This is a genomic window from Arthrobacter sp. AD-310 (assembly GCF_054656615.1).
On sequence record NZ_BAAHNO010000020.1, the window covers coordinates 1 to 54,630 of the forward strand.

Below are 54,630 nucleotides of genomic sequence, written 5' to 3' on the forward strand. Positions count from 1 at the left end.
GCGCCGGCGCTGCCGGAGCCGGCGCCTTGGGAGCCGGTGCCTTGGGCGCGGCGGGGCCGGGAGCCGGGGTTGACGGGCGGGCTTCCGGAGCGGGAGCAGGCGCCTTGGGTGCGGCTGCGGGTGCTGCGGTCTTGGCAGCAGCGTCCGGGAAGGCGTTGCGCAGCTTGCGCACGACGGGGGCCTCAATGGTGGAAGAGGCGGAGCGAACGAATTCGCCCAGTTCCTGCAGTTTCGTCACTGCATCTTTGGAAGTGATACCGAGCTCTTTGGCGAGCTCATGTACGCGGACCTTGGCCACATTTCTCCTGTCTCGGTCCGCACCGAGCCAGGCACGAACCGTCTACTTCTTACTGCGGGCCCCGGCCGCGAATGCGGCAGTTGGGCCCATTGCAGAGCGCAACAAAGTTGTCATCGTTACGCACTCATCGCTGGGAACTCATCGGGTTTCCATCAGATTTCTGACCCGCTTTCAGGTTGGACGGTAGGTGTCGCAGCCACCGGGGCGTCCGCGACGTTCGGGCCTGACGTGATCCGGCGTTCAACGGCAGCGGTCCCGGTTGCACCCCGAAGGGCGCGTCCGAAAGCCCGCCGCTTGATTGCCAGGGCCAGGCACGATTTGCTGGGATGCAGCCATGCACCCCGGCCAGCCATCCGGCGTCGTTCATCCACCAGGACCGCGGTTGATCCGCTGCCTTCGGCGACGAGCCGGAGTAATTCAGACCGCAACCCCTTCTTCCGGCATCCGATGCAGGTGCGTTCCGGCTGACTCCCGCTGGTAGGTACTGCTGCCACGGTCATCGTCCTGACGTTCAATCTGCTGGCCAGAGGCGGGCCGCTCCCCTGCACAGGGAGGACTCACCGCAGGCACACGGCTGCCGGCCGTTAGGCGCGGCCCTATCTATTCTAGCCCCTTTTAGCCTTTTCGCCCGAACCGCCGGCCACTCCCGGCGTGGCAGGATCCGTTGGGGAAGCGGGTCAGTTTTCCTTTGCCGCGGCGGCGTCGGAAACGATGTCGATGCGCCAGCCGGTCAACTTCGCGGCGAGGCGGGCGTTCTGGCCCTCCTTGCCGATGGCCAGCGACAGCTGGTAGTCGGGGACCACCACTCGGGCGGAGCGGGTGGCCTCATCGGTAATGGTGACGGAATTCACGCGCGAGGGCGAGAGTGCGCTGGCGATGAAGGTGGCGGGATTCTCGCTGAAGTCCACGATGTCGATCTTTTCGTCGTTGAGTTCAGTCATGACGGCGCGGACACGGGAACCCATTTCGCCGATGCAGGCGCCCTTGGCGTTGATGCCCGGGACGTTCGCCTTGACGGCAATCTTGGTGCGGTGGCCTGCTTCGCGGGCCAATGCCACGATCTCGACGGAGCGGTCGGCAATCTCTGGCACCTCGAGTTCGAAGAGCTTGCGCACGAGGCCGGGGTGGGACCGGGACAGCGTAACGGAGGGGCCCTTCGAGCCGCGGTGGACGTCGATGACCAGGGCACGGAGCCGGTTGCCGTGGACGTACTTCTCCCCCGGGACCTGCTCGGGCGGCGGCAGCAGGGCCTCCACGGTGCCAAGGTTGACCTGGACCATGTGCGGGTTGTGGCCCTGCTGGATGGTGCCGGCCACAAGCTCGCCTTCACGGCCCTTGAACTCGCCAAGCACGTTGTCGTCCTCGACGTCTCGCAGGCGCTGCAGGATGATCTGCCGTGCCGTGCTGGCCGCGATACGCCCGAAGCCCTCCGGAGTGTGTTCGAACTCGCCGATCGGGGCGCCGTCGTCGTCCAGTTCCACAGCCCAGATGGTCACGTGGCCGCTCTTGCGGTCCAGCTCGGCGCGGGCCTTTTCGAAGGCGCCGGGAGACTTGTGGTAGGCCACCAGGAGCGCCTGCTCGATGGTGGGGATCAGGAGGTCCAGCGGGATTTCACGCTCACGCTCCAAAAGTCTCAGTGCGCTCATGTCAATATCCATCAGGCCTCCTCAGAAGGTCCATTGTGTCCAGGTTCCAGACCGTCCTCGTTGAGGTGGCTGAATTCGATCTCGACTTTTCCGCTGCGGATCCTGTCGAAAGGAAGTTTGACGGGATCGCCCTGCCGGGGCTTCATGCCCTTCTTGACGGCGATCTCGGGGATGATTGTGACGCCCCCTTCGTCAACGGCCTGGATGCGGCCGGTGACGTTTTCACCCTGGATGACGTTGACCTTCACCATCCGGCCCCTGGCACGGTGCCAGTGACGCGGCTCGGTCAGCGGCCGGCCCACCCCGGGCGAGGAAACTTCAAGATCGTAAGGGCGGCTGTCCAGCCCCGGATCGTTGTCCAGGACATCGGAGAGGACCTTGGAGATGTCTGCGATGACGTCCAGGCTCACACCGCCGGTTTCCTCCTGCGGCAGGTCCACGACGACGTGGACCACCCGGTGGGAGCCAGCGACGTTGATTTCGACGTCCTCAAGGTACAGGCGGTTTGCCTGGACCGAGGGTTCGAGGAGGGCCCGGAGCCGGGCAGCTTCCGGATTGTGCGCCGCTGCGGACCCATTCCTACCGGTTCCGGTGTGGTCTGGTGAAGCCGTGGCTTCTGCATTGCTCACGATGCCGGCCGCCTCCCTATAGATGATGTGGTGTTTACTAGCGTAGCTACTTTACCGGCTGAGTGAAGGACGGAATTCCCCCTGCGGCGTGACACCATGGTCTGTTGTGAACGACGACAACCAGGAAAACCGCCCGCGAATCGGCCCTTTCCGGTACGTCGTCCTGGGCCTGGCTGCATTGCTGGTCCTCAGCCTCGGATTCGCGCTGATCCCCGCCGATCCGCCGGTGCCGGCTCCCCCGCCCTTCACCGAACAGGCACGTGCCGCGGCCTTTGACGATGCCATGGAGCTCCGCGCGGCCGCCCGTCAGCTTGGCGCGGGCGCCGGCGCCGGCGCAGCTTCCCCCAGCGTCCAACCCGCCGTGGATGAAATTGTGAGTTTGCTGACGTTCCAGGCCCGGGCGTTGCTGGCCCCCAACACCCCGACTAGCGGTGCCCCGACCAATGCGGCCCCGGATAACGGCGCGGCGGCGGATTCTCCGACTGCGCCTTCCACACCGCCCGCCCAATCAGCGACGCCGTCCGCTGCTCCCATAATGGCCGTTCCCGAATTGGCCGCCGCCCTGGCAGCCAGCGGGAGCAAGCGGCTGAAGGATGCTGAAACGGCCGACGGCGGCATGGCCCGCCTGCTCGCAGGCGCAGGTACGGCGCAGGTCCTTGCCGCCCGCGGGCTGGCCGCCGCCGCCGGCGCACCGGATCCCTTCCCCGCCGTCCCTGACATCCCTCTCCCTGAAATCCCCGTACGCGGGACTTCCACCAGCCCAGCGCCGGAAACTTCCCCGGCTTCCGGAACAACCGGCACGGCAGCCGCGCAAGCTGCCTGCACCGCCCCCGCGAGCGACACCGCCGCTGCTCCTTCAGCTACAGCTGCTGCAGCTGCCGCCGGTCCGGCGGGACCGGGCCGCGTCCTGGCCGCGGTGGCCGCCGCTGAACACGAGGCGGTCTACGCCTACCAGGCGGCCGTGGTGCGGCTGCCTCCGGACGCGGCCGGCCCGGCGTCGGACTTCCTGCGGGGCCACCGGGAACTCGCTGAGGATGCGGAAGTGCTCACCCGGCGCGCCTGCGGCCACCTCCCCCCGCAACAGCCGGGCTACGTCCTGACTCCGGCGTTCCTTGCAGATCCCGCCACAGGGCTGGCCCGGCTGGAAGAAGGAACCCTGGCCGTCCTGGGCGATGCCGTGGCCATGACCGGCGGCACCAGCCGCGCCTGGGCCCTGGCAGCCCTTCAGGCCGCCGCCGCACGGGCCGCCCATTGGGGTGGGGACCCCGGTTTCCTGCCTGGATTAGCCCTGGACCCGGCGGAGTTGCCCGGCCTTCCAGCAGCCACGTCACCGGCCACAAAGCAGGCCCCACCACCCGCGGCATCAGCGTCCACAGATGGACCCTGACGCAACCCGGAACTCTCCGGAGCGGTAGTTCCACCCCGACCGGCAGCATGGGTTGAACCGCCAGGGTGGCATTGAGGCAGGGCTGATGGTTTGCTGAAGGCATGGATGCACACGAACCCTCCGAAACGGTGGGAACCGGCGCTTCCGCGGAACTCAGCCGGCACCTCCAGGCGGAACCCCACGGCAATGACCTCGCCCACCGGCTGAACTGGCTGCGTGCGGGAGTCCTCGGAGCGAACGATGGCATCGTTTCTGTTGCCGCGATTGTGGTGGGCGTTGCCGGGGCAACCTCCGATGCCGGCCCCATCCTCGCCGCGGGAGCTGCCGGGCTGGTCGGCGGGGCGGTGTCCATGGCGCTGGGCGAGTACGTTTCGGTGAGCAGCCAGAGCGACAGCCAGCGTGCCCTGATCGAGAAGGAACGCCGGGAACTCGCCGACGAACCGGAAGCAGAACTGGCTGAGCTCACAGCGCTGTATCTCGCCAAGGGCCTTAGCCCGGAGACGGCCGGAAAAGTGGCCGAAGAGCTGACCGCGCACAACGCCCTTGAGGCGCATTTGTCGGCGGAGCTCAACATCCAGGAGACCGACATCGTCAGCCCGTGGCATGCCGCGTTCGCGTCGGCCATCGCCTTCACCGCGGGTGCGGTCCTGCCGATGCTGGCCATCCTGCTTCCACCACCCGGAATCAGGGTCCCAGTGACCTTCGCCGCGGTCCTCGCGGCCCTGGCCCTGACAGGCGCGGTGGGCGCCTGGATCGGCGGTGGTTCGAAGGTGAAGGCGGCTGTCCGGGTGGTCGCCGGCGGTGCGCTGGCACTGGCAGCAACGTTCGCCATCGGCAACCTGCTCGGCGCCTCAGGCGTGGTCTGACCCCTTCCGTGCCGGGCCGGTCCTGACACACCGCGCAGCCCTGGCGGCGGTGGAGGCCACTAGGCTGATCGGATGAGCCAGCCAGCCCTTCCCATTCCTCCCGGCCTTACCGCCCGCTACCGCCGGACAACCGGGGGCCGGGCGTGGCTGGCCTCGCTGCCGGGCCTGATCAGGGACCGGCTCGCGCACTGGCGCCTCGAGCCGGACCTGCCCGCCGGGAGCCTTCCCTGGAACGGCCACGGCGCCGTGGTGGTTCCGGTCCGGCAGCCGGACGGATCCCCCGCCGTCCTCAAGATCGCCTTTCCCCATCATGAGGCCCGGATGGAACGGCACGCCCTCGCCCTGTGGCAGGGGCACGGGGCGGTAACCCTGCTCGCAGCAGACATGGAAACCTGCGCAATGCTCCTCGAACGCCTGGACGCCGACAGCTCGCTCTACACCGTGCCGATGGATGACGCCGCGGTGGTCTGGGGCGGGCTTGTCCGGCACCTGGGCGTGGTTCCGGACCACCGGCCGCAATGGCGGGAATTCGAGCACATTGCGGCGCGTGCCGAGCAGTGGAGTGACGAGCTTCCTGCCGACTGGGAACAGCTGGGGCGCCCGTTTCCGCGCTGGCTGCTGGAAGCGGCACTTGAGGTGTGCCAGACCCGGGGCGCGGTGGGGCGGCGCTCGGGCCGGGATGTCCTGGTCCACACGGACCTGCATTTCCTCAATGTCCTCGCGCGGCCCGGGTCCGGAGATGGGCGGCCGACGGCGGCAGGCTACGCCGCGATTGATCCCCAGCCGATGGTCGGCGAGGCGGAGTTCGCGGTGGCACCGCTGCTGTGGAACCGGCTCGGGGACCTTCCGGCCAGCGATGCGGCGGGTGGGCTGCTGCGCCGCTGCACCGCCTTCAGCGCGGCGGCGGGACTGGACGGGGAGGCTGCGCGGCAGTGGGCCCTTGTGCGTGAAGTTGCCAACGCGTTGGGCTGCGCCGGAGAGTCCGGCCATGAGGGCGACCTGGCACGTTCACTCTGGGTTGCCAGCACACTCGCCGGCCGGACTTTGGAGGGACTGCCGCCGGCGCATGCCCTGCCCGAACCCGGAGCAGGCAGCCAGGGGCAGGCCGGCAGGTAGGAAGGTTCAGCTGCTGCGGACGGCGGCCAGGGCGGAGCTGACGGCAGCCACCGCGGTGCGGACCTCCCCGCCGGCCGTGCGCCAGTTGCTGACCGACACCCTGAGCACGTCCCGGCCGCGCCACCGCGAGCCCGACATCCACACCCGGCCGTCTCCGATGATGCGGGCCGTCACAGCGCGTGTGGTGGCATCATCGCCGAACGCCACGCACACCTGGGTGTACCCGACGTCGTTGAGCACCTCCACACCGTCCAGTCCAGCCAGTCCTGCGGCGATCTCCGACGCGGCCGCGGCCAGGCCCCGGACCTGCGCGGCCACCCCTTCACGGCCGAGGCTCTTAAGGGCTGCCCAGACCGGCACGCCGCGGGCCCGGCGGGACAGTTCCGGGACCTTCTCGAACGGGTCGCCCGGACCCTCGGCGTCGTGCACCAGGTAGCTGGCGTGCAGGCCCATGGCGGAACGGAGTGCCGCGGCGTCCCGGACAATGGCGATACCGCAGTCGTAGGGCACATTCAGGGTCTTGTGGGCGTCAGTACCCCACGAGTCGGCCCCGGCAAAGCCGGCGGTCAGGTGCCGAAGCTCCGGTACGGCCGCTGCCCAGAGTCCAAACGCGCCATCGACGTGGACCCAGGCACCGTGGCGTTTCGCGACGGCGACCGCCTCGGTGAACGGATCGAACGCGCCCGAATGCAGGTTGCCTGCCTGCAGGCACACCAAGGCAGGGCCCTCGCCCTGCTGGAGCGCCGCGTCGAGTGCTGCCGGGAGTAGGCGTCCCTGTCCGTCCGCGTCCACGATGTGCGGACTGCCAAGACCCAGGTACCGCAGGCCCAAATCCACGGTGTCGTGGCGTTCCCTGCCGACGAAGCAGCGGATCCGTGGCGCACCGGACAGGCCGTCGCGGTCCAGGTCCCATCCCGCGTCTGCCAGCAGCCGCCACCGGGCCGCCGCCATGCCGGTGAAATTGGCCATCGTGGCCCCGGTGACGAAGCCGACGTCGGAGCCGGCAGGCAGGCCCAGCAGTTCCAGGAGCCAGCCGCCCGCGCTTTCCTCAATGGCTGCAACGGCCGGCGTGGCGTAGCGAAGACCGGCGTTCTGGTCCCAGGCGCTGACGAGCCAGTCCGAAGCGAGGGCCGCCGGCAGGGTGCCACCGATGACCCAGCCAAAGAAGCGGCCTGACGGCATGGCCATCAGCCCCGGTTCTGCCTCCCGTGCCAGGAACCCGACCACCTCCTCGGGCGGTGTGCCATGGAGTGGAAGGGGGCCGCCAAAGATTCCGGCGAGGTCATGGGCCGCTGCGCGTGGCCCGACCGGCCGGTCCGGAAGGCTGTGCAGCCATGCCGTGGCGTGCTTCGCCGCTGCGGACAGGGCGCGGCCGTAGGCGTCGTCGTGCTCGGACATAACTGCATGGTACGCCCGGCAGCGCCGCGCCATCAGGGGGCTTCCTCCCCTGCCGGAAGCAGCGGGTCAGGCGAAGTTTTCCTGCCAGATGTCGTAGCCGAGTTTGATGATGAGCGCAGCCACCACCACCAGGAACACGAAGCGGACAAAGCTGCTTCCCTGCTTCACTGCCGTCCGGGCGCCCAGGTAGCCGCCAGCCATGTTGGACGCCCCCAGCAGCAGGCCCAGCCCCCACAGGATGGATCCGTGCGGCATAAAGAACAGCAGCGCTCCGGCGTTGGTCGCCATGTTGACGATCTTTGCCTTGGCGCTGGCCTCCAGGAAGGCGTAGCCCATGGCCGACACCAGGGCGATCACCAGGAAGGACCCCGTGCCCGGGCCGATCAGCCCGTCGTAGAAACCGATGGCGGCACCGATCAGGCATGCCACCACGTAGTGCTTGTGCCCGTCGTGCCGCAGGGCGGTGATGTCTCCAACGTTGGGCTTCAGCGCGGTGAAAAGCGCGACGGCGACCAGCGCCGCCACGATGATGGGCTTGAAGACGCTGGCGGGCAGGGACGCCGCAAGCACCGCGCCCCCGAAGCTTCCCGCCAGCGCGATCACCGCCATGGGCAGCGCTGTCCTCAGGTCAGGGCCCACGCGGCGGTAGTACGTGGCGGCGCTGGTAGCCGTGCCGAAGATGGACCCCAGCTTGTTGGTGGCCAGGGCCTGGACCGGGGTGATCCCGGGGACCAGCAGCAGGGCGGGGAGCTGGATCAGCCCGCCCCCGCCCACCACTGCATCCACCCAGCCGGCAGCGAAACCTGCCAGTACCAGGAGGAGGAGTGTTGTCAGCTCAAGGGATTCAAGCCCAAAACCCACGGGGCGGATCAGCTGTTGCGGACGGCGTTGACCACGTAGTCAACGGCCTTGTCTACCGCCACGTTCTCGGCTTCGCCCGTTCGGCGGTCCTTGATTTCCACCACACCGTCCACCAGGCCGCGGCCTACAGCCAGGATGGTGGGCACGCCCAACAGTTCGGCGTCGCCGAACTTCACACCCGGCGATACCTTGAAACGGTCGTCGTAGATCACCTCGAGGCCGGCCGCTTCCAGATCCTCGGAGAGCTGCCCTGCTGCAGCGAAGATCTCGTCGCCCTTGCCCACGGCCACCACGTGGACGTCGGCCGGTGCTACTGCCCGCGGCCAGACCAGGCCCTTGGCGTCGTGGTTCGACTCGGCCAGGGCGGCAACCGCACGGGTGACGCCCACACCATAGGAACCCATGGTCACGGTAACCTGCTTGCCGTTCTGGTCCAGCACCTTCAGGTCCAGGGCTTCGGCGTACTTCCTGCCGAGCTGGAAGATGTGGCCCATTTCGATGCCGCGGGCGGTCTCCAGTGGGCCGGACCCGTCGGGGGCGGGGTCGCCGGCACGGACCTCGGTGCATTCGATGACGCCGTCCCAGGTGAAATCGCGTCCGGCAACCAGGCCGTAGACGTGCTTGCCGGCCTCGTTGGCGCCGGTGATCCAGGTGGTCCCGCTGACAACGCGGGGGTCCACGAGGTACAGCAGCTTCGCCGCCCCTTCCGAGCCGAGCAGTGCCTGGTCCAGGGACATGCCGGGACCGAGGTAGCCCTTCACGATCAGCGGGTGCTTCTTGAGGTCTTCCTCGCCGGCGGCTTCCAGTCCGATCTCGCCTGCCACGGGCAGGAAGGCACCGATGTTCGCTTCAACACGCTTGAGGTCCACGGCCCGGTCACCCGGGACGCCCAGCACAACGAGCTGCCGCTCTCCGGTGGGGAGGGTGACGGCGAGGACCACGTTCTTCAGGGTGTCTGCGGCGGTCCAGGCCGCCCCGTCAGTGCGGGGGCTGATCTGGTTGGAAGCTGCCACCAGGGTCTCGATGGTGGGCGTGTCCGGGGTGTCCAGGACTTCCGCGGGCGGGGCGTCGCTGAAGTCGATGTCGGCGGGCACCACGGTGGTGACGGCTTCCACGTTGGCAGCGTACCCGGCAGCGGAGCGGACGAACGTGTCCTCGCCAATCTCTGTGGGGTACAGGAATTCCTCACTCTTGGACCCGCCCATCGCACCTGCCGTCGCGGCCACCGGGACCACTTCCAGTCCGAGCCGCGCAAAGATCTTGAGGTAGGCGGCGCGGTGGGCGGCATAGCTGGCGTCCAGGCCGGCCTCGTCAACGTCGAAGGAGTAGGAATCCTTCATGATGAACTCGCGTCCGCGGAGCAGGCCTGCCCGGGGGCGGGCCTCGTCGCGGTACTTGTTCTGGATCTGGTAGAGGCTCAGGGGCAAGTCCTTGTACGAGGAGTACAGGTCCTTCACCAGGAGGGTGAACATTTCCTCGTGGGTGGGTGCCAGCAGGTAGTCGGCGCCCTTGCGGTCCTGCAGCCGGAAAAGACCTTCGCCGTATTCGGTCCAGCGGTTGGTGGCCTCGTAGGGCTCCCGGGGCAGCAGCGCCGGGAAGTGAACTTCCTGGGCGCCGATGGCTGCCATTTCCTGCCGGATGATTTCTTCGACCTTACGGAGCACGCTCAGGCCCAGCGGGAGCCAGGTGTAGATGCCGGGGGCCGCGCGGCGGATGTAGCCGGCGCGGACCAGGAGCTTGTGGCTGGGCACCTCGGCGTCGACGGGATCTTCACGCAGGGTGCGCAGGAAAAGCTGGGACATTCTAAGGACCACGGGTGGTATCCGTTTCTGGGGTAGTGCTGGATCAGCAGGGCCGGACGAATTTGTCTGGGTACTAATCTACCGGCACCCGGCCGCGTGGCCGGACCCCGTCCTGCGCCGCCGAACAGTTCCAGCGCCGGACACAGTAGAGCCACGCCCGGAATAACAAAGCCCCTGGCCCCCCAGTTGAGGCTGGTCATCGCATCCGGGCGTGGCTCAACGCCGTTATCGCCCAAGTACTGGTGAGGACTGGTGAGACCGCCCAAACCACTCCAGCGCAGCTAGATCGAACCTATGTGATGGCGGGCACGTTGACAAGTATTTTTCGTATACGGACCCGTTGACCAGCAACGGCGGGGGGCCTAATTTTAATTCATCAGGCGATGAATTAGCGGGGCCAGCCGGCTCCGGGAGCCTGCCATTTCCGCGGAGGCGGCCATGTCCCACGCAGCGGTTGAACCCGATGACAGGCAGTCCGCGGCCGTAGCGGCCAAGGGCGTGACCGTGATCCGCGGCAGAAACCCCATCCTCCGGAACCTGGACTTCACCATCCCCGAACGGCGCATCACCGGCCTGCTGGGTCCGTCCGGGAGCGGCAAAACCACCCTGATGCGTTCCATCGTGGGGGCCCAGCACATCACGTCCGGGGAAATGCGGGTCCTGGGCCTCCCCGCCGGGAGCTCCCCGCTGCGGCACCGGATAGGCTACGTGGCCCAGTCCCCCAGCGTGTACCCCGACCTGAGCGTGGAAGCCAATGTCCGCTATTTCGGATCCATGCACCACACAAGCAAAGCCGACGCGGCTCAGGCGATTGCCGCCGTCGGACTTGACCAACACGCCCGCCGGAAGGCCGGGGACCTGTCGGGCGGCGAGCTCAGCCGCGTGTCGCTGGCCTGCGCACTGGTGGCGCGCCCCGCGCTGCTGGTGCTGGACGAGCCCACCGTGGGCCTGGATCCCGTCCTGCGCGCGGATCTGTGGGATCGCTTCCGGTCAATGGCGAGGGCGGGAACCACATTGCTGGTCTCGAGCCATGTGATGGAGGAAGCCAGCCACTGCCACACACTCCTGCTTTTGCGGGAGGGGATGCTGCTGGCCCGGCTGACGCCCGGGGAACTGGGCAGGCGGGGGCGCAGCAGCGACCTTGAGAAGGCCTTCCTCACCATCATCCGCGAATCCGCGGACGGTGCCGGCGCCGTTGCCGGTGGCGGTGGCGGTGCGCCAGCAGAGCCCACCGGTCCGCGGCGGGCGGCAGGAAGGAGCGCCCGGTAATGGATGCCAGGATGCTCCTAGCCACTGCCCGCCGGGTCCTGGACCAACTGTGGCATGACCACCGCAGCATCGCCATGATCCTGGTGGTCCCCGCGCTGCTGCTGACCGCGGTGTATTTCCTCTACGAGAACGAGGTTCTTCCGCCGGGAGCACCCCGGACCTTCGACCGGGTAGGCCTGATGATGCTGGCGATCTTCCCGTTCGTCGTTATGTTCCTGGTCACCTCCATCACGATGCTCCGGGAACGCACCTCCGGGACGCTGGAACGCCTGCTGACGACCCCCGTTCACAAGGCGGACCTCCTCTTCGGGTACGCCCTCGCCTTTTCCATCATGGCGGCGCTGCAGTCCCTGGTGGCGACGGCGGTCGCGTACTGGATTTTCGACCTGGATATCGAGGGGCCTCCGGGCTTTGTGGTGATGATTGCCGTCATCAACGCCGTCCTGGGCGTGGCGCTGGGCCTGTTGTGCTCGGCCTTCGCCCGCACGGAGTTCCAGGCGGTGCAGTTCATGCCGGTGGTGGTGGTGCCGCAGATCCTGCTGTGCGGGCTGTTCGTGCCCCGCGACCGGATGAACGACGTCCTGGAGTCCATTTCCAATGTGCTTCCGCTGACGTTCTCCGTGGATGCGCTGCAGGAAATCGCGGCCAATACCGAAGCCACGGAGCAGCTGTGGCAGGATGCCGGCACCATGGCAGCCATCGTCGTCGGCGTCCTGGTGCTCGCGTCCCTCACCCTGCGCAGGCGCACCGCGTGACAAGCGCCGGTCACAGTGCCGCCGGGACCAGGCGGGGACGCCGGGGCGGGTCAGCCGCTTCCCGGGAGGACATCCTCGATGCCGCCAGGAAGCTGTTCGCAGAGCACGGGTTCGAGGGGACAAGCCTCCGCCGGATTGCCCGGGCGGCGGGTGTGGACCCGGGCATGATCCACCACTTTTTCGCCGGCAAGGACGAGCTCTTCGCGCTCAGCGTGGAGCTGCCGGCGGATCCGGAGCAGGTGTTGTCGGGGGTGGCCGGCTCCGACCCCGGAGGGCGTGCCGAATTGGTCGTCCGCGCCGTTCTGGGCCTGTGGGAAAGTCCCGCGCAGCCGGCCCTGCTGGCGTTCCTCCGTGGAACGCTGGGGTCCACGGCGAAGACCGCGTTGATCCGGCACATGGTGAACCGCGCCGTCATCAGCCGGATCATGGCAGGCATTCCGGGCACACCCGCCGAGGTGGCGCTGCGGGGCGACCTGGTGGCAACCCAGATGGTGGGGCTGATGATGGTCCGCTACGTGGTCCGGCTCGAGCCGCTTGCCTCCGCCGCCCCCGAGGAAGTTGTCAGGCTTGTGGCACCCAACGTGCAGAGATACCTGACCGGCGACCTACTTGAGCAGGGCGGCGGCTGAGTCGAGGAGGGCGCCTGCCTGGGCCACGGACTCCGCGTCGCTCGTTCCGCCGGAGGCAACGGCAGTCAGCACAACACCCTGCTGGACGGCCTGGGCCGTGATGATGGACTGCACCTGGCCGTTGGGAAGCTGGCTTTCGGTGCGGTAGGCGGTGCTGCCGGCCAGTCCGCTTGCACCCTCAAGGGTTGTGATGGTGACAGGAACCTCCACGCCGGAAACCGACATGGTCATGTTTGCGCACATCTGCAGCTGGGCAGCCGGGTCGGCGACCTTCGCCAGGAGTTCATCGTTCAGTCCGGAGAGCAGGGACAGCGCTGTGACCGCTCCGGTGGCGGTGTCGGCGCTGACGCCCACGGCCATCGCCGCCCCATCCAGGGCCGGAACCGAGCTGGAGGCAGCGAGTTCCTTGCACTCCGCCGGCGCAACGTCGATGGAGGCCATCATGCCCTTGGACTGTTCCAGGGCCGCAGCCAGTTCGGTCTCCGGCATCACGGTCAGCCTGCGGTCCGCGGAGTCGCGCAACTGGCGTACGACAGCGGCGAGTTCGGCGTTGGTGTAGGTCTTGGCTACCGGAGTGGGCGTGGGTGTGGGTGTGGGTGTGGGCGTGGGCGAAACCGTTGCCGTTGCTGCTGGTGAAGGGCCGTTCGCCGGGGCTGCTGAAGGGCCTGCGCAAGCAGGAAGCGTGATGGCAAGCAGGGCAGCGGCCGCAAAGGATCCCAGCAAAGACGTTTTCAATTTTCCCCCAATATTCTGATGCCGGCCCGCGGTGGCGGCTAGAAGAGAACTGTAGCGAATGTCCCCGTCTGGCGGAACCCAACGCGCTCGTAGGTGGACCGCGCCCGGACGTTGAAGCCGTTGACGTAGAGGCTGGTGATGGGCGCCAGCTTTTGTGCCTGCTCCACGACGGCGGACATGTATCCGGCACTCAATCCCTGTCCACGGTAGAGAGGGTTCATCCAGACGCCCTGGACCTGTGTGACGTCGGCGGTGACCGCACCCAGTTCGGCCTTGAACACCACCTCGTGGGCGTCGTTGAGATGGACCAGGGAATAGCCCTGCCGGATGAGGCCTTCCACCCGGCGGCTGTAGAACTCCCGTCCGCCGAGGAAAGGCGAGTAGCCGACTTCCTCCTCGAACATGGCGGCACAGGCAGGGAGGATGCGGTCGAAATCGGCAAGGTTTCCCAGGCCAAGCCCCGGATTCGGGTCCACGCGGGGCGGCCCGTCGATGACCATCAGGGGCTGGTCATCGCGCACCTCGTGTGCCCGGTGGCCCAGCTCCATCAGTTCGGCGTAGAGGGCGAGGACCGCGTCCGCCGGGCCGAACGCCGAAGCGTACCGCCGGCCGGACCTGTTGGCTGCGTCGGCCACGGCGCCTGCCAGCACGGGATCGAGCTGGACCGGGACCAGGTTGGCACCGGCCCAGCACGCACCCACCAGGACGCCGTCGTCGAACACGCCGATGATGCCGGCACCGCCGCTGGTGGGAGCGGCCGTGCCGGCGGCGCGCAGGTGGGCAAGGATGAACACGTTGGCCACCGGATCCTGCTGTGCCAGCAGCTTCAGCGCCTCGGTGTCGTGGCTGTCCAGCGTGCGGACTGACAGTCCCGCCGGATCAGGAACGTCCTTACGAGACGCTAACCACGGGGCTACCCTTGACAGCATCTTCGCCATCGGCCTCCCCCATCTCTTCCGCGATACGCATGGCCTCTTCGATCAGTGTCTCAACAATCTGGCTCTCGGGGACAGTCTTGATGACTTCGCCCTTCACAAAGATCTGGCCCTTGCCGTTTCCGGAAGCCACGCCCAGGTCCGCTTCGCGTGCCTCGCCTGGTCCGTTCACCACGCAGCCCATGACTGCCACGCGCAGCGGGATCTCCATTCCTTCCAGCCCCGCGGTAACCTGCTCCGCCAGCGTGTACACGTCCACCTGGGCGCGGCCGCAGGAGGGGCAGGACACGATTTCGAGCTTGCGCGGGCGCAGGTTGAGGGACTGCAGGATCTGGTTGCCCACCTTGATTTCCTCGACAGGCGGGGCCGAGAGGGAAACGCGGATGGTGTCGCCGATCCCCCGGGACAGCAAAGCGCCGAAGGCGGTGGCGGACTTGATGGTGCCCTGGAACGCGGGGCCGGCCTCGGTGACGCCGAGGTGCAGCGGCCAGTCACCCTTCTCGGCCAGCATCTCGTAAGCCGCGACCATGACCACGGGATCGTTGTGCTTGACGGAGATCTTGAAATCGTGGAAGCCGTGTTCCTCGAACAGGGAGGCTTCCCAGACTGCAGACTCGACCAGGGCCTCGGGGGTGGCCTTGCCGTACTTCTTGAGGATGCCGGGCTCCAGCGAGCCGGCATTCACGCCGATCCGGATGGAGGTGCCGTGGTCGCGGGCGGCAGCAGCGATTTCCTTGACCTGGTCGTCGAACTTGCGGATGTTGCCGGGGTTCACGCGGACGGCCGCGCATCCGGCCTCAATGGCCGCGAACACGTACTTGGGCTGGAAGTGGATGTCCGCGATCACCGGGATCTGCGACTTCCGCGCAATGATGGGCAGCGCCTCGGCGTCGTCCGCGGAGGGGCAGGCGACACGGACGATGTCGCAACCGGAAGCGGTCAGCTCAGCGATCTGCTGCAGGGTGGCGTTGATGTCGGTGGTGGGCGTGGTGGTCATCGACTGCACGCTGATGGGGAAGTCCGAACCAACACCCACCGAGCCGACCTTGATCTGGCGCGTTTTACGCCGCGGGGCGAGGACGGGTGGCGGGGCTGACGGCATTCCCAGGCTGACCGAGGTCACGTGGACTCCTAGAGGTAAAAGGAAACGGCTTAGGCGGCGAGGCCGGCGAGCATGCCGGTCACCGGAGACCATTCGGTGATGCGCGTCCCGGCGATGACGCCGGCAGCCGCGAACGGGTCCTGCTTGAGGATCGAGTGGAGGGCGGCTTCATCCGCCGCCTTGAAGATCAGCAGTGCGCCTGCGCCGTCACCGTAGGGTCCGCTGGCGAGGATGGCGCCGTCCTGCGCCAGGTTGCCGGTCCATTCCCGGTGTGCCGGCCGGGCCTCGTTCCGGGCCTCGGTGGAATCGGCGGCATAAACGTACTCAACGGCAAAAACTGTCATACGGCTACCCTATCGCCCCGGCGGCCCCGGCACCCATCTCCGGACAGCACGGGGCACCTGCCGGCGGGCGTTCCGCGGACGCCTAAGTGAGGAACGCAACCTTGACCGCGGCCGCGATACCGGCGGCCCAGAGCATCGAGGCCAGGGTGCCGATGATGAAGCGCTCGGCGGCCACCGGGGTCTCCTTCAGCTCCGCGAACCGGCCCAGGCCCTTGATGGCAACGATGTAGGCGATGGCTACAGGCTGTCCGGTAAGGATGGCAAGGCATACGCCCAGGCGCTCAAGGATGCCGATGATCGCCCCGCCGCGCAGGATCCGCTGGGTTGGAGCGGGCACGCCCGCCTGGCCAGTGTCCGACGGCGGCCGGTCGGTTTCCGCGGTCAGTTCGCCGTCCACCCGCTGGCCGGCCGGGTCCTGTGCCGCGGCCCTTGGCGGGCTGTCGACGGTGACGTCGGCGGACGGATCTTCCGTTGCGCGGCGGACCTGCTCTGCCGCCTTTGCCGCATCCGCCTTGTCATCGATCGTGCGGGCAAGTTTGAACACGAGCGCCGTAACCGGCCAGCCGCCGAACCCGGCGGCCAGCAGCGCGGCAGCTATCCAGAACGGGATCACCGGCCTCCTTCAGGGCTGACTTGGGCAATGCCGGCACGGGCATACTCCAGGAGCATGGCGGCCGCCGGCCTGGCAGCCCATTCTTCCTGCCAACCCGACCGCAGCACGGTACGGCTCACCGATTGCTCCGTAATTCCCAGTTCCTTGGCTACCTGCTTCTGGCTGCCGTGCTTTCCGGCGCCGCCCTGCAGTGCCCGCAGCCGGTCCACCACGCGCCACTGTGCCGCGGTGCGCTCCTGCACGAGCCGGCCCAGCAGCCGGAGCACCGCCTGGGCGTGGGAAGCGGCTGCCAGGCCTTCCGGGGTCGGGGCCCGGGTGGCATCAGGGACCATTGTGCCGCCGACCACCGACAGCGGAACCTGGCCGGCGGCGCTTTTTGCCAGTTCCACCGCCTTGCGGGCGGCAACGAAGCCGCTTCCGGAACCTTCCCGGGGGCTGCCGCCGGCGGCCAGATGCACAGAGCCGATTCCGATGCCAACGTACCAGTGCCCGTCCCGCAGGGCCGCAAGGGCGACATCAACCACCTGGTCCGGGTCGTCGACGACGCCCTGCAGCTCGTCGCCCACCGAGCGCTCGAAGAGTGCGGGCGTGCAGTCCGCCAGGGCGGCAATCAGCCCGGGTACCCGGTCGACGTCGGACGTACTGCCCCTTTGGTCGATGGTCAGAACGAACATATCATCAACCGTACGCGGCTGATTTCGGATAATCAATCGCAGGCGGCTGATTAGCGGATATCAGCCGCTGAAGGCTGATGTAGGCTCAGCCGAAAAGATTCACTGGTTTGACGATGTCCGCGTAGATAAGCAGCGCACTCATGCCCATGAGAAGGGCGGCAACCACGTAGGTGACGGGAAGCAGTTTGGCGATGTCGAAGGCTCCCGGGTCCGGCCTGCCAAAGAGGCGCGCAACCTGCCGCCGGACGCCTTCGTACAGTGCTCCGGCAACGTGCCCGCCGTCGAGCGGCAGGAGCGGGATGAGGTTGAAGACGGCGAGCGCAAAGTTAAGTCCGGCCAGGAGCCCGATGAGGGTGGCGACCCTGGACTGGAGCGGTATCTCCTCCATGGCTGCAACCTCACCTGCCACCCGGCCGACGCCCACCACGCTGATGGGTCCGTTGGGATCGCGCGGTTCCTCGCTGAAGGCAGCCTTCGCGACGCCCACCACGCGTGCCGGCAGGTTGAAGATGACGCCCGCAACCTGCCGGATGTTCTCCCCCGCCATCGGCAGGACGGACGACGCCGGCTGGGGCACCAGTTCGGTCTGCGCGCCGATGCCCAGGAAGCCTACGTCCTGGTAGAGGAGGGTGCCGGCGTCGTCCGTTGCCTGCCGGCCGTCCGGGCCGATGACGGGCCGGGCGGACAGGACCGGGGTCACGCTGGTGTCAAACGGCTTTCCGTCGCGTTCCACGGTCATGGCCACTTCGCGTCCGGCGGAGGCCCGGATCCATTCCGTGAGCTGGTCCCAGCTGGTGACCTCCCTGCCATCGAAGGCAGTGACTTTGTCATTGGGCTGGAGTCCGGCAGCGGCAGCAGGCGTCAGCCGGCAGTCGGCGGAGTCAGGGTCAACGGTTTCACCGGCGGCCACCTGGCACTTGGAGACATCGGAGATGGTGGTGGTCGCCGTCGCCATGCCGAATCCCATGAGGAGGACAGCGGTGAGCAGCAGGCCCAGGACCATGTTCATGGCCGGGCCGCCGAGCATCACAATGATCTTCTTCCATACGGGAAGCCGGTAGAAGACCCTGTTTTCGTCGCCCGGACCCACTTCCTCGTGCGCCATGGACCGGGCCTCCGTGGCGAGCGTCTGGAACATCCCGGTGCTGGAGGGACGGACGGAACCGTCCTCCTTGTTCGGCGGGTACATGCCGATCATGGATACGTACCCGCCCAGCGGTATGGCCTTCACGCCGTATTCAGTCTCGCCTTTCCGGCGGGACCAGAGGGTGGGGCCAAAGCCGATCATGTATTTGGTGACCCGCACCCTGAAAAGCTTGGCGGGGACCAGGTGGCCCACCTCGTGCAGCGCGATGGACGCAGCGATGCCAACCGCCACGAAGACGACGCCGAGGATGAAGAGGAGAACGGGAGTCAATTGCTGCTGCTTCCTAGAGACTGCTGACTGCTAAACGCTCATGCGCCCGGGCACGTGCCCAGCTCTCAGCATCGAGCACGGATTCCACCGTGAGCCGGGAAGAACCTGAATGTTCGCTGAGGACGCTGTCCACGGTGTCCACAATGTCGGTGAAGCGGATCCGGCCGGCGTGGAAAGCGGTGACGGCTTCCTCGTTGGCCGCGTTGAACACCGCCGGGAACGTGCTGCCCTGCCGGGCGGCCTCCTTGGCGAGGCTGACCGCCGGGAACGCCCCTGCATCCAGCGGCTCGAAAGTCCAGGTGGCAGCCTTTGTCCAGTCGCACGCGGCAGCGGCGTTGGGCACCCTGTCGGGCCAGCCGAGCCCCAGGGCGATGGGTAGGCGCATGTCCGGCGGTGAGGCCTGGGCGATGATGGAGCCGTCCACGAACTGGACCATGGAATGCACCACCGACTGGGGGTGGACCACTACGTCGATGCGGTCCAGGGGCACGTCGAAAAGCAGGTGCGCCTCGATCACTTCCAGGCCCTTGTTCACCAGGGTTGCCGAGTTGGTGGTCACCATGACGCCCATGTCCCAGGTGGGATGGGCCAGTGCCTCCTGCGGGGTGACGCCGTGCAGTTCTTCCCGGCTCCTGCCGCGGAACGGGCCCCCGGAGGCGGTGAGGATGAGTTTCTCCACTTCGCCGGCCGATCCGGCGCGCAGGCACTGGGCGATGGCCGAGTGCTCCGAATCCACGGGGACGATCTGGCCGTCGCTGGCGGCCGCTTTGACCAGTTCCCCGCCGACGATGAGGGATTCCTTGTTGGCCAGCGCCAGCGTGGCGCCGGACTGAAGGGCCGCCAGCGTGGGAGCCAGCCCGATTGAACCAGTGATCCCGTTGAGCACCACGTCGGCTTCGATCGCGGCGATCCGGGTGGAAGCATCGGGGCCGGAGATGATCTCGGGCCGGTAGCCGCCGCGGCCGGCGGCCGTCGCCGCGTCGGCGATGAGTGCCACAAGCCGGGCCGGGTCCCCGTCGGCGATGCCGACGGCGGCGGCCCCGGTGTGGACAGCCTGCTTTGCCAGCAGTTCCAGGTTCCCGCCGCCGGCGCTCAGGGCCACGACCTCGAAAAGGTGCGGGGCGCCGTCGACGACGTCAATCGCCTGGGTGCCGATGGAACCGGTGGATCCGAGGAGGACGATTCTGCGTGGCTGCATTGGTTAAGTATCCCGCACCGGCCGGGTCCGCTGTTCCTCCGCCCTCTTCTCCCCGGCCTGTGCCCTTGCGCCTTGTCCTGCCCGGCGTAACGTGGTTTTCGTGGACTGGCTGTCATGGTTCGATGCGCCGGAATACGAGTTTGCCCGGCAGGTGCTGCAGCGGGGTGTTGCCGCGCTGTACTTCGTGGCGTTCCTTTCCTCCCTCAATCAGTTCCCCGCGTTGCTCGGCGAGCGCGGCCTCCTCCCGGTCCCGGACTACCTGGCAGGTTTCAGCAGGCTGCGCCGGCCCACACTGTTCCGCTGGCGGTATTCCGACAGGCTGCTCCGGGCGGTCTGCGCGGCGGGCCTGGTGATCTCCCTTTTGCTGGTGGCCGGGATTCCACAAACGGGCCCGCCCTGGGTTCCGCTGATTGCCTTCCTTGCCTTGTGGCTGCTGTACATGTCCATCGTCAACGTGGGGCAGACGTTCTACGGCTTCGGCTGGGAAATGCTGCTCCTGGAAGCGGGCTTCACGGTGGCCTTCCTGGGTTCGGACCAGACGGACCCGCCCCGCACCATCCTCCTCCTGATCGTGTGGCTGGTGTTCCGGCTTGAGTTCGGGGCAGGAATGATCAAGATCCGTGGCGGGCGGGAATGGCGCGACCTGACAGCCCTCTACTACCACCACGAAACGCAACCCATGCCCGGGCCGCTGAGCAGGCAGGCGCATCTGCTGCCCAGGCCCCTGCACAAGGTGGAAGTGCTGGGCAACCATTTCGCCCAGCTGGTGGTGCCGTTCCTCCTGTTCGCACCCCAGCCTGTGGGCAGCGCGGCGGCGGCGGTCGTCATCGTGACGCAACTGTGGCTGGTGGCCTCGGGGAATTTCGCCTGGCTCAACTGGATTGCGATCGTACTGGCGTTCGCCGCGGTCAGCGATCCCGTGGCACACGCCGTGTTCCCGGCCATCCCGGTGGACTGGCACGGTGCGGCGGACCGGGAGACGCCGCTGTGGTGGCTGGCCATCACGCTGGCCGCGACCCTGCTGCTGCTGGTGCTGAGCTACTGGCCGCTGCGGAACCTCTTCTCGAGCAGGCAGCTGATGAATGCCAGCTTCAACCGCTGGCAGCTGGTGAACACCTATGGTGCGTTCGGCACGGTCACCAAACAGCGGATTGAGGTGGTGGTGGAGGGCACCCTCGGCGTGGAACCGGACGCCTCCTCCGACTGGCGCGAGTATGGTTTCAAAGGCAAGCCAGGGGACGTGCGCCGCATCCCGCGGCAGTGGGCGCCTTACCACCTGCGACTGGATTGGCTGATGTGGTTCCTGCCGCTGCGCACGGTGCATGAGGAGTGGTTCTACGAGTTCCTGGCCAAGCTGCTGGAAGCGGACAGGAAAACGCTGCGGCTCCTGCGCCATGACCCGTTCGACGGCGAGCCGCCCCGCTGGGTGCGCGTCCTCACCTACCACTACCGTTTCGCCACCCGGCAGGAGTTCCGCGAGACAGGGAACCGCTGGGTGCGGACGCTGCTGTCCCAGCCCATCCGCCCCATCTCCCTGCGCCGGTCCCCCGGGCAGCGGAGGTGAACCGCCAGCGGAGGTGAACTGGCGGCGCGGCACCGCCCGCCTGTCCTAGACGCCCTGCCCGGCCCTGCGGAGGACGGCCTCTGCGTGCTTGAGGATGGGCCCGTCGATCATCTTCCCGTTGTGCTGGAAGACGCCGGCCCCGGCAGCCCGGGCTGCCTCCAGCAGCGCCGCGGCGGCGGTGACGTCGGCTTCGGACGGCGCGTAGGCCCCCCGCACCACAGCGGCCTGGCTGGGGTGGATGCAGGCTTTGGCGCTGAACCCTGAGGCCACGGCATCAGCGGTTTCGGCGGCGAGCCCGTCGAGGTCCGGGATGTTCACGTAGACCGCGTCCACGGCTTCCTTTCCGAACGCCCGGGCCGCCAGCAGCACCGACGACCGCGCGTGCAGCGCAACGGCCCGGTAGCCGCCGTCGTCCGTCCGGCTGGACGTTCCGCCCAGCGTCGCCAGCAAGTCCTCGGCTCCCCACATCAGCGCCACCACGTTGGGGGCTGCAGCGATGGCGGCGGCGTTGACCACCCCCAGGGCGGTCTCGACCAGCGCTATGACCTGGTACCCGTCCAGGGCCGCCAGCTGCTCGGCGGTTTCCGCCTTGGCCAGCATGACCGTCCGGTACGGGGTGTGCGCCAGGCAGTGCAGGTCCTTCTCGAATTCCTCGGTGCCTGCAGGGTTCACCCGCACGATGGTCCTGCTGGGCTCAAGCTCCGGTTCGTCACCGGTTGCTCCCACCTGGGCGAGGATGGCGCCCCGGGCCCGCTGCTTGTCCCCGGGCGCCACCGCATCCTCGAGGTCCAGGATGACGGCGTCGGCGCGGGCAGCGGCCTTCTGGTAGCGTTCCGGCCGGTCAGCGGGGCAAAAGAGCAGGGCGGGTCCCATCACAAAGGTCATAAACCTATTCTCCGGTGTTTTGGCCGCTCTGCGCTTCCCGGTGCGCCGCCCTGGTCCACATCAGGCAGCTTCGGGTGGCCAGGGCCACCACCGTGCCCTCCTGGTTGCGCCCGGTGTGCTGCATGGTGACGATGCCCTGCCCGGGCCGCGAGGCCGAGGGCCGACGGGCGGTGATTACGGTTTCGGTATAGAGGGTGTCCCCGTGGAACAAGGGGTGCGGAAAGGACACGTCGGTGAGGCCCAGTTGGGCGATGATGGTCCCCTGGGTCAGCTGGCCGACCGACTGGCCCACCACGGTGGCGAGCGTGAACATCGAGTTGACCAGCCGCTGGCCGAACGGCTGGCCGGCACTCCAGGCAGCGTCCAGGTGCAGCGCCTGCGTGTTCATGGTGAGGGTGGTGAAGAGTACGTTGTCCGCCTCCGTCACGGTCCGGCCGGGGCGGTGCGCGTACACCACCCCTTCTTCGAGCTCGTCGAAATACAGCCCCCGCTGCTCAACCACCCTCGGGCCGTTGTCCGTCATACGGTCAGTTCCCGGTCTTCTTCGAACAGGTCCGCGCCGGTGGCGGCGGCGACGTCCTCGACCGACACGTTCGGCGCCAGTTCCCGCAGGACAAGCCGGGGACCCGACTGGTCCGGGACGACGTCGATGACCGCGAGGTCGGTGATGATCCGGTCGACGCATCCCTTACCGGTGACGGGCAGCGAGCATTGCTGCACAATCTTGGGGTTCCCGTTCCGGTCCACGTGTTCCATCATCACGATGACCTTTTTGGCCCCGAAGACCAGGTCCATGGCCCCGCCCATGCCCTTGACCATCTTGCCCGGAATCATCCAGTTGGCGAGATCGCCGTTGGCGGCCACCTCCATGGCACCCAGCACGGCAACGTCCACGTGGCCGCCGCGGATCATGCCGAAGGACAGGGCGGAGTCGAAGAACGCGGCGCCCTTGTTGACCGTGACGGTTTCCTTGCCCGCGTTGATCAGGTCCGGGTCCACGGCATCCTCTGCCGGGTAGGGTCCGACGCCGAGGATTCCGTTTTCGGAGTGGAGCACCACTTCCACGCCGGCCGGGATGTAGTTGGGGATCAGGGTGGGCATGCCGATTCCGAGGTTCACGTACTGTCCGTTGTGGAGTTCCTTCGCCACCCTTGCGGCCAGCTCGTTGCGCGTCCAGCCCTTGGTGTCCGAGGTGTCGCGGCCGTCGCCGGGGGCGTCATGCTGGGAGGCGGCCCGGCGGTACTCGGGCCGGACAGCTTCCGGACGGGGGGCTTCGGGGCTGTTGGGGTCCATGGCTATGCTCCTGCCTGCCGGTTGAGGGCGACCGTCCGCTTTTCGATCCGTTTTTCCGCGCCGGCTGCCAGCACCACGCGCTGCACGAAGATGCCGGGGGTGTGGATGTGTTCGGGGTCCAGTTCGCCGGGTTCGACGAGTTCCTCCACCTCGGCGATGGTGATCCGTCCGGCCATGGCGCAGAGCGGGTTGAAGTTCATGGCGGTGGCGTGGAACACGAGGTTGCCGTGCCGGTCGCCCTTCCACGCGTGGACCAGGCCGAAGTCGGGCGTCAGGGATTCCTCCAGGACGTAGTCCACGCCGCCGAAGGTCCGCACTTCCTTCGGCCGGGAGGCGACCGCGATCCCGCCGTTGGCGTCGTACTTTTGCGGCAGGCCGCCGTCGGACACCTGCGTACCAACCCCCGCCTTGGTGTAAAACGCCGGGATTCCGGCACCGCCGGCGCGGAGTTTCTCGGCGAGGGTGCCCTGCGGGGTGAGCACTACCTCCAGTTCCCCGGCCAGGTACTGGCGGGCGAACTCCTTGTTCTCGCCGACGTAGGAGCTGATGGTGCGGCGGATGCGCCCGTCGCGGAGCAGGATGCCCAGCCCCCAGTCATCCACGCCGCAGTTGTTGCTGACGGTTTCGAGGTCCGACGTGCCGGCACGGTGCAGCGCATCGATGAGCGTGACCGGGATGCCGCAGAGGCCGAACCCGCCCACGGCCAGCGACGCGCCGTCCGGAATGTCCGCAACGGCCTGGTCGGCGCTGGCAACAACCTTGTCAATCATCATCGATCCTTTCAGGCCGGCTGCAGTCCTGCGTGCATCGAACCGGCCGCTACAGGCCCAGTTCGCGGGCGATCAGCATCAGCTGGACCTCCGTGGTGCCCTCCCCCACTTCAAGGATCTTGGAGTCGCGGTAGTGGCGTGCCACGGTGAACTCGTTGATGAAGCCATAGCCGCCGAATACCTGGGTGGCATCCCGCGCGTTGTCCATGGCCGCCTCGCCTGCGACCATCTTAGCGATGGCCGCCTGCGTCTTGAACGGTTTCCCGGCGAGCATCCTGGCGGCCGCGTCGTAGTAGGCCAGGCGTGCGGTGTGGGCCCTGGCTTCCATCCGGGCGATCTTGAAGGACACTGCCTGGTACTTGCCGATCTCGTGGCCGAACGCCTTGCGCTCCCTGGCGTATTTGACGGAGAGGTCCACGCATCCCTGGGCCGCGCCGGCGGCGAGGGCGGCGATGGCGATGCGCCCTTCGTCCAGGATCGAGAGGAAGTTGGCGTAGCCGCGGCCTTCGGTTCCCAGGAGGTTTTCCTCCGGCACCCGCACGTCCTTGAGGGTCAGCGGGTGCGTGTCGGAGGCGTTCCAGCCCACCTTGTTGTAGGGCTTCTCCGCCCTGAAACCGGGCGTGTCGGTAGGCACGAGGATGGTGGAGATCTCCTTTTGGACGCTGCCGTCGGAGCGTTCCTTCTGCCCTGTGACCGCCGTGACCGTCACCAGGCGGGTGATGTCCGTGCCGGAGTTGGTGATGAATTCCTTGTTGCCGTTGATCACCCAGTCTCCCCCATCCCGCCGCGCGGTGGTTTTGGTGCCGCCGGCATCCGATCCGGCTTCGGGTTCTGTGAGCCCGAAGCCGGCGAGCGCCTGCCCGGAGGCAAGCATGGGCAGCCATTCCTGCTTCTGGGCCTCGGCGCCAAAGCGGTATACCGGCATCGCACCGAGGGACACGCCGGCTTCCAGGGTGATTGCCACGGACTGGTCCACTCGGCCCAACTGCTCCAGGGCCAGGGCCAGGGCGAAGTAGTCACCGCCCATTCCGCCGTACTCCTCCGGGAACGGCAGGCCGAACAGGCCCATCTCAGCCATCTGCTTCACCACTTCGTAGGGGAAGCTGTGCTCTTCGTCGTGCTTGGCCGAGACCGGCGCCACCACGTTGTCCGCGAAGTCGCGGACAGTGTCGCTGAGGTCGCGGTACTCCTCGGTAAGTTCAAAACCGGGCATGTCAGGAGGCTCCTTCGCCTTGGGGGGACGTGTGTTGCTGCTGCCCGGAGGCAACTTCGGGGTGGATGGTGGCGAGCATCTGGTCCGCCTTCACCAGGTCGCCCTCCCGGGTGTTGAGGTGGACGGTCCCGGCGAGCGGTGCCACGAGCTGGTGCTCCATCTTCATGGCCTCCACGGAGACAAGGACCTGTCCTGCCGCAACGGCGTCACCGTCCCGCACCGGCACGGACACCACGGTGCCGGGCATCGGCGAGCGCACCGCCGGATCTGCTGCGCCTTCCTCGCGCTGGATGGCGGCCAGGACCCGCTCCAGCCGTGCCTCCCGCGTCAGCACGTCCAGCCGGCAGGACCAGCCGCCGTTGCCGAGGAACACACCCGCTGGCGTGCCCGGCCCGTCCGGGACCGGCAACACCGCGTATTCATGCATGGCGCCACCGAGCGTCAGGTCCGCGCGGCCTGGCCCTGAAAGGCGCAGCGACGCTGCCTGCCGCGCGCCGCCGTCGACCGCCACCGCAACCTTCCCGGACGCCACGTCTCCGTTGACCGCGACAGTGGCCACGCCGCCGTCGGGCGTTCCCAAACTGACCCGCCGCGGCGCCGGGGCACCGAGGCGCCAGCCGTTGCGGGCCTGCCAGGGCCCGCCGGCGGGGGCGGCGCGATCTGTGGCAGGCGCGTTCCCTACCGTAGCGTCCCCGGCCGCGAGTGCCGTAAGCGCCGCCGCGACCAGCTCGGCTTCACTGATGCGCCGGAATTCCAGTGCGGGCAGTTTGCGTTCGATCAGGCCGGTGTCGAGGCGGCCTGCCCGGACGTCGGGATCATTGACCAGCAGCCGCAGGTACTCGACGTTGGTATCCAGGCCCAGGGCTGTGTAACCGGCGAGCGCGGCATCCAGGGTGTCCAGCGCGGCTGAACGGTCGCCGCCCCAGGCGATGACCTTGGACATCATGGGGTCGTAGTTGGCGGAGAGCTCCAGCCCCTCCATCAGGGACGAGTCCACCCGCACCCTGCCCCCGGTTCCGGCCGGCAGTTCATCCAGCAGGTACACCCTGCCGGTGGAGGGCAGGAAGTTCTTCTCCGGGACTTCGGCATAGACGCGCGCCTCCACGGCGTGGCCGGAAAGGTCGACGTCGGGCTGCCGGACAGTCAGTTCCTCACCCGCGGCGATGCGCACCTGCCATTCGACGAGGTCGATGCCCGTAACCATTTCGGTGACCGGGTGTTCCACCTGCAGCCTGGTGTTCATCTCCATGAAGTAGAACTCGTCCGGGGCATCGTCGGAGACCAGGAACTCGACCGTACCGGCACCGGTGTAGTTCACGCTGCGCGCGGCGTTGCAGGCGGCCTCGCCGATGCGTGCCCTGACAGCTGCGCCGTTGGGCAGGTTTTCCAGCAGCGGTGACGGCGCTTCCTCAATGACTTTCTGGTGGCGCCGCTGCAGCGAGCACTCGCGTTCGCCGAGATGGATAACGTTGCCGTGGCTGTCCGCGAGCACCTGGACCTCGATGTGGCGCGGGGTGATGACCAGCCGCTCCAGGAACAGGGTGTCGTCACCGAAAGCGCCTGCCGCCACGCGGCGGGCGGTGGCCAGGACACCCGGCAGGTCCTCCGCTTTTGCGACTGCATGCATCCCCTTGCCGCCGCCCCCGGCGGACGGCTTGATGAGCAGCGGAAACCCGACGGCGGACGCGGCCGCCACGAGTTCGGCGTCCGTCATCCCGGGGCGGGCAACGCCCGGGACGACCGGGACTCCATAGCCGGCAACGTGGTTCTTGGCGCGGATCTTGTCCCCCATGACGTTGAGGGCCTCGACGCCGGGGCCGATGAACGTGATGCCGGCCCGTTCCAGGGCCCGGGCAAAGTCCGCGTTCTCACTGAGGAAGCCGTAGCCCGGGTGCACCGCCTCGGCACCGCTCTGGCGGCAGGCTTCGATGACGGCACCGATGTTGAGGTAGCTTTCGGCGGCCGCGGCGGGGCCGATCCGCACCGCCTCGTCGGCTTCTCGCACGTGCCGGGCGCCGGCGTCGGCATCGCTGTATACGGCGACCGAGCGGATCCCGAGGGCGCGGAGGGTCCGGATGACGCGGCAGGCGATCTCGCCGCGGTTGGCCACCAGGACGGTGCCGAACAGCGGCTCCCGCGCCGGCGGGGTGCCGGCCGGCGAAACGTTCGTGGCTGGTGCTGTCATGGCTGGCTCACATCCGGAACAGGCCGAAGGAGGTTTCCGGCAAGGGGGTGCGGGAGACGACGTCCAGGGCCAGGCCCAGGACGGTGCGGGTGTCCGCGGGGTCGATCACGCCGTCGTCCCACAGGCGGGCGGTGGAGTAGTAGGGGCTTCCCTGGTCCTCGTACTGCCGGCGGATGGGAGCCTTGAACTCTTCCTCATCCTGGCCGGACCATTCGTTGCCTGCGGCCTCCAGCTGGTCACGCTTGACGGTGGCCAGGACGCTGGCCGCCTGGTTGCCGCCCATCACCGAGATCCGGGCTGCGGGCCACATCCAAAGGAACCTGGGCGAGTAGGCCCGGCCGCACATGGAGTAGTTGCCGGCCCCGAAAGACCCGCCGATCACGACGGTGAGCTTGGGGACACGGGCGGTGGCAACGGCGGTGACCATCTTGGCGCCGTTCTTGGCGATGCCGCCCTGCTCCGCGTCCCGGCCCACCATGAAGCCGGAAATGTTTTGCAGGAACAGCAGCGGGATGCCGCGCTGGTCGCAGAGTTCGATGAAGTGGGCGCCTTTGAGGGAGGACTCGCTGAACAGCACCCCGTTGTTGGCAACGATGCCCACCGGGTGCCCGTGGATCCGTGCGAAGCCGGTGACGAGGGTGGTTCCGTAGTCCTTCTTGAATTCGTGGAAGGTGCTGCCGTCCACCAGCCGTGCGATGACCTCGCGGACGTCGTAGGGGGCATTGACGTCCGTGGGTACGGCGCCGTACAGCTGGGCGGGGTCCGCGGCGGGCTCGACGGCGGGTTCCACCTGCCAGGCGGGCGGCGCCGGCGGCGGCAGCGTGGCTACGATGTCCCGGATGATCTGCAGCGCGTGGTCATCGTTTTCCGCCAGGTGGTCCGTCACCCCGGAGATCCGCGAGTGGACCTCGCCGCCGCCCAGTTCCTCGGCGCTGACGATCTCGCCGATGGCGGCCTTCACCAGCGGCGGGCCGCCCAGGAAGATGGTGCCCTGGTTGCGGACGATGACAGTTTCGTCGCTCATGGCAGGCACGTACGCACCGCCGGCCGTGCAGGAGCCCATAACCGCGGCGATCTGCGGGATCTTGGCGGCGGAAAGGCGGGCCTGGTTGTAGAAGATCCGGCCAAAGTGGTCCCGGTCCGGGAAGACCTCGTCCTGTTTCGGCAGGAACGCCCCGCCCGAATCCACCAGGTAGATGCAGGGCAACCGGTTTTCGAGGGCAATCTCCTGCGCCCTCAGATGCTTCTTGACGGTCATCGGATAGTAGGTGCCGCCTTTGACCGTGGCGTCATTCGAGATCACGAGGACCTGCCGTCCGTGCACCAGGCCGATGCCCGCGATCACCCCGGCTCCGGGGGCGTCGTCGTTGTACATCCCGTTGGCGGCGAGAGGGGCGATTTCCAGGAAAGGACTGCCGTCGTCGAGCAGTTGGTCGATACGCTCCCGGGGCAGGAGCTTCCCCCGGGCTATATGCCTCTCGCGGGCTTTTTCCGGGCCGCCAAGCGCAGTATCGGCGAGCCTCTTCCGCAGGTCCTCAGCGAGACCGGCCTGCGCATGGTGGTTGGCGGTGAAAGCCTCGCTGGTGGGGTCGAGCCTGCTGGCAAGGGTCTCCATCGGCAGGATCCGTTCCTCTCTGAACCGGCCCGGCATTGGCAGCTCGGTTAGTGGCCAATAACTGAAATTCAGGTTAGTCCCAATTAACTGTGATGTCCAACACTGCCCGGCCTTGCTAGAATCTGCGGGTCCCGAGGAGGAAATGTGCCCAGCACCGACGCCATGGCCGCGCCCGGCAGCCCAGCCCCGCAGGGCAGCGCAACCCAGCCGGCCGATGCAACCCCGACAGCGAACGCAGCCAATCCAACCCAGCGCAGCAAGGCGAAGGAGAACCGCCGCCAGGCCCTGCTGACAGCGGCCGCCTCGCTGTTTGCCATGAACGGCTTCAACCGTGTGTCATTGGAGGACCTCGGAGCTGCCGCAGGAGTCAGCGGCCCGGCGGTCTACCGGCATTTCCCGGGCAAGCAGGCGGTCCTGGCGGATCTGCTGGTGACGGTCAGCCGGGAACTGCTGGAGGGCGGCCGCCGCGTGGTGGACACAAGCCCCGATCCCCAAACAGCCCTGAGCCGGCTGGTCGCTTTCCAGGTGGACTTTGCCCTGGGCAAACCGGACGTGATCCGGGTGCAGGACCGGGACCTGAGCAACCTCTCCGAGCAGGACCAGGCCACGGTCCGCGCCCTGCAACGCAGCTACGTGGAACTTTGGGTGGACGTCCTGGCGCAACTCCAGCCGGGTACAGACAGCTCCGAGCTCCGGATGCGCGCCCACGCCACGTTCGGCCTCATCAATTCCACCCCGCACTCGGTACGCAGCCACGGCCGCCGGATTGCGGCCGCCACCGCACGGCCCCTGCTGGAGGGGATGGCGCTGGCGGCGCTGACGGTGGCCGCCGGTCCCGCCGCCGGCCAGGAACTGATGCCCTAGAACTTCCGGCCGGGCGGCAGGATGGGGCGGTTAGACCATTGTGAGCACCATGCCGGGGTCGGCCAGGATGGCGCCGACGTCGGCCAGGAAGCGGGAGCCCTGCTCACCGTCCACCAGGCGGTGGTCGAAGGACAGGCTCAGCGTCATGACCTGCCGCAGGGCAACCTCGCCGCGGTACTCCCACGGCATGGTCCGCACGGCGCCCATCGCCAGGATGGCTGCTTCTCCGGGGTTGATGATCGGCGTGCCTGCATCGATGCCGAACACGCCGATGTTCGTGATGGAGAAGGTGCCGCCGGACAGGTCCGCGGGAGTGGTCCTGCCGGCGCGGGCCGTTTCTGCCAGGCCTGCGAGCGCTTCCGCCAGTTGATGCAGCGGCAGCGCATCGGCGTCCTTGATGTTGGGGACGGTGAGGCCGCGGGGCGTTGCCGCTGCGATGCCCAGGTTTACATAGTTGAACGTGACGATTTCCTGGGCGGCTTCCTCCCAGCGGGAATTCACTGACGGGTTGCGGCGCAGGGCTATCAGCGCCGCCTTGGCCGCAAGGGTCAGCGGTGTCAGCTTCACGCCGGAGAAGGAGCTGGAGGCCTTGAGCCTGGCCAGCAGGTCCATGGCGGGTGTGACATCCACGGTGAGGAACTCGGTGACGTGGGGTGCCGTGAAGGCGCTCTGCACCATGGCGGCTGCCGTGAGCTTCCGGACCCCCTTGATCGGGGCCCGGGTTTCGCGTTCTCCCGGCCGCGCTTCCTTGCCGGGTTCTCCTGCAGAGCCCGGCGCAGCGCCCGTCGCGGCCACCGCCATCTCCTGGAAGGCATGGACGTCTTCCCTGGTAATAAGGCCGTGAGGGCCGGTGCCGGCGACCCGGTCCAGGTCGATGCCCAGGTCCTTAGCCAGCTTCCGCACCGGCGGCGTGGAGCGGGGCCGCTCGGCGGGCTCAACCACCGCTTCGTCGGGCTCAACCACTGCTTCGGCGGGCTCCCCTGCCGGGGCGGCCGGGAAGTTCCGCGGGCGCCGCACCGGCCGGCCGGGGCTTTCGACGACGGCGCCGTAACCCACGAGATTGGGTTGCCGTTTTGGAGCGGCCTCCCCCGCCTCGTCCTTTCCGGCGGAAGCGTCCCCCGCCACCGGGTTGTCTCCCGTGGCTGCCGGGCCGGCGGGGGCGGAAGGTGCCGCCCCGGCGTCGTCCGGGACCTCGAAGGAGACGATCGGCTTGCCGACCTCGACGACGCTGCCCGGCTGTTCGTGGAGTTCCTTGATGACCCCGGCAAACGGCGACGGGAGCTCCACCACAGCCTTGGCTGTTTCCACCTCGGCAATAACCTGGTTGAGACTTACGGAATCGCCCACGGCGACCTTCCAGCTGAGGATTTCTGACTCGGTGAGTCCCTCGCCGAGGTCCGGGAGCCGGAATTCCTTGATCATGGTGCCGCTCATCCTTCCAGCCCGCTGAGGGAGTTGGGCCGGCCCAGTACACGGTCCACGCCGTCGAGGATGCGGTCCAGGCCGGGCAGGTGGTGCATCTCAAGCTTTGAGTAGGGGTAGGGAATATCGAAGCCGGTGACGCGTACGGGCGCCGCCTCCAGGTGATAGAAACAGCGCTCCGTGATGCTGGCAGCGACCTCCGCGCCGAGGCCGCCGGACTGGCCGGCCTCGTGCGTGACAACCAGCCGGCCGGTGCGCCGGACCGAGGCCTCGACGGTGCCGTAGTCGACCGGCGCCAGCGATCGCAGGTCGATGACCTGGATGGAGATCCCTTCATCGGCTGCGGCAGAGGCCGAGTCCAGGGCGGTCTTCACCAGAGGACCGTAGGCCACCAGAGTGACGTCGCTGCCTTCGGTGAGGACCCGCGCCTTGTCCATCGGCACGGCCGTCCGCGGGTCCACTGACTCATCAACCTCTGCCTTGTCGTGGTACCGGCGCTTGGGTTCGAAGAAGATCACCGGGTCATCGCAGGAGACAGCCTGCTGGATGACCGTGTAGGCATCCTGCGGGCTGGCCACGGTGACGACCCGCAGGCCTGCCGTGTGCGTGAAGTAGGCTTCCGGGGATTCGGAGTGGTGTTCGGGCGAGCCGATGCCGCCGCCGAACGGAATCCTGATGGTGATGGGCATCTTGACCGCGCCCCGGGTGCGGTAGTGGAGCTTCGCCACCTGGCTGACGATCTGGTCGAACGCCGGGTACACGAAACCGTCGAACTGGATCTCCACCACGGGCCGGTAGCCGCGGTAGGCAAGGCCGACGGCGGTGCCCACAATGGCGGATTCGGCCAGCGGGGTGTCCACGACCCGGTGCTTGCCAAAGTCCTTCTGCAGTCCGTCGGTCACCCGGAACACGCCGCCGAGGGTTCCGATGTCCTCGCCGAGGAGGACGACCTTGGGGTCGTTTTCGAGGGACTTGCGCAGGCCTGCATTGATGGCACGGCCAAAGGTCATCTGGGTCATCAGCGTGCACCTTCTTCGAGCGTGGCCCCGGCGGGATCACCGAAGGAGGCCAGATAACGGGCGTAGTGGTCCTGCTGCCGGTCCAGCCAGGAATTGGGTGTGCTGTACACGTGCTTGAACACGTCCAGTGGCTGCGGGTCCGGCATGTTGGTGCAGCCGTCCCGCAGCCCGCGTGCGACGGCGTCGGCTTTGTCCTTGACCTGTTGCTGCAGCTGCTCCGTCAGCAGGCCTTTCCGGTCCAGGAGCGCGGCCACCCGGCTGATCGGGTCTTTGGCGGCCCAGTCCTCAAGCTCATTGGGGTCGCGGTAACGGGTGGGGTCGTCAGCGGTGGTGTGCGGGCCCATCCGGTAACTGACGGCTTCGATGAAGGTCGGGCCGCCGCCCCGCCGTGCCCGGTCGAGGGCGACACGGGTGGCTGCCATAACGGCCAGGACATCGTTGCCGTCCACCCGCAGGCTGGGGATCCCGAACCCGGCAGCCCGGTCGGCCAGCTGGATGTGCGACTGCAGCCGGACGGGTTCGGAGATGGCCCAGTGGTTGTTGGTGCAAAAGAACACGACGGGGACCTGGAAGCTGGCGGCGAAGACCATGGCCTCGTTGACGTCGCCTTCGCTGGTTGCGCCGTCGCCGAAATAGGTGATGGCTGCTGAGTCCGCGCCGTCGTTCTGGATGCCCATGGCATAGCCGGTGGCGTGCAGGGTCTGGGCCCCGATGATGATCTGCGGGGTGGCCATGTTGATTGAGTACGGGTCCCAGCCGGAGGGCGCGTTGCCGCGCCATACCCGGAGAATGTCCGTCAGGTCCACGCCGCGGCAGTAGGCAACGCCGTTTTCCCGGTAGCTGGAAAAGACAAAGTCGACGTCGCGGAGGGAGCGGCCGGACCCGATCTGTGCGGCTTCCTGCCCGAGGAGCGGCGGCCACAGGGCCAGCTCGCCCTGGCGCTGGAGCGCAGTGGCCTCGACGTCGATGCGCCTAATAACGGTCATGTCCTCGAACAGGGCGCACAGCTGTTCGTCGGTGATGTCCCTGACCCAGAAGTCGTATTCGGGGTGGCTGACCCGCTCTCCCGCGGGTGTGATGAGCTGGATCAGCCGGTGCGCCGTTCCATGGGTTTCGTGGGCGCTGTCCGGGGCGCTTCCGCCGACCTGGCCCGTTTCGTCTGTAGACACGATAGACCGCAACCTTCTCACGTCGTTGACCGGCGGCTTTGGAGGCTTGTGGCCCCGGCCCGCCGGCCGCCCGGGCGCCGTTGCCCCGGATATTTGTGACCCTACTCACAATATTCAGGAGGTACAACCGCCGCGCCGATTCCTGAGCATTCTGCTCTGTTGGCGGCCCGCGCACCGTGCTAGCTTTGCGCATTATGCAAGCTTTGGATGGCACTGACACCCGCCTGCTTTCGGCCCTGGCGGAAGACCCCCGGAAGACCGTGGTGGCGCTGGCCCAGGAGCTCGGCCTGTCCCGGAACACAGTGCAGGCGCGGATGGCGCAGCTTGAGAAGAAGCACGTCTTCCTGTCCTTTGAGCGCCGCATCAATCCTGCGTCGCTGGGTTATCCGCTGATGGCGTTCATCTCCGTGCACGTGCAGCAACAGAAACTCACGCAGCTTGCAAAGGAGCTTTCCGGGATCCCGGAAATCCTCGAAGGATACGGCCTCACTGGTTCAGCCGACCTGCTGCTCCGGGTGGTGGCGGTGGACGCCGAGGATCTCTTCCGCATCAACGGCAAGATCCTTGCGTGCGACGGCGTGGAGCGGGCGGACACCGCCCTGGCGATGGGTGAGCTCATTCCCTTCCGGGTCCAGCCATTGCTCGAACGCGGTTCCGGCCGGAGCTGACTGCTGCAGGTATCGAGTACGGCGCCGGCGGCCGGGGATAATAGGCTTGGTCGCAGATATCCGCCGGGCCGGCACCAGGCTCCGGAACCGGGCGGCGCTGATACACCACTTTTGAAAGGCTCCACACCTTGAGCAGTCCCCAGGAACCGTACCAGCCGGGCCACCCCGGCTCCGGGCAGCAGCAGCTTCCCCCGCAGCCGGGCCAGTACGCCTCGGCGGGGCCGTTCGGCCTGCCCGGGGAGGAGCCGCCCGCGAGGAAAGGGCCCAGGCTGTGGATCGTCCTCACCGCCATCGGCGCCGTCCTGCTGCTGGTGGTCCTCGGCATCGTTATCCTCGTTAACGTGGCGGGCAGCGCCACCAACCAGGCCAAGGGGCTTGCGGACGGCTTTACCAGGCTCGTGATTGCCGGGGACAGCTCCAAAGCCTACGACGACTACCTGGACCCGGCGCTGCAGGAGCAACTGTCCAAGGAATCCTTCATCGCCGGCGTAGCAAGCCTGGAGATGGACGGGGACTGCAAGCCTGCCTACAACGATGTCCAGGTGTCCACGGAGGACGGCGTGAAGTCCGCCGACATCGCGGGCATCATCACCTGCGAGGGCAAGAATGTGGACCTCGCCTACCGTTTTGAGGGCACGGACGAGCTCAAGATGACCAATATCAAGTTGAGGCCCGCAGCCTAGCGGAACCTGGCCGCGGGGAGGATTAGGAAGTTTGCTGATCTTTTACCCATCCGCGCTTCCACATGGTCCGAATCGCTTCCGAGGGTCCCGGACGGGGACCCGCAGTCCGGCGGGGAACACCTACCCCGCCCTACCGGAAGGATTCGGGCCATGCGCACTTCACCCAACCGTCTTGTCGCCACTGTTTTTGGAGCCGTCTACCTGCTGGTGGGCCTCCTCGGCTTCGCCGTCACCTCGGGTATTGGCTTCGCCGCCACCGAGGGTGCCAACCTCATCATTTTTGAGGTGAACCCGCTGCACAACATCATCCACCTCGCCATCGGCGCCGCCCTGCTGGCCGCCGGCCTGAAGGGGACGGCGGGCGCACGTGCAGTGAACTCCACAGTGGGCGCCGTCTACCTGCTGGTGGGTGTGCTGGGCCTTTTCCTCCTGGGCTCCCCGCTGAACATCATCGCCCTCAACGGCGCCGACAACGTCCTCCACCTCGCAAGCGCCGTCCTGCTCCTGGGCGTCGGCCTGTCCCTGGACAAGTCGCCCGCTACCGTCCGGGCCTAGGGACGGCATGGACCTGGCCGTTTCGGGAGTGCCGGCGCACCCCGCGCCGGCGGCGCCGGACCAGCCCGCAGGGGGCGCGCCGGCGTTCCCGGCTGTCCGCCTGGTTACGGGGTTCGCCGCATTCGGCGCGGGTTCGGTGGACCTGGCGATCTCTTCCAGCTTCTTTGCCGGCGGCACGGGCACGCCGGGAACCACCGGATACGTTGCTGGCGCCATTGCCGGGGTTTGGGGCGCCGTACTGCTCGCGGCGGGCGTAACGTACCTCGCGCGCGGACGCGTCCCGGGCAGGCGGGCCGGGCCAGTGTTGGGGACCGCAGCCGGCCTCCACGTGGCGGCCATTGCCGCCAGCCCGCCGGAAGCGTCCCGGCTCAACCTGAGCCACCTGGCTGCGCTTCTGCTGACCCTGATGATCGTCGCGGCCGTCGCCTGGCTGCGCAGGAACTCCGCGCCGCACAGGCTCCGGGCGACCGCGGCCACCGAAGGTACAGCCTCGCCAGGGCGGCTGCTGCTGGCGGCCTTTGCCGGCGCGGTGCTGGTGGCAGGAATTGCGACGCCGGGACTCGCCGCGTCCACGCCCGGACAGTATGCCGTGCCGCACGGTGAACACGGTCAGGGTGAACACGGTCAGGGTGAACACGGTACCGCCACCGTGCCGGGCGGACACCACCAGAGGTAAGAAGAGCCGCCGCACCGGGTACGTGGTACCCGGTCCGGCGGCTCTTGCTTTGTAAGCGGCGTCGGATCAGTGGCTGGTGGCTTTTTCCGCCCCCACGCCGGTGAGGGAACGTACTTCCATCTCTGCCTGCTTGGAGCTGTCCTCGCGGTTCTTGTCCAGGACTGTGCCCAGCCAGCCCAGGAAGAAGGCCAGCGGGATGGACACAATACCCGGGTTGCTCAGCGGGAAGAACGCGAAGTTCGCGTCCTTGATCATCGAGGTCGCACCGCCGGATACCACCGGGGAGAAGATGATGAGCACGATGGCCGCCCCCAGTCCCCCATACATGCTCCACACCGCGCCCTGGGTGGTGAACCGGCGCCAGAACAGCGAGTAGATGATGGTGGGCAGGTTGGCCGAGGCTGCCACGGCGAAGGCCAGCGCCACCAGGAAGGCCACGTTCTGTCCGTTGGCGAGAATCCCGCCCAGGATGGCAAGGACGCCGATCACCACCACAGTGCGCCGGGCGACCTTGACCTCGGTGTCGGCGTCGGCCTTGCCCTTGGAGATGACGCTCGCGTAGATGTCGTGGGCGAACGACGCAGCGGCGGTGATGGTCAGGCCGGCCACCACCGCCAGGATGGTGGCGAAGGCGACGGCCGAGATGAAGCCCAGCAGCAGCGGCCCGCCCAGGAAGAAGGCCAGCAGCGGCGCGGCGGAGTTCACGCCGCCCGGGGCGGCCTTGATGGTGTCGGCGCCCACCAGCGCGGCAGCGCCGTAGCCCAGGACAAGGGTGAACAGGTAGAACAGGCCGATCAGCCAGATGGACCATACCACCGACTTGCGGGCTTCCTTGGCGGTGGGGACCGTGTAGAAGCGCATGAGCACGTGCGGCAGGGCCGCGGTGCCCAGGACCAGGGCAAGGCCCAGGGACATGAAGTCCAGCTTGGAGGTTTCGGTCTTGCCGTACTGCAGTCCGGGGTTGAGGACGGCCGGGTTATTGGCGGTATCCACCGCCGCGCCCAGCAGGGTGGAGAGGTTGAAGCCGTAGATGGCCAGGACCCACAGCGTCATGACGGCTGCGCCGGCGATCAGCAGGACAGCCTTAATGATCTGAACCCACGTGGTGCCCTTCATGCCGCCGATCAGGACGTACAGGATCATCAGGCCGCCGACGACGATGATCACCAGGGCTTGTCCGCCCCAGTCGCTGATGCCGAGCAGCAACGAGATCAGGCTGCCCGCACCGGCCATCTGGGCCAGGAGGTAGAAGAAGCACACTGCCAGCGTGGAGATGGCCGCGGCGATGCGGACGGGCCGCTGCTTGAGGCGGAAGGACAGGACGTCGGCCATGGTGAACTTGCCGGTGTTGCGCAGGAGTTCAGCCACCAGCAGCAGCGCCACCAGCCATGCCACCAGGAAGCCGATGGAGTACATGAAGCCGTCGTACCCGTTGATGGCGATGGCGCCCGTGATGCCCAGGAAGGACGCCGCGGAAAGATAGTCCCCAGCGATGGCGGTCCCGTTCTGCGAACCGGAAAAAGACCGTCCGGCGGCGTAGTAGTCGGCGGCGGTCTTGTTGTTCCGGCTGGCGCGGAACACGATGACCATGGTCACGGCGACGAACAGGCCGAAGATGCCCATGTTGAGCAGGGTGGTGTCCTTGAGTGCGGCGACGTCCACCGCGGCTGCAATAGTGATCATCAGTTGACTCCGCCTACCCGGTTGCCGTGCCTGTCGAATTCATGCCCCTCGATTTCGTGCCGGATCTCCGACGCGATGGGGTCCAGCCGCTTGTTGCAGTAGCGCACGTACAGGCCGGTGATGACGAACGTGGAGACGAACTGCAGCAGGCCCAGGATGAGGCCGACGTTGATGTTGCCCCAGACCTTGGTGGACATGAATCCCACCGCGTAGTCCGCGAGCAGCACGTAGGCGAAGTACCACAGCAGGAAGGCCACTGCCATGGGGAAAACGAAGCTGCGGTGGCGCTTGCGCAGTTCCTGGAACTGTTCGGTCGACTGGACTTCCTCGAAGTCCACGGACGCCGCAGCGTCCGGAGCATGGGCGTCGTTACCCATCATTCCTCCTCATTGAGAGTTGCCGGTGCACACCGTCCTGCCGGCCCGGGCAGGGACACCAGCGATGTGACTCCAATCACTGTGCTGCTTTCCTGCCGCCTCATTCCAGTCGAACGGCACCCGTGGTCGCTCAACGGTCGGGATGCTGCGGCGAGCGGCTACGCTTGGCAGCATGCCGGACTCCCCCCTCCTGACCGCTGCGGCCGTGGCCGTGATCGCCATGGCCATCGCCGTCGTCGCCGGCGTTGGCCTGAAGGTGCTGCGCTCCTTCCGGGACCTGGGCACGGACGCCGAACGCGCCACCTACCACACGCTCCACGCGGCGTCCCAGGCCGGCCAGCACCTGCGCCGCGGGCTCAACCCTGCGGGGGCGGCCAAAGCCAGCCGGCAGCTGCGCACCCTGCTGGGCTGTGATGCGCTGGCCATCACGGACACCTCCGGCGTGCTCGCGTGGGATGGTTCCGGGGAGGAGCTGAAGCCCCGCCTCATGGAGCTCGCCGAAAGTGTCCTGGCAGGCCGTACGGCCGTGCTGCCCGCCGGTCCGGACGGCACCGGGGGCGGCCTCGCGGCGGTGATCGCGCCCGTACGGGCAGGCACCAGGGTGGCGGGGGTCGTTGCCGCGTTCGCCCCGTCCGTGGGGGCGGGCCTGGTGCGGGCCACCGGGGAGGTGGCGGACTGGGTCGCCGCACAGGTGGAGCTTGCAGAGCTGGACGCATCGCGGACGCTGCTGATGGAAGCGGAAGTCCGCGCGCTGCGGGCCCAGATCAGCCCGCATTTCATCTACAACTCGCTCAACGCCATCGCCTCCTTCATCAACACGGACCCGCAGCGGGCGCGTGAGCTGGTGGTGGAGTTCGCGGACTTCACCCGGTACTCCTTCCGCCGGCACGGGGACTTCACCACGCTGGCCGAGGAACTGCGCTGCATCGACCGTTACCTGCTGCTGGAGCGGGCCCGGTTTGGCGACCGCGTCCAGGTCAGCCTGCGGGTCGCGCCGGAGGTCCTCGGCACCGTGATCCCATTCCTGAGCCTGCAGCCGCTGGTGGAGAACGCGGTGCGGCACGGGCTGGAAGCCAAGGAAGGCCCGGGCCACATCAGCATCACCGCGGAGGACGCCGGGGCTTTCGCGGAGGTCACCATCGAGGACGACGGCGTGGGCATGGACCCCGCACTGCTCCAGTCGATGCTCGCCGGCCACACGGACGGCCTGCACGTGGGGCTGCGGAACGTCGATGCCCGGCTCCGCCAGGTCTACGGCAACGACCACGGCCTGGTCATCGAAACGGCCCCCGGCGAGGGGACGCTGATCACCATGCGGGTTCCCAAGTCCCAGCCCGGCCATGATGCGTAACCAACCGGCCCGGCAGCTTCGGGTTCCGGCAAAAGCGGGCCGGTGGAAAGCTACCCTTGGAGGATGATTAACGTCCTCGTCGTTGACGATGAGCTGCCGGCCGTGGAGGAACTCGCGTTCCTGCTGGGCCGGGACGGCCGCATCGGCAAGGTCCTGCGCGCGACCTCCGGCACCGAAGCCCTGCGCGCGCTGTCCACCGGAACCGTGGATGCGGTGTTCCTCGACATCCACATGCCCGCCGTGTCGGGGCTGGACATCGCCCGTGCCATTTCCACCAGCAGCCATCCTCCTGCGGTGGTCTTTGTCACCGCTGACGAGGAGCACGCCCTGGCGGCCTTTGAACTGGCGGCCGTCGACTACCTCCTGAAGCCCGTCAGGGCCGAGCGGCTGGCCAGATCGGTGGGCCGCATCAGTGAACTGCGCGACGGCGGCACCGCACTGGAGATGATCACCGTGGACCAGGGCGGCACCACCAGGATGATCCGGCGCGACGACGTCACTTACGTCCAGGCGCAGGGAGACTACGCCCGGCTGCACACAGCCGACGCCAGCTACCTGATCCGGGTGCCGCTGGCTGACCTCGAGCAGCAGTGGGCCGACGCCGGATTCATCCGCACCCACCGGTCCTACCTGGTGGCGCTCAAGCACGTCACGTCCATGAAACTGGCAGCGGATGGCCCGTGCGTCACCGTGGCAGGCGCCAGCCTCCCCATCAGCAGGCGCCACCTGCCCACCGTGCGGGAGAAGCTGGAATCCACCCGCATCAGGCCAACCTCATGACCCGGGTGCGGGTGACCGCCCCGGCCACGGCGGCCCGTCCGGCGCTCGAAGGCCGGGAGACGCCGCCGGACTCGGATGTGGGCCAGGTGTTTGTCCGTTCCCTCATCAGGTCGCAGCTGCGGCTGGCCCTGGTGGTGGCAGGCGGTTTCCTGGTCATCCTTGCGGCGTTTCCCCTGCTCCTGGCGGTCGTCCCGGGCCTGGCCGAAACGCGCCTCGCGGGCGTCCCGTTCGGCTGGGTCCTGCTGGGCGCCGGCATATACCCGGTGATCGGCCTGTCCGCCTGGCTGTATAACCGGACAGCGGCCCGCAACGAGGCCCGCTACCGCGACCTCGCCGGCGACCAGTGAGGCGCGCCGCGGCTGGGTCTTCCAGCAGCCGGGGACGGGAAGGCAGGCCGTGAACCCCGGCGTCGCCATCGCCGCCCTGGCCGTCGTCTCGGTGGCCACAGCCGTCATTGGGTTCTACGGCCTGCGGATCTCCCGTACCACCGGTGATTTCTACGTGGCGTCGCGGACAGTGCGGCCGTGGTGGAACGCGTCGGCGATCGGCGGTGAGTATCTGTCGGCCGCCAGCTTCCTGGGCGTGGCCGGCCTGATCCTCCTGTCCGGCACTGATGCCCTCTGGTTTCCGGTCGGGTATACGGCCGGGTACCTCATGCTGCTGTTGTTCGTCGCGGCACCGCTTCGGCGTTCGGGGGCGTACACGATTCCGGACTTCACGGAGGCCCGGCTGGATTCGCTGCCCGTCCGGAAAGTGACCAGCCTTGTGGTGGTGATCGTCGGCTGGCTCTACATCGTGCCGCAGCTCCAGGGTGCGGCACTGACCATCCGGATCACCACCGGCCTGCCGTCCTGGGTGGGGTCGGTAGCGGTGGTGGTTGTGGTCTGCCTGACGGTGGTGGCGGGCGGGATGCGCTCCATTACTTTCGTCCAGGCTTTCCAGTACTGGCTGAAGCTGACCGCGCTGGCGGTGCCCATCCTGTTCATCATGTTCCTGCTGGCAGGCAACGGAACGCCTGCCCTGGCCCCGCCGGCCGCTAATCCCACCGGCGTGCCGCCGGCCGGGCTGTACCAGAACGTGTCGCTGCTGGTGGCGCTGCTGTTCGGAACGCTGGGACTCCCGCACGTGCTGGTGCGCTTCTACACCAACCCGGACGGTCAGTCCGCCCGCCGAACCACCCTGATCGTCCTTGGCCTGCTGTCCGTCTTCTACCTCTTCCCCACCGCGTACGGCCTGGTGGGGCGCACGTTCGCCCCGGACCTGGCCCGCTCCGGCCAGGCCGACGCGATGGTGCTGCTCCTGCCGGGAAAACTTGTGGGCGGCACAGCCGGTGAGCTGCTCTCCGCACTGGTGGTGGCGGGGGCGTTCGCCGCATTCCTTTCCACCACGTCCGGGCTGGTGGTCTCCCTGGCCGGCGTTGTCAGCCAGGACGTGCTCGGCGCCGGCGTTGGCGGGTTCCGCCTCGCCGCGGTGATTTCCGCCGTCGTGCCTCTTGGCTTTGCCTTCATGACCGACTCGTTCGCCCTCGCCGGCAGCGTTGGCCTGGTGTTCGCCTTCACCGCATCCACGGTCTGCCCGGTCCTGCTGCTTGGCATCTGGTGGCGGGGCCTGACCGACGCCGGCGCCATCGCCGGGATGGTGACGGGAGGCCTGCTGTGCGGCGGGGCCATGATCACCGCGGCCCTGGCCGGGGCGGCGAGCACACCGGCCTGGCTGGCGCAGCCTGCCGCGTGGAGCGTGCCGACGGCCTTCGCGGTGATGGTGGTGGTGTCCCGTGCCACGGCGGGGCGCGTCCCGGCCACCATGGCACGCGTCATGACCAGGCTGCATACCCCGGAACGGCCGTTGGCCACGGAGCGCTGACGGGTGCACATTAGCCGGGCAGCGTGAGCGGGACGGCTTTCAGACGCAGATCTCAGTCGATGGCCGCCATCAGTTCGACAACCCGGTCCAGGAACGCGTCCACCTGCGCCTCCTCGTAGCCGTCCCGGCCCACCGCCGGACGGAACACGGCCCGGCGGACACTGTCCACGCTCAGGGGCTTGTCCTGTTCCAGGTACGCCACCAGTTCCCGGCACAGCCTGTCGACGTCGGCTGTGTTGTAGCTGCGTGCCTTCTTCTTGGCGGGCCGCCGGAAGCGTCCGCCGTCGGGGCGGTGCAGCCGGCCGCGGAGGATGCCGGAGAGCTTGCCGATTTCGCGCAGCCAGGCGTCCTCGCCCTGCGCGGCGATCAGGTCGTCCCGTTCCCTGCGTGCGAACGCGTCCTCCAGCCGGTCCAGCGCCGCGTCCACCACGGCCGCCGAGTATCCGCCCTTGACGGGATCGAAGGACACGGCGCGGACGTCTGCACTGGTGACGGGATGCTGCGCGGCCTCAGGGGTTTCCAGCGAGACGCGGGCCCGCTGCAGGAACTGGTCCACCTGCCGGGCGTTGTAGCCGTACTCGCTGCGGTGCACGCGCTCAAAGGACGGAGGGATCTGCCGATGAATGTCCAATGCCACTGTGATTCCTTTAGATGCTCTTCAGCCGTAGCGCTGTCTCGGGTTTATTTGGCGCCGCACCAGTTTATTCGGCGCCGCCCAGGTTTGTTCGGGATTGCACCGGGGGTGGATGTCAGGCTCCGGCGACCAGTCCGTACAGGACGAAAACCACCGGGGAGGCGAAGACGATGGAGTCGAGCCTGTCCATGACTCCGCCGTGGCCGGGCAGGATGCTGCTCATGTCCTTCACGCCCAGTTCGCGCTTGACCATGGATTCGGCGAGATCACCGGCCGTGGAGGCCGCCACGGTGCCCACGGCCAGGACAACGCCCACCCACCAGGGTTTGTCCAAAATGAACAGGCAGGCGAGGATCCCGATCAGGACCGCCCCGCCCACGGAGCCGGCGAAACCTTCCCAGGACTTCTTGGGGCTGATTTTCGGGGCCATGGGGTGCTTGCCCAGGGAAGCGCCCACGAGGTAGCCGAAAGTGTCGTTGGAGACCACCAGCAGCAGCATCACCGCCACCTGCCAGGCGCCTTCCGGGATAGTCCCGTCCGGCCAGAGCCCCAGCGGGGACGCCCCCTCGGTGGCGTGCAGCGGAAGGGCTGCGAAGCTGATGAAGAACGGCACCCAGCCCAGCGTGAAGACACCGGCGAAGATGCTGTTGGCCGAGCCTGCCGCGCTTTCGATGGAGCGCCACAGGAGCACCGCCACGGAGCTGGCCAGCATGGCAAACAGCAGGCTTTCGATGCCGCCCAGGTAGGCCACGAAGGGCATGGCCACCGTTCCGGTCATGACCGGAACGATGGGCATCCTGGTTCCGTTGGCTTCCAGCGCCCGGAAGATTTCCCAGACGCCGAAGACGGCAAAGGCGGTGGTAACGGCCACGAAGCCGAGCGGGAGGAACAGGAGGCCGCCCAGCACCGCGAACAGCATCGCCAGGCCCACAACGACGGCGGCAGGCAGGTTTCGTCCTGCCTTCGGCGTCGGATTGCTTTTGGGCTGCTTCCCCCGTGTGCGCGCCCGTGGTGCGGGGGCCTGATCTGCCTGGCCCATCAGACTTCGAGCAGCTCTGCTTCCTTGCGCTTCAGCAGCTCATCGATGCCGTCCACGTGGGCCTTGGTGAGGTTGTCCAGTTCCTTCTCGGCGCGGGTGCCTTCATCCTCGCCGGCCTCGCCGTCCTTGACCAGCCGGTCGAGGGTTTCCTTGGCCTTGCGGCGGATGTTGCGGATGGACACCTTGGCGTCCTCGCCTTTGGTCTTGACGATCTTGACGTATTCCTTGCGGCGTTCCTTGGTCAGTTCCGGGATGGTGATCCGGATGACGTTGCCGTCGTTGGACGGGTTCGCCCCGACTTCCGAGTCGCTCAGGGCACGCTCGATGTCGCGCAGCGCCGTCTTGTCGAACGGGGTGATGAGGATGGTGCGGGCGTCCGGGATCGCGAACGAGGCCAGCTGCTGCAGGGGCGTCGGTGACCCGTAGTAGTCCACCAGGACCTTGTTGTAGAGGCCGGGGTTGGCGCGGCCGGTGCGGACGGAAGCGAAGTCTTCCTTGGCTACCTCGACGGCCTTGTCCATCTTCTCTTCGGCTTCGAGCAAGGTTTCTTCGATCACGGTCTCTCCTCGGGTTCTGCTGCGGGCCGGGCGCCGGGCCCGGGCACCTGCATGGTTCAGTGTTGCTGCTTCCGTCCCCGCTCAGGGGCGGGGACGGAACTGTCCTGAAAACATCCTAGCCGGAGCTAGGCGGTGACCAGCGTGCCGAGCTTCTCGCCAAGGATGGCGCGGGTGACGTTGCCTTCACCCTCCATGCCGAAGACGACCATGGAAAGGTTGTTGTCCTTGCACATGGTCATGGCCGTCTGGTCCATGACGCGGATGTCGCGGCGGAGGGCGTCGTCGTAGCTGAGGGTTTCAAGGCGCTCAGCGGCAGGGTCCTTCTTGGGATCTGCCGTGTAGACGGCGTCCACGCCGCTCTTGGCCATCAGGACGACGTCGGCGTGCACCTCGAGGGCGCGCTGGGCAGCCACGGTGTCCGTGGAGAAGTACGGCAGGCCGGCGCCGGCGCCAAAGATGACCACACGGCCTTTTTCCATGTGCCGGATGGCGCGGCGCGGGATGTAGGCTTCGGCGACCTGGCCCATGGTGATGGCGCTCTGGACCCTGGTTTCCACTCCGGCCTGCTCCAGGAAGTCCTGCAGGGCCAGGCAGTTCATGACGGTTCCCAGCATGCCCATGTAGTCGGCACGGGAACGGTCCATGCCGCTCTGGGAAAGCTCGGCGCCGCGGAAGAAGTTACCGCCGCCCACTACGATGGCCACCTCCACCTCAGGCACGGCTGCGGCGATTTGCTTGGCGACGTCGCGCACGGTTTCGGGGTCGACACCCAGCTTCCCTCCGCCGAAGACCTCACCGGAAAGCTTCAGGAGGACCCGGCGCCTGCTTTTCTCTGGCTGGATTGTGTTGACGGCTTCCATGATGCCTTCCCGTTGATGACGTTCGAAAAAAGGTTATCCTGCCGGACCGGTGGTCGGAACCGGCGGCGGCGCGCAACCAGGCTGCGCGCATGCAAAAGGGGCGGCCACCGAAGTGGCCACCCCTTGCAGTTTCGACTAGGAGCCGACGCGGAAACGCGTGAACGCGGTTCCCTTGACACCGGCCTCTTCGAGGACCTGTGCCACGGACTTCTTGGCGTCCTTGGCAAATGCCTGGTCGACCAGGACCTCACCCTTGTAGAAGCCGGTTACGCGGCCTTCCACGATCTTGGTGAGCGCGGCTTCGGGCTTGCCCTCGGCCTTGGCGGTCTCTTCGGCGATGCGGCGCTCGGACTCGACGAGCTCGGCCGGAACGTCCTCGCGGGACAGGTAGTTCGGTGCCATGGCGGCGATGTGCACGGCAACGTCGTGCGCGGCGGTGGCAGCGGCTTCGCCTTCACCGTCAACGGCGAACAGGACGCCGACCTGGGCCGGGAGGTCCTTGGAGGTCTTGTGCAGGTAGGCGTCAACCGTTGCACCCTCAACGCGGGAGATGCGGCGGACAACAACCTTCTCGCCCAGCACGGCGCCTTCTTCGACGACGACCTCGGAGAGGGGCTTGCCGTCGACTTCGGTGGCGAGCAGGGTCTCGAGGTCGGCAGCGCCGGACTCGACGGCGACGGCCAGGACCTTGTCGGCCAGCTGGATGAACTTGTCGGCCTTGGCGACGAAGTCGGTCTCGCAGTTGACTTCGATCATGACGCCGACGCCGTTGCTGACCTTGGCGGCAACGAGGCCTTCGGCGGTGGAGCGGCCTTCACGCTTGGTGGCGCCCTTGAGGCCCTTGATGCGGATGATTTCGATGGCCTTCTCGGCGTCGCCGTTGGCCTCGTCAAGAGCCTTCTTGACGTCCATCATGCCGGCACCGGTGCGCTCGCGCAGGGCCTTGATGTCCGCGGCAGTGTAGTTCGCCATGTGAACCCCTCTGTCTAGAAATTTGTTGTGGTGTACGGACCGACAGGACGGCTGCCCACGCGTGCGGGCGGCCATCCTGTCAGCAGCTCCGGCTGCGGACAGCGCGGAGAATCCGGATTTAGTTGTCTTACTTGGCGTCGTCGGCGGAAGCCTCGGCAGCAGCCGGAGCCTCTTCAGCCTGGGCCGGAGCGGCAGCGGCTTCCTCGGCCTTGCTGCCCTCGAGGAGCTCGCGCTCCCACTCGGCCAGGGGCTCTTCCGGAGCCTCGGTGGCGCCCGTGCCGCGGTTGTTGCGGGCGATGAGGCCCTCGGCAACGGCGTCGGCAACAACGCGGGTCAGGAGGTTCACGGAGCGGATGGCGTCGTCGTTGCCCGGGATCGGGAAGTCGACTTCGTCCGGATCGCAGTTGGTGTCCAGGATGGCAACAACCGGGATGTTCAGCTTCTTGGCCTCGTCAACGGCGAGGTGTTCCTTCTTGGTGTCGACAACCCAGAGCAGGGACGGAGCCTTGGTCAGGTTGCGGATACCGCCGAGGTTGGCCTCGAGCTTGGTGAGTTCGCGCTTGAGGAGCAGCAGCTCCTTCTTGGTGTAGGCGGAGCCGGCGACGTCGTCGAAGTCGATCTCTTCGAGTTCCTTCATGCGCTGGATGCGCTTGGCGACGGTCTGGAAGTTGGTCAGCATACCGCCGAGCCACCGCTGGTTGACGTACGGCTGGCCAACGCGGGTTGCCTGCTCGGCAATTGCTTCCTGGGCCTGCTTCTTGGTACCGACGAAGAGCACGGTGCCGCCGTGGGCAACAGTGGCCTTGACGAACTCGTAGGCGCGGTCGATGTAGGACAGCGACTGCTGCAGGTCGATGATGTAGATGCCGTTGCGCTCGGTGAAGATGAAGCGCTTCATCTTCGGGTTCCAACGGCGGGTCTGGTGTCCAAAGTGGACGCCGCTGTCAAGCAGCTGGCGCATGGTTACGACGGGCATGCCGACGCTCCTTCCGGCAGGTCATTCATGAGAAAACCCGAAGGCTTCTTACCCTGCCAATAGTTGACGGTTGATTAGCGCGGCCCGGGCCGGGCCTTGCTCCTGGCATCCATCGCGTTTCCCATCCGTGCTGTTGCACGGACCGCAGGAGGCGCGATCCTCCATCGGCGTGGCCGGGGCTTTACCGTTGAAGGGCTGGATGCGCGTAGTCAGCCCGCCGCTCCCCCACACTCCTGAATGAGTTGTGCCGACGCAATCCGGACAGGCAGGAACACCGAAAAGGTGGACTTCCGGGACGGGATGCGTTGAGGGCGCAGCAAACTGCTCCACCAAGTGTACTACAGGCGGCACTCCGTGCGGCCACCGCGTGGAGGCAGCGTGCGCAAACCCCGCCCGGCGCGGGCGGGACTTTTCCACATACCGCCACCCGCTCCTGACGGCGGCGTTTTGCAGGGAGCAGGCTGGGCAGATGAAACCCCCGGTCCTCCTTGCCGCCTTCCTGCTGCTTCCGGCCTCGGTGGCGTCCGTTCCGCAACCTTTGGCGTACCGTCCCGCGCCCAGTGCTGTGCCCAGTGCTGCGCCCGGTGCGTCCAGTCCTGCGTCCAGTGCCGCAGCCGCCGGGATGGTTATGTCGGCGGCCCCCGCCGCCATCAATGGCGTCGCCGCACCCGACTGGGAGTGGCCGCTTGTTCCCCGCCCACGCGTGCTGCGCCCCTTCGATCCCCCGCCAAAGCCGTGGCTGAGCGGGCACCGGGGCGTCGACCTGGCGGCGCCGTCCGACGGGTCCGCGGTGATGTCCCCTGCGGCAGGAACCGTGAGCTTCGCCGGCGTGGTGGTGGACCGGCCGGTAATCACGATCGACCACGGCGGCGGGCTGCGGAGCAGTTTCGAACCGGTGGACAGCACCCTGGCGGTAGGCGAAGTTGTGGCGGCCGGGCAGGTGATCGGCACGGCCCTCCCGGGTCATTGCCCGGTCCCCTGCCTCCATTGGGGCGTCCGCCGCGGCGAGGACTACATCAATCCCCTGCAGTTCGTCATGGACCTGCGGCCCTCCGTCCTGCTGCCGCTGGGCGGGCCACCCCAAAAAGCATTCGATCAGACGATGGCGGAGATCCCGGTGATGGCACGGCCCGCCACCAGGGTATTGATCTCGGCCGTGCCTTCGTAGGAATAGATGGCTTCGGCGTCGGCGAAGATCTTGGCCATCTCGAAGTCGGTGACGATCCCGTTGCCGCCCAGGATGTTGCGGCCCAGCGCCACGCTGTCCCGCATCCGGCCGGTCGTGAAGGCCTTCGCCAGGGCCGACTGCTCATCCCGGGCGGCGCCGGCATCCTCAAGCTGGGCGAGCCGCACCATCATGCCCATTGAACTGACCGCGTTTCCCAGGATCCGGACCAACTGGTCCTGGACCAGCTGGAAGGAAGCGAGCGGGCGGCCGAACTGGTGCCGTTCCACGGCATAGCGGCGGGCCACATCGAAGGCTGCCAGCTGCTGGCCGACGGCCTGCCAGGCGACGGCGAGGCGGGTGACCTTGAGGACCTTGTTCACGTCCCGGAAGCTGTTGGCGTGCTCCAGTTTGAAGAAGGCGGGCACCACCACGTTGTCCAGTGTGATGTCGGCGTTCTGCACAGTGCGCAGGGAGATTTTGTTCTCTATTTTCGTTGTGCTGAATCCCGGGAGCGTGGTATCGACCAGGAATCCCTTGACCTGGTTGTCCTCTTCGTCGCGGGCATAGATGACCACCCAGTCCGAGAAAGTCGCGTTGCCGATCCAGCGCTTGGCCCCGTTGAGGATCCACTGGCCGTCGTCCCTGCGTGCCGTGGTGCGGGTACCGCCGGCCACGTCGCTGCCACCCAGCGGCTCGGTGAGTCCGAACGCGCCGATCTTCTTCAGGGCGTAGATGTCGGGGAGCCATGCGTCCTTTTGCTCCTGCGACGCCAGGGCTTCGATCGATCCGGTGAACAGCCCGTCATGGACGCCCATGAACGTTGCGATCGAGGCGTCGGCCCTGGTCACCTCGGCGTGGACAATGCCTGCGAAGAGGTTGGAGTGCCCCTGCCGCCGGACCGGGCTGACCAGGTCGACGTCGGCCAGCTTGGGAATCAGGTCCATCGGAAACTCGCCGCGGTTCCAGCAGTCCACGGCGATGGGCCGGACTTCACGCGCCAGGAACTCCCGGATTTCAGCCAGCCGGTCCTGTTCCTTGGCGGACAGCAGCTGTTCGAAGGCGTAGAAGTCGCCGTCGGCGTAGGGAAGGCCGGGGTCGGCAGTGGTGGACATGGTTACCTCCTGGTGTTCAGCGGCCGGCCCATCCCCCAAGCGGGGAGGGCGGTTAAGTTACTGGTCAGTAACATACCGCAGCCGGGACGCTTAACAAAGGAAAGCCGCGGCCGACGTGATGTCGGCCGCGGCTTTTGTGAAGTAGGGCTACTCGGACTTGAACCGAGGACCTTAGGATTATGAGTCCCGCGCTCTAACCAGCTGAGCTATAGCCCCCCATTGCCCGGGGCCTTCCACGCAGGGCGCAGCGGCAGGGCAAAATCACTCTAGCAAACCCGCGACGGGGCTCTAGACCACTTTGTCCTCGAAGCGGGCGCCGCGGTACAGGTCCTCGAAGGTCTGCAGGGTGCCCTGGATGCTGTGGGGCTCCACCATCGACCGGCTTGCCTGCCCCATCGCCTTCCGCTGGCCTGCCGGCAGTTCAAGGATCTGGGTGATCTTCTTGGCGAGATCGTCGCTGTCGTTCGGCGTGAAGAGGTAGCCGTTTTCGCCATCGCGGACCAGGTGCGGCAGCGCCATGGCGTCGGCAAGCACAACCGGAGTGGACGCGGACATGGCCTCCAGGGTCACCAGGGACTGGAGCTCGGCGGTGCCGGGCATGCAGAAGAGGTCCGCGCGGATGTAGGCCTTCCGCAGGTCCTCATCGCTGGCGAGGCCGAGGAACTTGACCCTGCCGGCCAGGCCGAGCCGTTCAACAAGCTCCTCGAGCGAGCCGCGCACCTCGCCGCCACCCACGATCTCGAGATGGACGTTCAGTTCGGTCGGGGTCTTGCCGATGGCCCGGATGAGGACATCAACGTGCTTTTCCTCGGCCAGCCTTCCAGCGAACAGGACGGTGGGGTGGGCGTGCGGCTCGATCTGCTCGCCGGGCTGCAGTTCGTAGGCGGCGGAGTCGATGCCGTTGGAGAGCGGCAGGACCTTGCGCAGGAACGCGTGCTCGTGCATGGCCTTGGCGGCCAGGGGCGTCGGGGTGGTGACAACATCGGCCTGCCCCATCACCTTGCCCATGTCCTTCCAGGAGATCCGGCCGATGATGTTCTTGAACCACTGCGGGAACGGCAGGAAGGGGTTGAGGTTTTCCGGCATGAAGTGGTTGGTAGCCACGATCCGCACTCCGCGTTTCACGGCCTCATACAGGACGTGCTCGCCGATCATGTAGTGGCTTTGGATGTGCACCACGTCCGGTTTGACCCGGTCGAACAGCAGGCTGATTTCCTTCTTGATTTCCCAGGGGAAGCAGATGCGGAAGTACTCGTGGGTGGGCACGCTGTGCGAGCGGAGCCGGTGGACGGTGGCTTCCTCGCGGAACTCCGTGTAGCTCTTGCCCTTGGTGTTGTTGCAGGCCAGCACATGGACGTTGTGCCCCCGGCCCGTCATGCCTTTGGCGAGGCGGTAGCCGAACTGGGCTGCGCCGTTGACGTGCGGCGGATACGTGTCGGCGGCGATCAGGATGGTCAGTGGCGGCTGGTCGGCGGGCGTGGTCACGTGGAGGACTCCTGATGGTCACGGTGCGGACAGCGTTGACTGACAGCACGGTCGGCCCGGCACGGTGCGCCCGGCTTCGTGTAATTGCTGGTTCTCTGGTCGGAAGGGGCTAGTACGACGGCCTGCCCGCAGCCTTCCGAGCGTCCTTCTTGCGTTTGGTGACCTCGGGATGGTGGCGGGAAAGGGCGATAACCCCAACGATAGCAAGGGAAGCGGCCGTTCCCATGGCAATCGCCATCACGGCGTGCACATCCGGCCGGAGTTCGCCGAGGATGACGATTCCGATCGCGATACCAACGATGGGGTCGATGACCGTCAGGCCCGCGATGACGAGGTCGGGCGGTCCTGTGGAGTACGCACTCTGGACAAACCACGATCCCAGGCCGCCGGCGGCGATGATGGCCACCACGGAATACCACTGCACGTTGAGCAGGAACAGCCCGTTGGGGTCCAGCAGGTGCTTGCCGATGATGCGGGTCAGGACGGCGACGAATCCGAACAGGACCCCGGCGCCGAGGATGTAGACGAAGGCGTTCATCCGGTGCCGGAACATGACTGCCAGCGAGCCGAACAGGCCGACGGCAAGTGCCAGCAGCAGCACGATGGTCAGTTCGTCCCCGAGGCTGACGTGGTGGTTTTCCTGCGTTACCGTAACGGCGAGGAGGACGAAGAGTGCGGAGCCGGTTACGCAGGCGCCAATGGCCACCCAGGTGGCGCGGTTAATGGTCAGGTCCTGGTCGCGGGCGTTGACGATCGTGGTGATCACCAGTGCGATGGCGCCGATGGGCTGGATCACCGTCAGCGGCGCGGAAACCAGCGCCACGGCGTTCATTGCCATGCCGGCACCAAGCAGGACGAGACCAAAAACCCAGCGCGGGTTCCGGAGCAGCCGGAGGAATCCGTTCGAGCTCAGCGCGAGCCCGCCCGTGTCGGCCTTCACCGCGCTCCCCTGGCGCTGCGCACCCAGGGCGAGGCAGAAGGCGCCGAGGACTGCCAGCGCGACGGCCACCCACACCATCAGGCGGTCCCGCCGTCGTGTCCGCTGCGCATCCTGCCCTTGCGCAGGATGGCCCAGAAGTAGTTGTAGGCGGCAATCCAGTGGCCCGCCAGCCCCAGCCCGAGGACGACCCAGGCGGCAACAAACAGGAGATCGGAGAACCCGGTGTCCAGCCGGGAGAGGACCAGCATGGGTGTGCCCAGGAGCAACAGGCCGGTCCGGACTTTGCCCACCACGCTGACGGGCAGGTCCGGGTGGCCCCGGAAGAGGGACAGCGTGAGGACCAGCAGGACGGCGTCGGGGATGACGAGTGCCGCCAGGTAGAGCCAGTGCACGACGCCGGCGATGACCAGGGTGACGGCCACGGCAAGGAGCGCCAGGCGGTCGGCGATGGGATCAAGGACCCTGCCCAGCTTGGAAGCCTGGTCGAAGCGCCGGGCCACATAACCGTCGATCCAGTCGGTGCCGGCCATGACGGCGAGGACAACCACCCCGGCGCCGTATTCCTTCTGTGCCAAGACCAGCCAGATGAAGAGCGGGACCCCCATGAACCGCACCACGGTGAGGAGGTTGGGGATGGTGAACACCAGGTCATGGTCCACCTGGGGGCGGCCGGGGCGGGCGCCGGCACCAATGAACTTCACCCGTCCCCCTTTCCTTCCTGCCGCCGGGTTGGCGCTGCTGTAAATGTCGGGCGTGTGGCCCGGCCTGCTCCCGCCTGTGCGGGGGCGCCGGGCTAGAAGGTGCGGACCAGCCGGCGGAGCAGGACTAACAGGACTGCGCCAGCAGCTGCCAGCGCCGTGAGGGGCTTCCAGCGATTCTGCAGCCCTTGCGTGGATCCGGAGAGGCCCGCCAGGCGGGCTCCGGCAATGTCCTTGCCGCGGAGGGCGAGCGCCTGGCCTTCACGCATTTTCGCCTGCGCGACGGTCAGCAGGTAACGGCCCTGGGTCTTGACGTCCAGTTCGGTGCCGAGCTCGTCCCGGACCTCCGTGAGGTGGTTGCGGCGCTGGTGCAGGCGCCTGACGAGTTCGGGCTCGGAGGCGTGCGGGAATTCCTTCTCGTGTTCTGCGGCCTTGGCAGCCTTGTCCGCCTTCGCCTTGGCAGCCGCCTCGTCCCTGGCCGCTTTGGCAGCCTTCGCCTCGGGGCTGTCCGGGTCCAGGACGGCGGGGTTGAACGCGGACCCTTCCCTGGCCACGCCGACGTCGTGCCGGATTCCCCGGATGGTTTCCTCCGGGATCAGCGGCATGGCCTTCTTGAACTTGCGGAGGCCGATCAGTCCGCCGATGAGGGCGATGAGCAGGAAAGCTGCCGACACCAGCAGGGCGGCGAGCCACGCGGGCATGATGGTTGCCAGCCCCATGATCGCGGCGACGATCAGTCCGATCACCAAAAAGACGAGGAAGACCAGTGCTACGGCGAAGAACGCTGCGGCAACTCCAACCTGGATGCCCTTGCGCTTGAGCTCGATCTTGGCGAAGGCGATTTCGTCGTTCAGCTGGCGCGGGGCCAGCCGGAAAAGGAGTTTCAGCGTCCTCGGCAGCGCGGTGATGCGCAATCCCGGGCTGGTGCGCCCGCTGTGACGTCCGCTCATCGGTTCCGCCTTACTGGTTTTGGTCGATCCGGCTTCCGTTTGCTGCGGGAAATGCGCATCGGCACAATCCCCGGCTCAAAACTACCATTCAGGCTGGTGGCCGCCTTCGGGGCTTGCCGGACGGCGCGGCCTACAACGCTGCAAAAATCCGTGCGCCCGGGCCTAGGATTGACATCCGTGACCACTGCCTCCAATCCGGGCGACTTGCTGAGCCGGCGCCGGAAGATTCTGTACATCCTCCTCCTTGGTGCCCTGACCGCGCTGGGGCCTTTTACGATCGATCTCTACCTGCCCGCGTTTCCGGCGCTGGAGTCGAGCCTGGGCGTCACCGAGGCCCAGGTCCAGCTGACCCTGGCGGGCACCACTGTGGGCTTCGCGTTCGGCCAGCTGGTGGTGGGCCCGTTCAGCGACAAGTTCGGCCGCCGGTATCCGCTGATCCTGGCCACGGCCCTGCACATCGCTGCGTCGCTGGGCGCCGCCCTGTCCACGGACATCAGCACCCTCGGGCTTTTCCGGGTCCTGATGGGGGTGGGCGCGGCCGGCGGCGGCGTGGTGGCGATGGCCATGGTGCGCGACCTCTTCTCCGGATACGCGATGGTAAAGATGTTCTCCCGCATGAGCCTGGTCAACGGCCTGGCGCCCATCCTCGCGCCGGTGATCGGCTCGCAGCTGCTGCTGGTCATGGAGTGGCCGGGCATCTTCGTCTTCCTGGCCTCCTACGGCACCCTGGTCATCATTGCCGCCCTGTTCCTGGTCCGTGAAACCCTTCCGCCGGAGAAACGGGGCCAAAGCGGCATGACCGCCCGGCAGCGGTACCGGGTGCTGTTCAGCGACCGGATCTTTGTGGGCCTGCTGATGGTGGCGGGACTGAACTTCGGCGGGTTGTTCACCTACCTTTCCGCTTCGCCCTTCCTGTTCCAGGATGTGTTC

The 54,630-nt window shown here is 67.4% G+C and carries 56 protein-coding genes and 1 tRNA gene (1 of these 57 only partly in view); 18 read left to right on the top strand and 39 right to left on the bottom strand.

The window, feature by feature from the left end:
• The 4 genes from ACYQ1Z_RS13185 to ACYQ1Z_RS13200 all read right to left on the bottom strand — a co-directional run.
• Window positions 1–298: translation initiation factor IF-2 N-terminal domain-containing protein (locus ACYQ1Z_RS13185; protein WP_459792985.1), on the bottom strand; the 298-nt coding region annotated here is incomplete at its 3' end.
• 152 nt (window positions 299–450) lie between these two features.
• Complete coding sequence (locus ACYQ1Z_RS13190) at window positions 451–798, bottom strand: YlxR family protein (RefSeq protein WP_459792986.1); 348 nt, start codon at window positions 796–798, stop codon at window positions 451–453.
• A 177-nt stretch (window positions 799–975) separates the two neighbouring features.
• A complete protein-coding gene (gene nusA / locus ACYQ1Z_RS13195) occupies window positions 976–1,956 on the bottom strand; it encodes a transcription termination factor NusA (RefSeq protein ID WP_459792987.1) in 981 nt (326 codons plus the stop codon).
• Complete coding sequence (locus tag ACYQ1Z_RS13200; protein WP_459792988.1) at window positions 1,956–2,573, bottom strand: ribosome maturation factor RimP; 618 nt, start codon at window positions 2,571–2,573, stop codon at window positions 1,956–1,958. The genes nusA and ACYQ1Z_RS13200 overlap by 1 nt, the downstream gene beginning before the upstream one ends.
• A gap of 106 nt (window positions 2,574–2,679) precedes the next feature.
• On the opposite strand from ACYQ1Z_RS13200, the gene ACYQ1Z_RS13205 reads away from it, so the two are divergent.
• The 3 genes from ACYQ1Z_RS13205 (at window position 2,680) to ACYQ1Z_RS13215 (ending at window position 5,942) form a co-directional block, all read left to right on the top strand.
• Window positions 2,680–3,960 carry a DUF4439 domain-containing protein gene (locus ACYQ1Z_RS13205; RefSeq protein ID WP_459792989.1) on the top strand — a complete coding sequence of 427 codons (1,281 nt, stop codon included), beginning with the start codon at window positions 2,680–2,682 and terminating at the stop codon, window positions 3,958–3,960.
• A 101-nt stretch (window positions 3,961–4,061) separates the two neighbouring features.
• Window positions 4,062–4,826, top strand: a complete 765-nt coding sequence (locus ACYQ1Z_RS13210) for a VIT1/CCC1 transporter family protein (RefSeq protein ID WP_459792990.1) — start codon at window positions 4,062–4,064, stop codon at window positions 4,824–4,826.
• A gap of 72 nt (window positions 4,827–4,898) precedes the next feature.
• Window positions 4,899–5,942, top strand: coding sequence for an aminoglycoside phosphotransferase family protein (locus ACYQ1Z_RS13215; protein WP_459792991.1), 1,044 nt, complete (start codon window positions 4,899–4,901; stop codon window positions 5,940–5,942).
• A 6-nt stretch (window positions 5,943–5,948) separates the two neighbouring features.
• On the opposite strand, the gene ACYQ1Z_RS13220 is transcribed toward ACYQ1Z_RS13215, so the two are convergent.
• From ACYQ1Z_RS13220 to ACYQ1Z_RS13230, 3 genes are all read right to left on the bottom strand, one after another.
• Window positions 5,949–7,340, bottom strand: coding sequence for a pyridoxal phosphate-dependent decarboxylase family protein (locus ACYQ1Z_RS13220; RefSeq protein WP_459792992.1), 1,392 nt, complete (start codon window positions 7,338–7,340; stop codon window positions 5,949–5,951).
• A 66-nt stretch (window positions 7,341–7,406) separates the two neighbouring features.
• Entirely contained in the window at window positions 7,407–8,201 is a 795-nt protein-coding gene (locus ACYQ1Z_RS13225) for a sulfite exporter TauE/SafE family protein (RefSeq protein ID WP_459792993.1), read from the bottom strand.
• 8 nt (window positions 8,202–8,209) lie between these two features.
• Complete coding sequence (locus tag ACYQ1Z_RS13230) at window positions 8,210–10,015, bottom strand: proline--tRNA ligase (RefSeq protein WP_459792994.1); 1,806 nt, start codon at window positions 10,013–10,015, stop codon at window positions 8,210–8,212.
• Between the two features lie 426 nt (window positions 10,016–10,441).
• Between ACYQ1Z_RS13230 and ACYQ1Z_RS13235 the strand changes: the two genes are divergently transcribed.
• From ACYQ1Z_RS13235 to ACYQ1Z_RS13245, 3 genes are read left to right on the top strand one after another with little or no spacing between them, the layout of a single operon-like run.
• Complete coding sequence (locus ACYQ1Z_RS13235) at window positions 10,442–11,272, top strand: ABC transporter ATP-binding protein (RefSeq protein ID WP_459792995.1); 831 nt, start codon at window positions 10,442–10,444, stop codon at window positions 11,270–11,272.
• Between the two features lie 11 nt (window positions 11,273–11,283).
• Window positions 11,284–12,027, top strand: a complete 744-nt coding sequence (locus ACYQ1Z_RS13240; protein ID WP_459792996.1) for an ABC transporter permease — start codon at window positions 11,284–11,286, stop codon at window positions 12,025–12,027.
• Window positions 12,024–12,656 carry a TetR/AcrR family transcriptional regulator gene (locus ACYQ1Z_RS13245; protein ID WP_459792997.1) on the top strand — a complete coding sequence of 211 codons (633 nt, stop codon included), beginning with the start codon at window positions 12,024–12,026 and terminating at the stop codon, window positions 12,654–12,656. Before ACYQ1Z_RS13240 ends, ACYQ1Z_RS13245 begins: the two co-directional genes overlap by 4 nt.
• Here ACYQ1Z_RS13245 and ACYQ1Z_RS13250 read toward each other — a convergent pair.
• The 8 genes from ACYQ1Z_RS13250 to dxr form a co-directional block, all read right to left on the bottom strand.
• Window positions 12,633–13,391, bottom strand: a complete 759-nt coding sequence (locus ACYQ1Z_RS13250) for a hypothetical protein (protein ID WP_459792998.1) — start codon at window positions 13,389–13,391, stop codon at window positions 12,633–12,635. The two genes, ACYQ1Z_RS13245 and ACYQ1Z_RS13250, sit on opposite strands and share 24 nt — an antisense overlap.
• A gap of 38 nt (window positions 13,392–13,429) precedes the next feature.
• Complete coding sequence (locus ACYQ1Z_RS13255) at window positions 13,430–14,320, bottom strand: GNAT family N-acetyltransferase (protein ID WP_459793040.1); 891 nt, start codon at window positions 14,318–14,320, stop codon at window positions 13,430–13,432.
• Entirely contained in the window at window positions 14,283–15,449 is a 1,167-nt protein-coding gene (gene ispG, locus ACYQ1Z_RS13260; protein WP_138133288.1) for a flavodoxin-dependent (E)-4-hydroxy-3-methylbut-2-enyl-diphosphate synthase, read from the bottom strand. The genes ACYQ1Z_RS13255 and ispG overlap by 38 nt, the downstream gene beginning before the upstream one ends.
• Window positions 15,450–15,478: 29 nt before the next feature.
• Complete coding sequence (locus ACYQ1Z_RS13265; protein WP_459792999.1) at window positions 15,479–15,772, bottom strand: YciI family protein; 294 nt, start codon at window positions 15,770–15,772, stop codon at window positions 15,479–15,481.
• A gap of 82 nt (window positions 15,773–15,854) precedes the next feature.
• Window positions 15,855–16,385, bottom strand: a complete 531-nt coding sequence (locus tag ACYQ1Z_RS13270; protein WP_459793000.1) for a hypothetical protein — start codon at window positions 16,383–16,385, stop codon at window positions 15,855–15,857.
• Complete coding sequence (locus tag ACYQ1Z_RS13275; protein WP_459793001.1) at window positions 16,382–17,059, bottom strand: MarR family transcriptional regulator; 678 nt, start codon at window positions 17,057–17,059, stop codon at window positions 16,382–16,384. Before ACYQ1Z_RS13275 ends, ACYQ1Z_RS13270 begins: the two co-directional genes overlap by 4 nt.
• A gap of 85 nt (window positions 17,060–17,144) precedes the next feature.
• A complete protein-coding gene (locus tag ACYQ1Z_RS13280) occupies window positions 17,145–18,476 on the bottom strand; it encodes a M50 family metallopeptidase (protein WP_459793002.1) in 1,332 nt (443 codons plus the stop codon).
• A 13-nt stretch (window positions 18,477–18,489) separates the two neighbouring features.
• Complete coding sequence (dxr, locus tag ACYQ1Z_RS13285) at window positions 18,490–19,674, bottom strand: 1-deoxy-D-xylulose-5-phosphate reductoisomerase (protein ID WP_459793003.1); 1,185 nt, start codon at window positions 19,672–19,674, stop codon at window positions 18,490–18,492.
• 100 nt (window positions 19,675–19,774) lie between these two features.
• On the opposite strand from dxr, the gene ACYQ1Z_RS13290 reads away from it, so the two are divergent.
• Complete coding sequence (locus ACYQ1Z_RS13290; protein WP_459793004.1) at window positions 19,775–21,238, top strand: lipase maturation factor family protein; 1,464 nt, start codon at window positions 19,775–19,777, stop codon at window positions 21,236–21,238.
• A gap of 45 nt (window positions 21,239–21,283) precedes the next feature.
• On the opposite strand, the gene ACYQ1Z_RS13295 is transcribed toward ACYQ1Z_RS13290, so the two are convergent.
• Genes ACYQ1Z_RS13295 through ACYQ1Z_RS13325 form a run of 7 tightly spaced genes read right to left on the bottom strand, consistent with a single transcriptional unit; the run spans window position 21,284 to window position 29,199 of the window.
• Entirely contained in the window at window positions 21,284–22,123 is an 840-nt protein-coding gene (locus tag ACYQ1Z_RS13295) for an HpcH/HpaI aldolase/citrate lyase family protein (RefSeq protein WP_459793005.1), read from the bottom strand.
• Window positions 22,124–22,127: 4 nt separating this feature from the next.
• Complete coding sequence (locus ACYQ1Z_RS13300) at window positions 22,128–22,646, bottom strand: MaoC family dehydratase (RefSeq protein WP_459793006.1); 519 nt, start codon at window positions 22,644–22,646, stop codon at window positions 22,128–22,130.
• Window positions 22,643–23,416, bottom strand: a complete 774-nt coding sequence (locus tag ACYQ1Z_RS13305; RefSeq protein ID WP_459793007.1) for a CoA transferase subunit B — start codon at window positions 23,414–23,416, stop codon at window positions 22,643–22,645. The genes ACYQ1Z_RS13300 and ACYQ1Z_RS13305 overlap by 4 nt, the downstream gene beginning before the upstream one ends.
• 2 nt (window positions 23,417–23,418) lie before the next feature.
• Window positions 23,419–24,186, bottom strand: coding sequence for a CoA transferase subunit A (locus ACYQ1Z_RS13310; RefSeq protein WP_459793008.1), 768 nt, complete (start codon window positions 24,184–24,186; stop codon window positions 23,419–23,421).
• Between the two features lie 49 nt (window positions 24,187–24,235).
• Window positions 24,236–25,399 carry an acyl-CoA dehydrogenase family protein gene (locus ACYQ1Z_RS13315; RefSeq protein WP_459793009.1) on the bottom strand — a complete coding sequence of 388 codons (1,164 nt, stop codon included), beginning with the start codon at window positions 25,397–25,399 and terminating at the stop codon, window positions 24,236–24,238.
• Window position 25,400: 1 nt separating this feature from the next.
• Window positions 25,401–27,584, bottom strand: coding sequence for an acetyl/propionyl/methylcrotonyl-CoA carboxylase subunit alpha (locus ACYQ1Z_RS13320; RefSeq protein ID WP_459793010.1), 2,184 nt, complete (start codon window positions 27,582–27,584; stop codon window positions 25,401–25,403).
• A gap of 7 nt (window positions 27,585–27,591) precedes the next feature.
• Window positions 27,592–29,199: a carboxyl transferase domain-containing protein gene (locus ACYQ1Z_RS13325; protein ID WP_459793011.1), complete on the bottom strand. Its 1,608-nt coding sequence runs from the start codon at window positions 29,197–29,199 to the stop codon at window positions 27,592–27,594.
• Between the two features lie 162 nt (window positions 29,200–29,361).
• Between ACYQ1Z_RS13325 and ACYQ1Z_RS13330 the strand changes: the two genes are divergently transcribed.
• Window positions 29,362–30,063: an SACE_7040 family transcriptional regulator gene (locus tag ACYQ1Z_RS13330; RefSeq protein WP_459793041.1), complete on the top strand. Its 702-nt coding sequence runs from the start codon at window positions 29,362–29,364 to the stop codon at window positions 30,061–30,063.
• A gap of 30 nt (window positions 30,064–30,093) precedes the next feature.
• On the opposite strand, the gene ACYQ1Z_RS13335 is transcribed toward ACYQ1Z_RS13330, so the two are convergent.
• Genes ACYQ1Z_RS13335 through pdhA form a run of 3 tightly spaced genes read right to left on the bottom strand, consistent with a single transcriptional unit; the run spans window position 30,094 to window position 33,673 of the window.
• Window positions 30,094–31,497, bottom strand: a complete 1,404-nt coding sequence (locus tag ACYQ1Z_RS13335) for a dihydrolipoamide acetyltransferase family protein (RefSeq protein WP_459793012.1) — start codon at window positions 31,495–31,497, stop codon at window positions 30,094–30,096.
• Complete coding sequence (locus tag ACYQ1Z_RS13340) at window positions 31,494–32,504, bottom strand: alpha-ketoacid dehydrogenase subunit beta (RefSeq protein ID WP_459793013.1); 1,011 nt, start codon at window positions 32,502–32,504, stop codon at window positions 31,494–31,496. Before ACYQ1Z_RS13340 ends, ACYQ1Z_RS13335 begins: the two co-directional genes overlap by 4 nt.
• The gene (pdhA, locus tag ACYQ1Z_RS13345) at window positions 32,504–33,673 is read right to left on the bottom strand and encodes a pyruvate dehydrogenase (acetyl-transferring) E1 component subunit alpha (RefSeq protein ID WP_459793014.1); all 1,170 of its coding nucleotides are present in this window, start codon (window positions 33,671–33,673) and stop codon (window positions 32,504–32,506) included. The genes ACYQ1Z_RS13340 and pdhA overlap by 1 nt, the downstream gene beginning before the upstream one ends.
• A 194-nt stretch (window positions 33,674–33,867) precedes the next feature.
• Here pdhA and ACYQ1Z_RS13350 point away from each other — a divergent pair, with 194 nt between their 5' ends.
• From ACYQ1Z_RS13350 to ACYQ1Z_RS13365, 4 genes are all read left to right on the top strand, one after another.
• Window positions 33,868–34,341: an Lrp/AsnC family transcriptional regulator gene (locus ACYQ1Z_RS13350; protein WP_459793015.1), complete on the top strand. Its 474-nt coding sequence runs from the start codon at window positions 33,868–33,870 to the stop codon at window positions 34,339–34,341.
• Window positions 34,342–34,469: 128 nt separating this feature from the next.
• Window positions 34,470–35,024, top strand: coding sequence for a hypothetical protein (locus ACYQ1Z_RS13355; protein ID WP_459793016.1), 555 nt, complete (start codon window positions 34,470–34,472; stop codon window positions 35,022–35,024).
• A 150-nt stretch (window positions 35,025–35,174) separates the two neighbouring features.
• A complete protein-coding gene (locus tag ACYQ1Z_RS13360) occupies window positions 35,175–35,579 on the top strand; it encodes a DUF4383 domain-containing protein (protein ID WP_459793017.1) in 405 nt (134 codons plus the stop codon).
• Between the two features lie 7 nt (window positions 35,580–35,586).
• Window positions 35,587–36,255 (top strand): hypothetical protein, encoded by a 669-nt coding sequence (locus ACYQ1Z_RS13365; RefSeq protein ID WP_459793018.1) that lies wholly within the window; start codon window positions 35,587–35,589, stop codon window positions 36,253–36,255.
• Window positions 36,256–36,321: 66 nt separating this feature from the next.
• Here ACYQ1Z_RS13365 and ACYQ1Z_RS13370 read toward each other — a convergent pair whose 3' ends face one another.
• A complete protein-coding gene (locus ACYQ1Z_RS13370; protein WP_459793019.1) occupies window positions 36,322–37,938 on the bottom strand; it encodes a solute symporter family protein in 1,617 nt (538 codons plus the stop codon).
• Entirely contained in the window at window positions 37,938–38,315 is a 378-nt protein-coding gene (locus ACYQ1Z_RS13375; RefSeq protein ID WP_459793020.1) for a DUF485 domain-containing protein, read from the bottom strand. The genes ACYQ1Z_RS13370 and ACYQ1Z_RS13375 overlap by 1 nt, the downstream gene beginning before the upstream one ends.
• A gap of 172 nt (window positions 38,316–38,487) precedes the next feature.
• Between ACYQ1Z_RS13375 and ACYQ1Z_RS13380 the strand changes: the two genes are divergently transcribed.
• The 4 genes from ACYQ1Z_RS13380 (at window position 38,488) to ACYQ1Z_RS13395 (ending at window position 42,309) form a co-directional block, all read left to right on the top strand.
• Window positions 38,488–39,666, top strand: a complete 1,179-nt coding sequence (locus ACYQ1Z_RS13380; protein ID WP_459793021.1) for a sensor histidine kinase — start codon at window positions 38,488–38,490, stop codon at window positions 39,664–39,666.
• Window positions 39,667–39,729: 63 nt separating this feature from the next.
• Window positions 39,730–40,446 (top strand): LytR/AlgR family response regulator transcription factor, encoded by a 717-nt coding sequence (locus ACYQ1Z_RS13385; RefSeq protein WP_459793022.1) that lies wholly within the window; start codon window positions 39,730–39,732, stop codon window positions 40,444–40,446.
• Window positions 40,443–40,793 carry a DUF485 domain-containing protein gene (locus tag ACYQ1Z_RS13390; RefSeq protein WP_459793023.1) on the top strand — a complete coding sequence of 117 codons (351 nt, stop codon included), beginning with the start codon at window positions 40,443–40,445 and terminating at the stop codon, window positions 40,791–40,793. Before ACYQ1Z_RS13385 ends, ACYQ1Z_RS13390 begins: the two co-directional genes overlap by 4 nt.
• 49 nt (window positions 40,794–40,842) lie before the next feature.
• Window positions 40,843–42,309 (top strand): sodium/solute symporter, encoded by a 1,467-nt coding sequence (locus tag ACYQ1Z_RS13395; protein WP_459793024.1) that lies wholly within the window; start codon window positions 40,843–40,845, stop codon window positions 42,307–42,309.
• Window positions 42,310–42,361: 52 nt separating this feature from the next.
• Here the strand turns inward: ACYQ1Z_RS13395 and ACYQ1Z_RS13400 are convergent, their stop codons facing one another.
• The 6 genes from ACYQ1Z_RS13400 to rpsB all read right to left on the bottom strand — a co-directional run bounded on the left by ACYQ1Z_RS13400 (window position 42,362) and on the right by rpsB (window position 47,347).
• Window positions 42,362–42,946: a DivIVA domain-containing protein gene (locus ACYQ1Z_RS13400; protein ID WP_459793025.1), complete on the bottom strand. Its 585-nt coding sequence runs from the start codon at window positions 42,944–42,946 to the stop codon at window positions 42,362–42,364.
• A 112-nt stretch (window positions 42,947–43,058) separates the two neighbouring features.
• Window positions 43,059–43,982: a phosphatidate cytidylyltransferase gene (locus ACYQ1Z_RS13405; RefSeq protein WP_459793026.1), complete on the bottom strand. Its 924-nt coding sequence runs from the start codon at window positions 43,980–43,982 to the stop codon at window positions 43,059–43,061.
• Window positions 43,982–44,539, bottom strand: a complete 558-nt coding sequence (gene frr / locus ACYQ1Z_RS13410) for a ribosome recycling factor (protein WP_459793027.1) — start codon at window positions 44,537–44,539, stop codon at window positions 43,982–43,984. The genes ACYQ1Z_RS13405 and frr overlap by 1 nt, the downstream gene beginning before the upstream one ends.
• 125 nt (window positions 44,540–44,664) lie before the next feature.
• Window positions 44,665–45,399, bottom strand: coding sequence for a UMP kinase (pyrH, locus tag ACYQ1Z_RS13415; protein ID WP_459793028.1), 735 nt, complete (start codon window positions 45,397–45,399; stop codon window positions 44,665–44,667).
• Window positions 45,400–45,534: 135 nt separating this feature from the next.
• On the bottom strand, window positions 45,535–46,371 hold the full coding sequence (gene tsf / locus ACYQ1Z_RS13420) for a translation elongation factor Ts (protein ID WP_459793029.1): 837 nt from the start codon (window positions 46,369–46,371) through the stop codon (window positions 45,535–45,537).
• 127 nt (window positions 46,372–46,498) lie between these two features.
• A complete protein-coding gene (gene rpsB / locus ACYQ1Z_RS13425) occupies window positions 46,499–47,347 on the bottom strand; it encodes a 30S ribosomal protein S2 (protein ID WP_459793030.1) in 849 nt (282 codons plus the stop codon).
• 469 nt (window positions 47,348–47,816) lie between these two features.
• On the opposite strand from rpsB, the gene ACYQ1Z_RS13430 reads away from it, so the two are divergent.
• Window positions 47,817–48,515 carry a M23 family metallopeptidase gene (locus tag ACYQ1Z_RS13430; RefSeq protein WP_459793031.1) on the top strand — a complete coding sequence of 233 codons (699 nt, stop codon included), beginning with the start codon at window positions 47,817–47,819 and terminating at the stop codon, window positions 48,513–48,515.
• Here the strand turns inward: ACYQ1Z_RS13430 and ACYQ1Z_RS13435 are convergent.
• The 6 genes from ACYQ1Z_RS13435 to ACYQ1Z_RS13460 form a co-directional block, all read right to left on the bottom strand.
• On the bottom strand, window positions 48,443–49,627 hold the full coding sequence (locus ACYQ1Z_RS13435; RefSeq protein ID WP_459793032.1) for an acyl-CoA dehydrogenase family protein: 1,185 nt from the start codon (window positions 49,625–49,627) through the stop codon (window positions 48,443–48,445). The genes ACYQ1Z_RS13430 and ACYQ1Z_RS13435 overlap by 73 nt on opposite strands.
• Window positions 49,628–49,769: 142 nt before the next feature.
• Window positions 49,770–49,843 (bottom strand) — tRNA-Ile (locus ACYQ1Z_RS13440).
• 72 nt (window positions 49,844–49,915) lie between these two features.
• Window positions 49,916–51,112 carry a glycosyltransferase gene (locus tag ACYQ1Z_RS13445; protein WP_459793033.1) on the bottom strand — a complete coding sequence of 399 codons (1,197 nt, stop codon included), beginning with the start codon at window positions 51,110–51,112 and terminating at the stop codon, window positions 49,916–49,918.
• 109 nt (window positions 51,113–51,221) lie between these two features.
• Window positions 51,222–52,130 carry a DMT family transporter gene (locus ACYQ1Z_RS13450; protein ID WP_459793034.1) on the bottom strand — a complete coding sequence of 303 codons (909 nt, stop codon included), beginning with the start codon at window positions 52,128–52,130 and terminating at the stop codon, window positions 51,222–51,224.
• Entirely contained in the window at window positions 52,130–52,753 is a 624-nt protein-coding gene (locus ACYQ1Z_RS13455; RefSeq protein ID WP_459793035.1) for a CDP-alcohol phosphatidyltransferase family protein, read from the bottom strand. Before ACYQ1Z_RS13455 ends, ACYQ1Z_RS13450 begins: the two co-directional genes overlap by 1 nt.
• Before the next feature lie 92 nt (window positions 52,754–52,845).
• Window positions 52,846–53,700 carry a phage holin family protein gene (locus ACYQ1Z_RS13460; protein WP_459793036.1) on the bottom strand — a complete coding sequence of 285 codons (855 nt, stop codon included), beginning with the start codon at window positions 53,698–53,700 and terminating at the stop codon, window positions 52,846–52,848.
• Window positions 53,701–53,877: 177 nt separating this feature from the next.
• Here ACYQ1Z_RS13460 and ACYQ1Z_RS13465 point away from each other — a divergent pair, with 177 nt between their 5' ends.
• On the top strand, window positions 53,878–54,630 hold the 5' portion of the coding sequence (locus tag ACYQ1Z_RS13465) for a multidrug effflux MFS transporter (RefSeq protein ID WP_459793037.1). Its footprint extends 471 nt past the window's final position; 753 of the gene's 1,224 nt are visible here — the first part of the coding sequence; it begins with the start codon at window positions 53,878–53,880; its stop codon lies off the right edge, out of view.

What these genes read in the sequence shown, in the direction of transcription:
- ACYQ1Z_RS13215 (WP_459792991.1), top strand. Translation starts at nt 4,899, where the DNA reads ATGAGCCAGCCAGCCCTTCCCATTCCTCCCGGCCTTACCGCCCGCTAC.
- ACYQ1Z_RS13255 (WP_459793040.1), bottom strand. Translation starts at nt 14,320, where the DNA reads ATGCTGTCAAGGGTAGCCCCGTGGTTAGCGTCTCGTAAGGACGTTCCT.
- ACYQ1Z_RS13435 (WP_459793032.1), bottom strand. Translation starts at nt 49,627, where the DNA reads ATGTCCACCACTGCCGACCCCGGCCTTCCCTACGCCGACGGCGACTTC.
- pyrH (WP_459793028.1), bottom strand. Translation starts at nt 45,399, where the DNA reads ATGGAAGCCGTCAACACAATCCAGCCAGAGAAAAGCAGGCGCCGGGTC.
- ACYQ1Z_RS13350 (WP_459793015.1), top strand. Translation starts at nt 33,868, where the DNA reads ATGCAAGCTTTGGATGGCACTGACACCCGCCTGCTTTCGGCCCTGGCG.
- ACYQ1Z_RS13210 (WP_459792990.1), top strand. Translation starts at nt 4,062, where the DNA reads ATGGATGCACACGAACCCTCCGAAACGGTGGGAACCGGCGCTTCCGCG.
- ACYQ1Z_RS13295 (WP_459793005.1), bottom strand. Translation starts at nt 22,123, where the DNA reads ATGACCTTTGTGATGGGACCCGCCCTGCTCTTTTGCCCCGCTGACCGG.
- rpsB (WP_459793030.1), bottom strand. Translation starts at nt 47,347, where the DNA reads ATGCCCGTCGTAACCATGCGCCAGCTGCTTGACAGCGGCGTCCACTTT.
- ACYQ1Z_RS13330 (WP_459793041.1), top strand. Translation starts at nt 29,362, where the DNA reads ATGGCCGCGCCCGGCAGCCCAGCCCCGCAGGGCAGCGCAACCCAGCCG.
- ACYQ1Z_RS13220 (WP_459792992.1), bottom strand. Translation starts at nt 7,340, where the DNA reads ATGTCCGAGCACGACGACGCCTACGGCCGCGCCCTGTCCGCAGCGGCG.
- ACYQ1Z_RS13305 (WP_459793007.1), bottom strand. Translation starts at nt 23,416, where the DNA reads ATGGACCCCAACAGCCCCGAAGCCCCCCGTCCGGAAGCTGTCCGGCCC.
- ACYQ1Z_RS13365 (WP_459793018.1), top strand. Translation starts at nt 35,587, where the DNA reads ATGGACCTGGCCGTTTCGGGAGTGCCGGCGCACCCCGCGCCGGCGGCG.
- ACYQ1Z_RS13340 (WP_459793013.1), bottom strand. Translation starts at nt 32,504, where the DNA reads ATGACCCAGATGACCTTTGGCCGTGCCATCAATGCAGGCCTGCGCAAG.
- nusA (WP_459792987.1), bottom strand. Translation starts at nt 1,956, where the DNA reads ATGGATATTGACATGAGCGCACTGAGACTTTTGGAGCGTGAGCGTGAA.
- ACYQ1Z_RS13315 (WP_459793009.1), bottom strand. Translation starts at nt 25,399, where the DNA reads ATGCCCGGTTTTGAACTTACCGAGGAGTACCGCGACCTCAGCGACACT.
- ACYQ1Z_RS13310 (WP_459793008.1), bottom strand. Translation starts at nt 24,186, where the DNA reads ATGATTGACAAGGTTGTTGCCAGCGCCGACCAGGCCGTTGCGGACATT.
- ACYQ1Z_RS13275 (WP_459793001.1), bottom strand. Translation starts at nt 17,059, where the DNA reads ATGTTCGTTCTGACCATCGACCAAAGGGGCAGTACGTCCGACGTCGAC.
- ACYQ1Z_RS13460 (WP_459793036.1), bottom strand. Translation starts at nt 53,700, where the DNA reads ATGAGCGGACGTCACAGCGGGCGCACCAGCCCGGGATTGCGCATCACC.
- ACYQ1Z_RS13430 (WP_459793031.1), top strand. Translation starts at nt 47,817, where the DNA reads ATGAAACCCCCGGTCCTCCTTGCCGCCTTCCTGCTGCTTCCGGCCTCG.
- ACYQ1Z_RS13235 (WP_459792995.1), top strand. Translation starts at nt 10,442, where the DNA reads ATGTCCCACGCAGCGGTTGAACCCGATGACAGGCAGTCCGCGGCCGTA.
- ACYQ1Z_RS13300 (WP_459793006.1), bottom strand. Translation starts at nt 22,646, where the DNA reads ATGACGGACAACGGCCCGAGGGTGGTTGAGCAGCGGGGGCTGTATTTC.
- ACYQ1Z_RS13265 (WP_459792999.1), bottom strand. Translation starts at nt 15,772, where the DNA reads ATGACAGTTTTTGCCGTTGAGTACGTTTATGCCGCCGATTCCACCGAG.
- ACYQ1Z_RS13405 (WP_459793026.1), bottom strand. Translation starts at nt 43,982, where the DNA reads ATGGGCCAGGCAGATCAGGCCCCCGCACCACGGGCGCGCACACGGGGG.
- ACYQ1Z_RS13390 (WP_459793023.1), top strand. Translation starts at nt 40,443, where the DNA reads ATGACCCGGGTGCGGGTGACCGCCCCGGCCACGGCGGCCCGTCCGGCG.
- ACYQ1Z_RS13325 (WP_459793011.1), bottom strand. Translation starts at nt 29,199, where the DNA reads ATGGAGACCCTTGCCAGCAGGCTCGACCCCACCAGCGAGGCTTTCACC.
- ACYQ1Z_RS13360 (WP_459793017.1), top strand. Translation starts at nt 35,175, where the DNA reads ATGCGCACTTCACCCAACCGTCTTGTCGCCACTGTTTTTGGAGCCGTC.
- ACYQ1Z_RS13385 (WP_459793022.1), top strand. Translation starts at nt 39,730, where the DNA reads ATGATTAACGTCCTCGTCGTTGACGATGAGCTGCCGGCCGTGGAGGAA.
- tsf (WP_459793029.1), bottom strand. Translation starts at nt 46,371, where the DNA reads ATGGCGAACTACACTGCCGCGGACATCAAGGCCCTGCGCGAGCGCACC.
- ACYQ1Z_RS13450 (WP_459793034.1), bottom strand. Translation starts at nt 52,130, where the DNA reads ATGGTGTGGGTGGCCGTCGCGCTGGCAGTCCTCGGCGCCTTCTGCCTC.
- ACYQ1Z_RS13320 (WP_459793010.1), bottom strand. Translation starts at nt 27,584, where the DNA reads ATGACAGCACCAGCCACGAACGTTTCGCCGGCCGGCACCCCGCCGGCG.
- ACYQ1Z_RS13190 (WP_459792986.1), bottom strand. Translation starts at nt 798, where the DNA reads ATGACCGTGGCAGCAGTACCTACCAGCGGGAGTCAGCCGGAACGCACC.
- ACYQ1Z_RS13370 (WP_459793019.1), bottom strand. Translation starts at nt 37,938, where the DNA reads ATGATCACTATTGCAGCCGCGGTGGACGTCGCCGCACTCAAGGACACC.
- dxr (WP_459793003.1), bottom strand. Translation starts at nt 19,674, where the DNA reads ATGCAGCCACGCAGAATCGTCCTCCTCGGATCCACCGGTTCCATCGGC.
- ACYQ1Z_RS13335 (WP_459793012.1), bottom strand. Translation starts at nt 31,497, where the DNA reads ATGAGCGGCACCATGATCAAGGAATTCCGGCTCCCGGACCTCGGCGAG.
- ACYQ1Z_RS13380 (WP_459793021.1), top strand. Translation starts at nt 38,488, where the DNA reads ATGCCGGACTCCCCCCTCCTGACCGCTGCGGCCGTGGCCGTGATCGCC.
- ACYQ1Z_RS13375 (WP_459793020.1), bottom strand. Translation starts at nt 38,315, where the DNA reads ATGGGTAACGACGCCCATGCTCCGGACGCTGCGGCGTCCGTGGACTTC.
- ACYQ1Z_RS13240 (WP_459792996.1), top strand. Translation starts at nt 11,284, where the DNA reads ATGCTCCTAGCCACTGCCCGCCGGGTCCTGGACCAACTGTGGCATGAC.